Raw genomic sequence first — 57,671 nt, forward strand, 5'->3', positions numbered from 1 at the left:
TTTAAAGGAAAGGCCGAATATCTCCGGTCTTATACGTTGGGAGGCCGGAGCATCTGACAGGTGCTCCGGCCTTCCTCTTTGTGGTGGCAACATCGCAACGGCAGTCCGGGGCCCAGCCGGTCCTTCGCCCTTACATCGAGACGGGCACATTCGCTTGAATGTCGGACGCTCGAGACCTAAATTGGCTAAATGCTTGACCATCCGTCCCGGCCGTTGTCGCCGTCAACTATCCCAATGGATGCCCTGAGCGAAGTCCTGCAAGACTTTCGCTTGAGCGGGGTCAACTATGGCCGCTGCGAGCTCAGGCATCCGTGGAGCATCGCCTTTCCGCAACAACAGCTGCTTCGTTTCCACTTCGTCAGCCAAGGTCCGTGCTGGATCCATACCGAAGTCGAAGGATGGCAGGAGTTGAATGATGGCGATCTGGTTCTGCTGCCTCAAGGCATCGCACATCGGTTGGCCAGCGCGCCGGATGTTGAAGGAGATTCGCTTAAAAGCTGTCAGATAACAAGGGTGGGGAGCAATGTCTGCGATGTCGTGCGGGAGGGAATGGGGGCGAATAGCACCCTCTTCTGCGGTTCCATGGCTTTGGGCGCGCATGCGCTTCACCCCTTGATTGCTCTGATGCCGCCAATCATCAAGGGCTGCGATGTGGCCGGCAATGACCCGATCGTTGGCCCCCTTCTGGCCGCCATGTCAGCGGAAGCGACACAGCCCCAAATGGGAAGCGCGACCGTGCTATCGCGAATGGCGGACTTGCTCGCGGCGCGGCTTATCCGCTGCTGGGTCAATTGCAGCGGAGCTTCGACCACCGGCTGGCTCGCCGCCATCCGGGATCCTCATATCGGTCGTGTATTGGCGGCCATGCACCGGGACCCCGGCCATAACTGGACCCTCGAAAGCCTCGCTGGTGTGGCTGGCCAGTCGCGCTCGATCTTCGCCGAGCGCTTCAGCGCTATCTTGGGAGAAGGCGCGGCACATTACCTCGTCCGTCTGCGTATGCAGCTTGCCCGCGATTTGTTGGGTCAAAGCGGCATGTCGATCGCGGAAGTTGCTTCCCGGCTGGGCTACGAGTCCGAGGCGTCTTTCGCGCGCGCCTTCAAACGCGTCACCAACGTTTCACCGGGGATTGTGCGCCGCACAAGTTCCGGACGAATGGATATGGATTTCGGATTTTAAGACACATATCATCCTGAAAACTTCGTCTATCAAATCTCCGAACATAGGAGATAGTTCAATGACGGACTCAACATCACAGTTCGACGGGGTCGCAATTGGCCTGGAGACGGATGAACCATCCGCGTGGAACACGGCGACCTGGTTTGCCGTTGTTTCGATGGCAGCCACCAGCTTTGCGCTGGTGTCCGCTGAGTTCCTGCCGGCGGGCCTGTTGACGCCGATGGCGCGCGATCTCGGCATTTCCGAGGGAACGGCCGGACAAGTCGTCACCGCCACCGCTTCTGTCGGCGCCGTGGCGGCCTTATTGAGCAACGTCCTCATCGGCCGACTGAACCGCAAAACCGTGCTGGTCAGCCTCAGCGCGCTGGCGATCGGCTCCAATATTCTGGCATCATTGGCGACTGATTTTTGGCTGTTGTTGTTGGGCCGGGCCGGGTTGGGCATCGCGCTTAGCGGCTTTTGGGCGCTTTCAGTAGCCGTCGTGGCGAGGCTGGTCGGCGCCAACGCGACAGGTCGGGGCATGGCTATCGTCACCCTCGGCGTTTCGCTCGCCACGATAGCTGCACCATCAATGGGTGCTTTGATCAGCGATTGGCTGGGATGGCGCAGCGCCATGGCGATGACAGCCGGGCTTGCCGCGCTTGCCATGCTGCTGCAACTGCTCAGCTTGCCGACGCTCCCTGCAAGCACAAGCAACAGTATCGCTGACGTTTTCCGGCTGACACGACGGGGCGGTATTCAACTGGGAATGCTTGCCATCCTTTTGCTGATGACCGGGCATTTTGCCGGGTCGGTTTATGTGCGTCCTTTCCTCGAACAGGTAACCCTCCTTGATACCCGATCAATCGCCCTGGCACTGCTCGGATTTGGCATCGCCTCCGTGATCGGCAATGTTGCCGGTGGCCGAATGGCCGATGCCAGTATCCGGCTGGCACTCGCTGTCACCGCCGCGCTGATGACGGTTGCAGCGCTCGCTCTGGTGCTTTGGGGCGCCCATACCGGCATTGCGTTCGCCCTCGTCGCACTTTGGGGCTTTGCCTTCGGAATGGCGCCGGTCGTGCTGCCGACCAATCTTTCCCGCGCAGCCCCCGACGCTCTGGAGGCGGCGGGTAGCCTGATGGTCGTCTCTTTTCAGGTGGCCATCAGTATCGGCGCGGTTTTTGGCGGCTATATCGTCGACCACTACGGCGCCGTGGGACCATTGACTGTGACGGCGCTCCTAGCCGCGTCGACGATTGCCTTGGCGTTGCTGCAGCCCCGCAACTGATCGTTGCTTCTTGCCTGCGGATCACGCACAGTCGAACTGAAGATGCTCCGGATAACAGGTCACCGACAATCGTCGGCGACCTCCAATGCGTTCCGTCCGAGGTTCGGTGACTAGAGCATGCTGCCGAAAAGTGTGAGCGGTTTCGGGCGACATCATGCTCTAACTCTTTAATTTAGAACAGGATTCAGATGTAAGGCCGACCCGCCCTTCAATCATCCTGTTCTAGCGGCAAGAGTGGAATGTCACCGGGAAAGAAAACTTTCTTAGCGGCACCGGTAGCCGTCGCCGATTGCGTCTACGAAGGGACGCTCCTCGTCCGGCGGCCGGCCTTGGCGCGGCCGTCGGCCTATACGTTCGCGGGCACCTGCTGAACGACCCTGCGGTTTGTCATGTAGACACCCGTGACCACGATCGCCGTGCCCAAAATCAACGGCAGGGTCAGCGGCTCGCCGAAGGCGATGAAGGCCTCGAGCGCGACGGCCGGCGGCATCAGATAGATCAGCGAGGCCGCACGCGAGACCTGCCCCCGGCGGATGAGATAGAGCAGCAGCCCGACACCGCCCATCGACAGGCCGAAGACCGACCAGGCGAGCGCGGCATAGGCCCGCGCGGCGCCATCGAAATGCTGGTGCTCGAAGATCAGCGACAGCGGCAGGGTGAGGATCAGCGCCCCGACATATTGCAGCGTCGCGATGGTCCTGAGGTCGCCGGATTGCAGGTGTTTCTTCTGATAGAGTGTGCCGTAGGTGACGGAGCCCATGGCTACGAGGTTGACCGCCAGCGGCAGAACGGCATGCCCGAGATCTGATGTCGCCGGATCGATGAGCTTCGGCGAGATGGCGATGGCAATGCCGATGAAGCCGAGCGCAAGGCCGAATTTCTGTGTTTGCTGCAACCGCTCGCCGACGAGAAAGGGAGCCGCCATTGCCGTCATCAGCGGCTGCAGTGCTGCAATGATTCCCGATATGCCGGCCGGCACGCCATTGGCGATCGCCCACCACAGGCCAGCGAGATAGAAGCCATGCAGGAAAAAGCCGGAATAGATGGCGCGCAGCCACGTCACCCGGCTTGTCGGCCATTGCGCCCGCATCACCACGCAGAGCGCCAGGAATGCCAAGGCCGACAGCCCATAACGTATCGAAAGAAAGGTGAAGGGCTCGGAATGCAGCGCCGCATATTTCGCCACCACCCAGCCCGTGGACCAGAGCAGAACGAAGAGAGCGGGGGCAAGGCGGTCCAGGGTCATGGGGCAGCTCGGAAGAAAGGAGTTGCCGTGCTGATAGCTGCACCGGGCGGTCACAGTCAAAGGCGAAGCGTTGATGCTTATTTGAAATTTCGCTGATGGTGGGGACGACGGACATGCTGAAGATGATACTTTTGGTGGACGAGCCTATCGACAGCTCGACGCCATGCCATGGCCAAGAAGGATCGCCGACACATCCCCCGCCCACCCTCATCCCGTGCTCGTCACAGGGATCCAGCGCGCCCAAGTCCTTGGGCGCAGGAGACTCACTTCACCGTAGAAGTCATTCGCCGCGCCGACGCGCGTCGGCTGGATTCCTGTGACGAGCACAGGAGGGAGCAAGTGGGAAGGCTGTGCTCCACATATCGGTCGAGCGAAAAGTCACCACCTGCTCATTTTTTACGCAGTACTTGCGGAACAACCACCCGCCACCTCGCTTCCCCCCCCCAATTCCCCCTTTTTCCCGCAACGCAAAATCTTTTCCCCGAAACGCGCATGGTTCTTGCATTGCAATTTGCGTTGTATTCAAATGAACAAAAAAGGGGAGCCGCACCTTTGGCATTTGACGAAATGATTACCGGGGACGAAAGTCCTCGCCCGCCTTATGAAAAATATTTCGAGTGGTACAACAGCCAAGACCGGTCGCATCTGATTGCCAAGTCCCGCGACGCGGAAAACATCTTCCGGAAGACCGGCATCACCTTTGCGGTCTACGGCCATGCCGATAGCTCCGAAAAGCTCATTCCCTTCGACATCATTCCGCGCATCATCTCCGCCCGCGAATGGCGTAAGCTCGCCCAGGGTATCGAGCAGCGGGTGATCGCGCTCAACGCCTTTCTGGATGACATCTACCATAAGCAGGAGATCATCCGTGCCGGTCGCGTTCCACGCGAATTGATCGAAAACAACGTCGCCTTCCTGTCGGAGATGATCGGCTTCCGCCCGCCCGGCGGCGTCTACACCCATATCGTCGGCACCGACATCGTACGAACAGGCGAGGACCAGTTCTACGTGCTGGAGGATAATGCCCGCACGCCTTCCGGCGTCAGCTACATGCTGGAAAACCGGGAAACCATGATGCAGATGTTCCCGGAACTCTTCCACGAGAACAAGGTGCAGCGCGTCGAGGACTATCCCTACCTCTTGCGCCAGAGCCTTGCTTCCCTCGCCCCTCCCGGCTGCACCGGCAAGCCGCGCGTCGCGGTGCTGACCCCCGGCATTTATAATTCGGCCTATTACGAACATTCCTTCCTCGCCGACATGATGGGGGTCGAACTGGTCGAGGGCTCGGACTTGCGCGTCATCGACGGCAAGGTGAAGATGCGCACGACCCGCGGTTACGAGGCGATCGACGTGCTCTACCGCCGCGTCGACGATGATTTCCTCGATCCCCTCACCTTCCGGGCGGATTCGGCGCTCGGCATTCCCGGAATCATGGATGTCTACCGCTCCGGCAACATCACCATTGCCAACGCGCCCGGCACCGGCATTTGCGACGACAAGGCGATCTATTCCTACATGCCGGAGATCGTCGAATTCTACACCGGCAGCAAGGCGCTGCTCGAAAACGTGCCGACTTGGCGCTGTTCGGAGGCATCGAGCCTGAAATACGTGCTCGAGCACCTCGAAGAGCTGGTCGTCAAGGAAGTGCACGGCTCCGGCGGCTACGGCATGCTTGTGGGACCGACGGCATCGAAGAAGGAGCGCGCCGATTTCGCCGAGAAGCTGAAGGCCAAGCCGAACAACTACATCGCCCAGCCGACGCTGTCGCTCTCCACCGTGCCGATCCTCGTCAACAAGGGGATCGCGCCGCGCCATGTCGACCTTCGCCCCTATGTGCTCGTCTCCGACAAGGTTCAGATCATTCCGGGCGGACTTACCCGCGTTGCGCTGAAACAGGGCTCGCTCGTGGTCAATTCCAGCCAGGGCGGCGGCACCAAAGACACCTGGGTATTGGAGGACTGATGCTCGGAAGAACTGCAAACGGCCTTTACTGGATGTTCCGTTACATCGAGCGCGCCGAAAATATCGCCCGCCTGGTCGATGCCGGGCTGCGCATGTCGCTGACCCGCAGCAGCGCTGGCGACGACAACTGGGATGGCGTGCTGCAAAGCGCCGGCGTGCGCGAGGCTTATGACGAGAGCCGCACGAAGCTGACCAACGCTGAAGCGATCGACTATCTCCTGCGCGATCGCGCCAATCCGTCGAGCGTCATGTCCTGCATCGAATCCGGCCGCAACAATGCCCGCATGGTGCGCACCGCGCTGACGCGGGAGACCTGGGAAGCGACCAACGAATGCTGGATCGAGCTGAAGGCGCTGCTCGAAAAGCGTGTGAAGGCCGCCGACCTGCCGGAGGTGATCGACGTCATCAAGCGCCGCGCCGGCCTCATCCGTGGCGCCTTCCATGGCTCGACGCTGCGCAACGAGCTCTATAACTTCGCCCGCATCGGCACCTTCATCGAGCGGGCCGACAATACCAGCCGCATCCTCGATGTGAAATACTACGTGCTGCTGCCCTCGGTCTCGGCGGTCGGTTCGTCGCTCGACAACGTCCAGTGGGAATCGATCCTGCGCTCGGTTTCCGCTCACCGCGCCTATAGTTGGGCCTATGACGGCGAATACCGGGCGATGAACATTGCCGACTTCCTGACGCTGAACGTCCAGATGCCGCGTTCGCTTGCCTATTGTTACGAGAAGATCGTCAGCAATCTCGGCTACCTCGCCCAGGATTACGAGGCGCGGCTGCCTGCCCACGATACCGCCGATGCGATCCGCACCACGCTGCAGACCAGAGCAATCCGCGACATCATGGATCAGGGCCTGCATGAGTTCCTCGAGGATTTCGTCTCGCGCAACAACCAGCTCGGCGCCGAGATTTCCGACGGCTACCGGTTCTACGTTTAAGCGGATCAGAACATGAGACTGAAGATCAGCCACCTCACCGAATACCGCTACGACGAACCGGCGCAATTCTCGCTGCAGCGCCTCAGACTGACGCCGCCGACATCAGCCGCCCAGAAGGTGCTCGCCTGGTCGCTGAACGTCGAGGGCGCCACGCCCGAGGTGGAATATGACGACCAATATGGCAATCACGTCAATCTGGTCTCACTGGAAGGCGCGCAGCACGTGACGCGCATTCTCGCCGAAGGCGAAGTCGAGACCGCCGACAATAACGGCGTCACTGGCCCGCATACCGGCTTCTGTCCGCTCTGGCTCTTCCTGCGGGAAACGCCGCTGACCAAGAGCGGCAAGCTGGTCAAGGAACTCGTCAAGAGTGTCGCTGGCGATAACGCGCTTGCCCGCATGCATGCGCTGATGGCGGCGATCCACACGACGGTCGCCTATAGGCCAGGCACCAGCAACACCGAGACGACGGCCGAACAGGCGCTGGAAAAAAAGAGTGGTGTCTGCCAGGATCACGCCCACATCTTCATTGCCGCCGCCCGCGCCCTGCAGGTGCCGGCCCGCTACGTCTCGGGCTATCTGATGATGGCGGAAAAGGTCGAACAGGCAGCGACCCATGCCTGGGCCGAAGCCCATATTCCCGGCCTCGGCTGGGTCGGATTCGACCCGGCCAACGAGATCTGCCCGGATGCCCGTTACGTCAGGATCGCCTCCGGCCTCTGCTACCGCGACGCCGCGCCGATTTCCGGTATGCGCATCGGCACGCCGGGCGAGACGCTGTCGGTCACCGTCAAGGTCGAGAACGGCGGGCAGATGCAAAGCCAAAGCCAGAGCTGAGGGCTCCGAGGGATAGAACGCGGCCTCTCGGTCCCCATCGATCTCTCGCAGCACGTACTCTCGCCAATGCGAGCATGCCGAAGGAATAGCTTCGCCCTTGGTAAAAAGCCAAAGACGGGGCTTGCACCCCGCCTTTTAAACGATCCAATTTCGGATGCGTCCCTGCTCAGTGGCTGTCCTTGCCGACAGCGTTTCCGCGACATCCCTTGAGGAAGTCGAGGTCGGCGCCGGTATCGGCGCCTTCAACATGCTGCTGATGCAGGAAGGCATAACCCGACGTCGGCAGATCATGGTTCGGCTGCCATTCGGCGAGACGGCGCGCCAATTCCTCGTCTGAGATGTCGAGATGCAGGCGGCGGTTCGGCACGTCAAGTTCGATCATGTCGCCGTTCTTGACGACCGCGAGCGGCCCACCGACTGCCGCTTCCGGCGAGGTATGCAGCACGACGGTACCATAGGCCGTTCCGGACATGCGGGCGTCCGATATACGCACCATGTCGAGGATGCCCTTTTTCAGCACCTTCGGCGGCAGTCCCATGTTGCCGACTTCGGCCATGCCCGGATAGCCCTTCGGGCCGCAGTTCTTCATGACCATGACGCAGGTCTCGTCAATGTCGAGATTGTCGTCGTTGATCTTCGCCTTGTAGTCGTCGATATCCTCAAACACGACGGCCCTGCCCCTGTGCACCAGGAGATGCGGCGAGGCGGCCGAAGGCTTCAGTACTGCACCCTTCGGCGCCAGATTGCCGCGCAGCACGACGATGCCGCCCGAAGAGGTCAGCGCCTTTTCAGCCGGCAGGATGACGTCCTCGTTCCAGTTGATGACGTCCTTGACCTCATCCCAGACGGTTTCGCCGGAGACAGTCAGCGCGTCCTTGTGCAGAAGGCCGGCTTCGCCCAGGCGCTTCAGCACGACGGGCAGGCCGCCTGCATAGAAGAACTCTTCCATCAGATATTTGCCCGATGGCATCAGGTTGACGATGGTGGGAACATCACGGCCGCAGCGATCCCAGTCGTCGAGCGAAAGATCGATGCCGACGCGGCCGGCAATGGCAAGCAGGTGGATGACGGCATTGGTCGATCCGCCGATCGCCGCATTGGTGCGGATGGCGTTCTCGAAGGCCTGTTTCGTCATGATCTCGGACGGCTTCAGGTCGTCCTTGACCATCTGCACGATGCGGCGGCCGGTCAGCTGCGCCATGACCTTGCGGCGGGAATCGACGCCCGGGATCGCGGCATTGCCCGACAGTGCCATGCCGAGCGCTTCGGCCATCGACGCCATCGTCGAGGCGGTGCCCATGGTGTTGCAAGTGCCCGACGAGCGGCTCATCGACGCTTCCGCTTCGAGGAACTCGGCCTGAGTCATCTCGCCGGCCTTCACCATTTCGGAGAACTTCCACAGATGCGTGCCGGAGCCGACACGCTCGCCGCGGAAATAGCCGTTCAGCATCGGCCCGCCGGTGACGACGATGGAGGGCAGATCGCAGGAGGCGGCACCCATCAGCAGCGACGGCGTGGTCTTGTCACAGCCGACGAGCAGCACGCAGCCATCCATAGGCTGGCCGCGGATCGCTTCTTCCACCGCAAGCGCGGCGAGGTTGCGATACATCATCGCGGTCGGGCGGAAGGTATTTTCCGAAGCCGAGAACACCGGCACTTCGAGCGGGAAGCCGCCGGCCTCCCAGACACCTGCCTTCACCTTCTCGGCGAGTTCTCTCAGATGACCGTTGCACGGGGTCATATCCGACCAGGTGTTGAGGATACCGATCACCGGCCGGCCGTCGAACAGGTCGTGCGGATATCCCTGGTTTTTAAGCCAGCCGCGGTGATAGATCACGTCGCGGCTCGTGCCGCCATACCATTCCTGCGACCTCAGCCTGCGCGGCCATTCGGCTTTCTTTTTCATCGTCTCTGTCCTTCAAGTGATTGCCGGGCCGCCTCGTACGGCCCGGATCATCGGATATTTCAAGCCAGCGTGTAGGCGGTCTTGACCGTTGTGTAGAACTCGGCGGCGTACTTGCCCTGCTCGCGCGGGCCGTAGGACGAACCCTTGCGACCGCCGAAGGGAACGTGGAAATCGACGCCTGCCGTCGGCAGATTGACCATGACCATGCCGGCTTCCGAATTGCGCTTGAAGTGCGTCGCATGTTTCAGGCTGGTCGTGGCAATGCCGGCCGAAAGGCCGAACGGCGTGTCGTTGGCGATGGCAAGCGCCTCGTCGTAATCCCTGGCCCGGATCACCGAGACCACAGGTCCGAAGATCTCCTCGCGCGAAATGCGCATCTGGTTGGTCGCTTCGGTAAACAGCGTCGGCTGCAGATAGAAGCCGGGCGTCTCGCGGGAGATGACCTCGCCGCCGAAGGCGAGCTTGGCGCCTTCCTTTTTGCCGATCTCGATATAGTCGGTATCGGTCTTCAGCTGCCGCTCGTCGACGACCGGACCGATATGGGTGCCGGCCTTCAGCGCGTTGTCGACAACAAGCGTCTTCAGCTTGTCGGTGAGGGCTGCGACGAACTTGTCGTGGATACCTTCGGTGACGATGAGGCGCGAGGACGCCGTGCAGCGCTGGCCGGTCGAGAAGAAGCCGGAATTGGCGGCGGCTTCGACGGCAACGGAAAGATCGGCGTCGTCGAGCACCACCATCGGGTTCTTGCCGCCCATCTCCAGCTGGAACTTGCGGTTATGCTCGATGGAGGCGGCGGCGACGCGCCGGCCGGTGCCGGTGGAGCCGGTGAAGGTGATGCCGTGAACGTCGGGGCTTTCGAGCATCGCCTGGCCGACGACCGAGCCCTTGCCCATGACGAGGTTCAGGACGCCCTTCGGCAGCCCTGCCCGATTGAGGATGTCGACGATCGCCCAGGAGCAGGCCGGCACGAGTTCGGCCGGCTTGAAGACGATGGTGTTGCCGTAGGCGAGCGCCGGCGCGATCTTCCAGGCGGGGATGGCGATCGGGAAGTTCCACGGCGTGATGATGCCGATGACACCGAGGCCCTCACGGGTGATTTCGACGCCGATGTTCGGGCGAACCGACGGGATAACCTCGCCCGCCAGCCGCAGGGCTTCGCCTGCGAAGAATTCGAAGATCTGCGAGGCGCGGATGACTTCGCCGGTCGCCTCAGGCAGGGTCTTGCCTTCCTCGCGGGCGAGCAGCGCGCCGAGCTCGTCCTTGCGCGCCATGATCTCGTCGCCCGCCTTCTTCAGGATGACGTGGCGTTCCCAGATGCCGGAGCGCGACCAGGCCGGGAAGGCGGCTTTGGCGGCGGCGATGGCATTCTTGGTGTCTTCGGCACTGCCGTTGGCATAGAGGCCGACGACCTCGTTCGTATCGGACGGGTTGATGTTCTTCGTCGCGTCCGTGCCGACCCATTCGCCGGCGATCAGGTTTTGATAAATGGTCATGGGCTCAACAAGCCTCCTTTACCGTTTACATCACGATCCGGCCACCAAGCGGCCGGATCTCAAAAATCAGAGCTGCCTGACGGCAATCTCTTCCTCGGCGGCTACCTTCAGCGGATTGCGCAAGGCCAGGCCGAATTCGGCGACTTCGATCTCGAAGACATCGCCCTCTTCCGCCTTGATGCCGTCGGCAAAGGACAGTGTCGCGGTGCCGAACATGTGGACATGCACGTCCCCCGGAACACGGAAGATGCCGTATTTGAAATGGTGATATTCGAGGTTGGCGAAGGTGTGCGACATGTTCGCTTCGCCCGACAGGAAGGGTTTTTCGAAGATCACCTTGTCGCCGCGCTTGATGCGCGAGGTGCCGCGGATATCGTCGGGTGCGGCGCCGATGCGGATTTCCGGACCATAGGCGGCCGGGCGCAGTTTCGAGTGGGCCAGATAGAGATAGTTGATCCGCTCGGTGACGTGGTCCGAAAACTCGTTCGACAGGGCAAAGCCGATGCGGAACGGCGAGCCGTCCTTGGCGATCACGTAAATGCCGGCCATTTCAGGCTCTTCGCCGCCGTCGAGCGCGAAGGAAGGCGAGACGAGCGGCGCGCCGGGGGCAGCCGTGCCGTAGCCGTTGCCCTTGTAGAACCATTCGGGCTGCACGCCTTTTTCGCCAGCCTTCGGCTTGCCGTTCTCCAGGCCCATCTTGAACATCTTCATCGAGTCGGTCAGCGTTTCCTCGGCCGCCTCGCTGGTCTTCTTGTGCATGGAATCGCGGGTGGCGGCCGAACCCAGATGCGTCAGACCGGTGCCGGTCAGATGCAGGTGGGCGGCGTCCGGATGGGTGATCGGCGGCAGGAAGCGGCCGTCCGCATAGGCCTTTTCAAGATCGACGGCATCGCCGTAACCATGGGCCTCGATAACAGCGGCAAGCGACTTGCCGCCGTCGGCGGCTTCCATCGCCAGCGCATAGACGCTGCCGGCGTTCTTCACCGACCTGGCTGCGCCGCCCTGCTCGCGCACGGCGACGACGATCTCTCCGTTGGCACCCTTGATCTGGGAAATAAGCACGACTTCAATCCTTCTCGTTTCGGCGGGTCTTAAGAAAAAGCTCCGCCTGTCCGGCTCCCACGGGAGCCGGAATCCATCATTCATATGACTGCGAATGCCGGGGCTGCGCTTAGGCGCTCAGCCCTTGTTCTTGTTGTAGACGTCGAAGAACACGGCGGCGAGAAGCACCGCACCCTTGACCATCTGCTGCGAGTCGGTGCCGAGACCGTGGATCGACATGCCGTTGTTCATGATGCCCATGATCAACGCGCCGATCACCGCACCCGTCACCTTGCCGACGCCGCCCTGGGCCGATGCGCCGCCGATGAAGCAGGCGGCGATGACGTCGAGTTCGAGACCGAAACCACCCTTGGCCGTCGCCGAATTCAGGCGCAGCGCGACGATCAGGCCGGCCAGGCCCGCAAGCAGACCCATATTGGCGAAGGTCAGGAAGGTCAGCCGCTCGGTGTTGATACCGGAAAGCTTGGTGGCCTTCTCATTGCCGCCCATGGCGTAGATCCGCCGGCCGATCGTCGTGCGACGAGTAATGAAGGCATAGGCAGCGACGAGGACGAGCATGACGACAAGCACATTCGGGAAGCCGCGATAGATCGACAGCTGGTAGCCGAGCGCCAGAATGGCGACGGCAACAACGATGTTCTGGACGAGGAAGAAGCCCATCGGCTCGACGTCGTTGCCGTGCTTCTCGTTCGACAGCCGCTTGCGCCACGCCATGTAGAAGAGGGTAACGGCGCCGACGACGGTCAGGATCATCGAGGTCGAGTTGATGCCGCCCGTATCGAGCAGGTTCGGCAGGAAGCCGATGCTGATCAGCTGGAAGTCCGGCGGGAAGGGACCGATGCTGGTGCCGGTTCCCGATGCCGTCATGACGAACAGCGTCAGCCCGCGGAAAACAAGCATGCCGGCGAGCGTGACGATGAAGGACGGGATCTTGTGATAGGCGACGAAATAGCCCTGGATGCCGCCGACGAGCGCGCCGAGAGCGAGGCAGATGATACCGGCCAGGACATAGTTGGTGTGCCACTGCACCGTCATCACACCGGCGATGGCGCCGACGAAGCCGACGACCGAGCCGACCGAAAGATCGATATGGCCGGCGACGATGACCAGCAGCATGCCGAGCGCCATGATGACGATGAAGGAGTTCTGCAGAATGATGTTGGTCAGGTTGAGCGGCCTGAAGAGAACGCCACCGGTCGAAATCTGGAAGAACACCATGATCGCAATGAGCGCGATGAACATGCCGTATTCGCGGATGTTGCCACGAATATAGTCTCCGATGGAGACGACACGCCCCTGCTCAGCGATGGGTTGATTGATCGGTGTCATTGCTTCTTCTCCCCTGAGCGCATGATAGCGCGCATGATGGTTTCCTGGCTTGCTTCTCCCTTCGGCAGTTCCGCGACGATGCGTCCTTCGTTCATCACGTAGATGCGGTCACACGTGCCAAGCAGTTCGGGCATTTCCGACGAGATCATCAGAACGCCCTTTCCATCGGCGGCAAGCTGATTGATGATAGTATAGATTTCGTATTTTGCGCCAACGTCGATGCCGCGCGTCGGCTCGTCGAGGATCAAAATATCGGGATTGGAGAACAGCCACTTCGACAGCACCACCTTCTGCTGGTTGCCGCCGGACAGATTGACCGTTTCCTGGAAGATGCTGGAGGAACGGATGCGCAGCTTCGACCGATAGTCGGTCGCCACGCGCGATTCCTTGACGCTGTCGATGACCGAGGCATTTGACACCGCCTTCAGATTGACGAGCGTCGTATTGTGCAGGATCGTGTCGTTGAGCACCAGGCCGAGCTGCTTGCGGTCTTCGGTCACATAGGCGAGACCGGCGTCGATCGCCTTGCGCACGGTGCTGACGTCGACCGGCTTGCCGTGCATCAGCGCCTCGCCTGAGATCTTGTGGCCATAGGACTTGCCGAACAGACTCATGGCGAATTCGGTGCGCCCTGCCCCCATCAGCCCGGCGATACCGACGACCTCGCCCTTGCGGACGGTGACGTTGATATTGTGCAGGACCTGACGGTCGCGGTGCTGCTGGTGGTAGGCGTTCCAGTTCTTGACTTCGAGAATGGTTTCGCCGATCGGCACCGAACGCGGCGGATAGCGGTCCTCGAGATCGCGGCCGACCATGTTGCGGATGATGATGTCTTCGCTGATTTCGTCGGCGTGACAGTCGAGCGTCTTGACGGTCATGCCGTCGCGCAGGACCGTGATCTGGTCGGCGACCTTGCGGATCTCGTTCAGCTTATGGGAAATGATGATCGAAGTGATGCCCTGCTTGCGGAATTCCATCAGCAGCATGAGCAGCGCGTCGGAATCGCTTTCGTTGAGCGAGGCCGTGGGCTCATCGAGGATGAGCAGCTTGACGCTCTTCGACAGCGCCTTGGCGATCTCGACGAGCTGCTGCTTACCGACGCCGATATCGGTCACCAGCGTATTCGGAGATTCGGACAGGCCGACTTTCTTGAGCAGCTGCTTCGTGCGGTTGAAGGTCTCGTCCCAGCTGATGACGCCGCTCTTGGCATTCTCGTTGCCGAGGAAGATGTTTTCCCCGATCGACAGCAACGGCACCAGCGCCAGTTCCTGATGGATGATGACGATGCCGATTTCTTCGGAGTCCCTCAGCGCCTTGAAGTTGCGCGTCTCGCCTTCATAGACGATGTCGCCGTCATAACTTCCGGTGGGATAAACGCCCGACAGGACTTTCATCAGGGTCGATTTGCCGGCCCCGTTTTCGCCGACCAATGCGTGAATTTCACCCTTGCGAACCTTGAGGTTCACGTTCTCCAGCGCCTTGACGCCAGGGAACGTCTTGGTGATGCTCCGCATTTCAAGGATGGTATTGTCCATAGTCAAAGTTCCAGCGCCTCCGGCCGTCAAGCGGCCGGGCGATCATAAAATCGAAGACCGGAACCCGCAAGCGCGGGTTCCGGCCATCTCGTATTACTTCAGCTTGTCTTCGGTGTAGTAACCGCCGTCGACGAGGATCTGCTTGTAGTTGGTCTTGTCGACAGCAACCGGCTTCAGCAGATAGGACGGAACGACCTTGACGCCGTTGTCGTAGGTCTTCGTGTCGTTGACCTCAGGCTCCTTGCCGGACATGACGGCATCGACCATGGCAACGGTGACCTTGGCGAGTTCGCGGGTGTCCTTGAAGATCGTCGAATGCTGTTCGCCAGCAATGATCGACTTGACCGACGGAACTTCAGCGTCCTGACCGGTAACGATCGGGAGCGGCTGAGCCGCAGTACCATAACCAACGCCCTTCAGCGACGAAATGATACCGATCGAGAGGCCGTCATAGGGAGACAGGACGGCATCGACCTTGGCGTCGGTGTAGTTGGCCGAGAGCAGGTTGTCCATGCGAGCCTGGGCCGTTGCCGGATCCCAACGCAGCGTACCGACCTTGTCCATGCCGGTCTGGCCGGACTTCACGACCAGCTTGCCCGAGTCGATGTAGGGCTGCAGGACGGACATGGCGCCATCATAGAAGAAGAAGGCGTTGTTGTCGTCCGGCGAACCGCCGAAGAGTTCGATGTTGAACGGACCCTTGCCATCCTTGAGGCCGAGGCCGTCAACGATGGAACCAGCCTGCAGAACGCCGACCTGGAAGTTGTCGAAGGTCGCGTAGTAGTCGACATTGCCCGAATTGCGGATCAGACGGTCGTAAGCGATGACCTTGATGCCGGCGTCGTGTGCCTTCTGGAGCACGTCGGAAAGCGTGGTGCCGTCGATCGAAGCGATGACGAGAACCTTGACGCCCTTGGTGACCATGTTTTCGATCTGCGAAAGCTGGTTCGGAATGTCGTCGTCGCCATACTGCAGGTCCGTGCCGTAACCGGCGGCCTGCAGCTGCTTGACGATGTTGTTGCCGTCGTCGATCCAGCGGGCAGAAGCCTTGGTCGGCATTGCGATACCGACGGTGCCCTTATCTGCGGCCATAGCCGGTGCAACGAACGAAGCGACGCCGAAGGCAGCCGCAGCCATCAATGAGATAATGGATTTCATTTCTCTCTCCCTTGTTGATAGATCAGCGGACGAAAAATCGCCCGCCCGAAACTGTGGCAGGTTCCGTATTGGATAGTTACTTCAGATGGTGAGAAACGAAGTAGGTCTCCTCCACGATCTCACACGTGTTGAGTGCCAACCAGCACACGGCGGCAAACTGGTATGGATTCCTATAACTGTCAAATAGAATAACTGGTAAAGTGCATAACAATTTTGGTATATCGTTAAAAAGTATTACTTTTGATGGAGCGCAGCGGGGAGGCTGCAACCATGACGATTGTTTCCGAGCCGCTTTCGATGGACCACGTCGATATCCACAGTGATAATTTCGGCGATGACAACCTTTTACGTGCAGGACTTAAACTGAATCACCTGCGGATGATCGTCGCAATCGAAGATAGTGGACAGATTTCCGCAGCTGCGGAAGTCCTGAACATTTCGCAGCCCGCGGCATCGCGCATGCTGTCGGAAATGGAATCGATCACCAAGACCCAGCTCTATGAGCGGGTGGCCCGCGGCGTGGTGCTGACGACCTTCGGCGCGGCGCTCGCCAGACGGGCGCGGAAGATCCTGCTGGAACTGCGCGAGGCGAGCCGCGAAATCGGCGAGCTGAAGAGCGGCAAGGGCGGCGCGGTCTTCATCGGCGCGGTGACGGCGCCGGCCATGAGCCTCGTCGTGCCGGCGATCAACAGGGTTCGCAAGGCCTATCCCGGCATCGAGATCAACATCCAGGTGGAGACCAGCAATGTGCTCGCCCGCGAACTGCTCGCCGCCCGCCACGACTTCATCATCGGCCGCATTCCCGACGACCTCAACCCGCGCCTGTTCGAAGTGACCGAGATCGGCGTCGAGCGGGCCTGCCTGATCGTGCGCAAGAGCCATCCGCTGCTGAAGCAGAAGGCGAGCAGCCTCTCCGACGTCAGGGATTACGACTGGGTGTTCCAGCCGCCGGGCACGCTGCTGCGCCGGACGATCGAGGATATTTTCCTGTCGCGCGGCGTGGCTCTGCCGGAAAATATCGTCAACACCTCATCGCTGTTGCTCACCTGCGCGATCATCTGCGAAACCGATGCGATCGCCCCCGTTGCCATCGACGTCGCCCAGTTCCTCGCCGGCCAGGGCGCCAAGGCCTCCGATGTGCGCATGCTGCCGATCGATTTCGACATCAACGTCAAGCCCTACAGCCTGATCGCCGCCAAGGAGAGGGCGCTGCCGCCGAGCGCAAGGTTGCTCTATGACATTATCCTCGAGGAGAGCCTGAAGCAGGCCGGCTAGGCGCATGATGCGAAAAGCGAATGCGGTTTCGGGCGACAAGCCCGGCGCCATCTTGCTCTGCTTTAATACCTTTCGAAAGGAAGGTGGATGCTGTTCGGACAGTCGGTATTTCAATCAGTCCTCGAGCGGCTGAAGGCGGAGGACGAGACAACAGATGAGGCCGAAGCGCCGGTCGTCCATCGCGTCGCCGGCCTCGGCACCGGGCTGGCCTTCGATGTCATGGAGGGTGTTTCGGTCGCCTCGCAACGCCTCGGCCAGGCCTATTTCGACAATCTGGATATCGAGGCCGCCGCCGGGCCTGTGGAAAAACCGGCGCCTTTAGCTCCACCGGAGCCCGTGATGCCGGAGCATCTCACCCGCACGGCGCCGCAGGAGGTTGCCGCCGAGCTGGCGATTTCGGCTGCCGATACGCCGCTGACGCTCGGCGAGAAGCGCCGCGCCTTCGCCCGCGCCAATCATCCCGACGGCGTCGCTTCGCCCTTCCGCGACAATGCGACGAAGCGCATGATGCTCGCCAATCTGCTGATCGACGAAGCACTGCGGCGATTGCGCTGATTATTCCGCCTGCCCGTCCTTCGACGGCTTCGCCTGAGGGCTCTCCTCTTCCTCCTCGGCGTCAGGCTCGGCTGGCGCCGCGGCGACCTCAGGCTGCGGCTTGAAGGTCAAGAACAGCATATAGAAGGAATAGGCGCCGGCGCCTCCCGCCAGCACCGCCCAGAACGGATCGCCGGTGATCAGTTCGACCCCGGCCCAGCCGAAGCAGACGGCAACGATGGCAATGCGCACCCAAAGACGCTGGTATGCCGGATGTTTCGGATCGATGAGTTGCATTCCTGCTCCGCGGTCGCATATGTCGCACGTGGCTCTAGCACGTGCCGCGCTGGCTTCGGCCTGCGCGGCGCTTGTCTTTAGTTCGAATCTTGCAAATGTGAAAGAGCCGCGGGCTTGACGCGGCGCAGAGATGATGGAATGAAAATTCCAGATTTTTGGCAATTCGGTTTATTTGTTCCGAATTCAATGGAGGTTGCAATGACAGTGAGATTTGGTCTTCTCGGCGCCGGCCGCATCGGCAAGGTTCACGCCAAGGCCGTCAGCGGCGACGCCAATGCGACGCTCGTCGCAGTCGCGGACGCCTTTCCACAGGCGGCTGAAGCCATCGCCTCGGCCTATGGCTGCGAGGTCCGCACCATCGAGGCGATCGAAGCCGCTGGGGATATCGACGCCGTCGTCATCTGCACGCCGACGGATACCCATGCCGACCTGATCGAGCGTTTCGCCCGCGCCGGCAAGGCGATCTTCTGCGAAAAGCCGATCGATCTCGATGTCGCCCGCGTCAAGGCCTGCATCAAGGTTGTGGAAGAAACCGGCGCCAAGCTGATGGTCGGCTTCAACCGCCGCTTCGACCCGCATTTCATGGCAGTGCGCAAGGTGATCGACGACGGCAAGATTGGCGATGTCGAGATGGTGACGATCACCTCGCGCGATCCCGGCGCCCCGCCGGTGGATTACATCAAGCGCTCGGGCGGCATCTTCCGCGACATGACGATCCACGATTTCGACATGGCCCGCTTCCTGCTCGGCGAAGAGCCGGTCTCGGTTCTGGCGACCGCCGCCGTCCTCGTCGACAAGGCGATCGGCGAAGCCGGCGACTATGACAGCGTCTCGGTGATCCTGCAGACCAAATCCGGCAAGCAGGCCGTCATCTCCAACTCCCGCCGCGCCACCTACGGCTACGACCAGCGCATCGAAGTGCATGGCGCCAAGGGCATGGCGGCGGCCGAAAACCAGCGCCCGGTCTCGATCGAAGTGGCAAACGGCGACGGCTACACCCGCCCGCCGCTGCATGACTTCTTCATGACCCGCTACACCGAAGCCTATGCCAACGAAATCGCCGCCTTCATCGCCGCGATCGAAAAGGGCACGAAGATTTCGCCTTCCGGCGCCGACGGCCTGGCAGCGCTGGCGCTGGCCGATGCCGCGGTGCAGTCTGTCAAGGAAGGCAAGCTGATCAAGATCGGCTGAGGGCCTCTGCCGAGTGGAAACTGAGATGGCCGGGCTTTGCCCGGCCGTTTTGCGTTTGTGGGGTAAAGGCGCCGAGCGGAGCCTGTCATACCGGCTGCCGGCATCGACCGGGCTCGAGAGGCGCCTTGCCCGTTGTCGCTTGCCGGTTAGGAGGAGGGCGGGGCCGTGGATTCCAGGCTCAAGGCCTGGAATGACGGAGGGTGAGGGTTGCGATTGCGCCAAACTCGCCATAGCACCGGATGAGGCGTCTCGGTTCCTTGTCAATTGGCGGCGCCATAACAGACACCGGAAGCACCGCCCGCCGCGCGAAACGTCGACGGCTCGTTTGGCGATAACATACCCCCAACCTCCGTCATTCCAGGCCTTGAGCCTTGAATCCATGACCGCAGCCGCCGCCAGTCGCGGCATGGGTCCTCGGCTCAAGGCCGGGCAGGACGGAGAGTGGGGCCGTGGATTCCAGGCTCAAGGCCTGGAATGACGGAGAGTGAGGGTTGCGTTTGCGCCAAACTCGCCGTTGACGCAGCGGATAAGGCGTCTCGGTTCCGTGTCAATTGGCGGCGCTATAACAGGCATCGGAAGTACCACCGCCGCGCGAAACGTCGACGGCTCGTTTGGCGATAACATTCCCCCAACCTCCGTCATTCCAGGCCTTGAGCCTGAAATGACGGAGGGGTGAGGGTTGCGTTTGATTGGGCTAAGCTCAAAAACGCCGCTCCTCACAGGGAGAGTGAGACAGTGCCTGTCCCCTTCGCCCCAGCGGGGAGAAGGTGGCCCGAAGGGTCGGATGAGGGGGCCGCGGACACAAGGCTGGCCGGTCCAAGCTACCAGCTGCTCCAAGGCCTAAAACAATATTATGACAGAGACTTAAAGAAATCTCTGTCGGCGGTTATGGCCCCCTCATCCGCCCTTCGGGCACCTTCTCCCCGCTGGGGCGAAGGGGGAACCACTACTCCGCACCCTGAACACCCGAGACCACAATGTCCTGGTCGATAACCGAGAGCGCCCGGTTGAGGTGGCCCTCGAAGACCAGGATGGGTTCGTCGGGGACGACGCGGATTTCGGGCATGCCTTCCATGCGCACGATATGGGACTGGCCGAGGCCTTCTTCGATGCCCTGGCGGAGGAGATCGTAATAGCGGGTGCCGGGGCCGGTGATGGCGATGGGCATGCGTTCGGTGAGGCTGAGCATACGCGACAGGCCGTTGCCCAAGGCGAGGCCGGCCTGGCGGAAGGCGAAGGCGGAGGTGCGGTGGCCCTGGCGGGCGCGGGCGGCGATCTTGTCGAGCTCGGCGACCGGCACGAATTTGGCCGGGATCGTATCAAGCGGCACTTCGAAGGCGCTGCGCAGGATGGCGTAGAAGCCGGCATAGGCCTCGATGCAGCCGCGGGTGCCGCAGCGACAGAGGCCGCCACCCGCCATGTGCAGCATGTGGCCGAAATTGGGGGCCGAGACCTCCTGACCGGTCTCATTGCCGCGTCTGACGATGCCGAGGCCGATGCTGTGGCCGAGCGAGAGAGCCGCAAGCGAGCGGAAATCGGCGCCCTTGACGATCTCCTCGCGGGCGCCGAGGGCGGCGGCAACGAGCAGCGTCTCGTTGTCGAGGATGACCTTGGCCTGCCATTCCGGCCGCAGCACCGATTCGAAATCGATCTGGTCGCTGCCGAAAATCGGCGACCACAAAAGCACCGGCTCGGTGGAATTGACCAGGCCCTTGCTGCTGATCGAGATCAGCAGCACTTTTTCCTGGGAAATCCGGGAACGATCGAGAATGCGCGACAGGCCGGCGCGCACCGCCTGGACAAAGCGGGCCGCACCCGAGGGATCATGCGAGCGCTCCTCGCTGAAGCGGTCGATCAGCTTGCCGGCATAATCCACCAGCGAATATTGCACCGCATCCGAAGAGATGATGACGACGATGAGATAGCCGCAATCACGCCGCTGACGCAGAAGCACACGCGGCCGGCCACGGCCGCTGGCCGCCTGCTGCTCGGATTTTTCGATGATCTGGGCTTTTTCCAGATCGGCGGTGATCGCCGAAATGGTGGCCGATGAAAGGCCGGTGAAATCCGATATCTCGGTATGCGCCAGCTGACCGTGACGACGCAGCACGGACAGCACGAGCACGCTGTTTCTCTGCCGGACCAGCTCCGTGCTCGACTTGGTCAGCATGAAGCCGCCCTCTCCTCCCGCTTATTCGTCCTTGCTTTCCACTGCATCCCCGGCCGCTGCTGTGCAAGGAAATTAAGCCGGCAGTCCAGTGTTGACAGCTGAAAAAATCTCTGACATCAAATTTCTCGACTGTCGAGAAAATAATCCGAACTTTCCTCGACAGCTTTACGCGGTGGCCGGAGGAAGCATGGGCTGGGCCGGTCGCAACTCACTCGGGAGGACATTTATGAAGTCTATTTTGAAATTGATGGCGGGTGCAGCCATCCTCGTTTCCGTGCATACCGTTGCCATGGCTAAAGACCTCGTCGTCGGCGTTTCCTGGTCGAACTTCCAGGAAGAACGCTGGAAGACCGACGAAGCCGCCATCAAGAAGGCTCTGGAAGCCAAGGGCGCCAAGTATATTTCCGCTGACGCGCAGTCCTCGGCCGCCAAGCAGCTGACCGACGTCGAATCGCTGATCTCGCAGGGCGCCAACGCGCTGATCATTCTCGCCCAGGACTCCGACGCCATCGGCCCGGCGATCGAAAAGGCCGCTGCCGAAGGCATCCCGGTCGTCGGCTACGACCGCCTGATCGAAAACCCGGCTGCCTTCTACATCACCTTCGACAACAAGGAAGTCGGCCGCCTGCAGGCCGAGGGCGTCTTCAAGGCGAAGCCGGAAGGCAACTACGTCTTCATCAAGGGCTCGTCCTCCGACCCGAACGCCGACTTCCTGTTCTCGGGCCAGCAGGAAGTGCTGAAGGCTGCGATCGACGCCGGCAAGATCAAGAATGTCGGCGAAGCCTATACCGACGGCTGGCTGCCGGAGAACGCTCAGCGCAACATGGAGCAGTTCCTGACCGCCAACAACAACAAGGTTGATGCCGTTGTCGCCTCCAACGACGGCACGGCCGGCGGCGCGATCGCAGCGCTCGACGCCCAGGGCCTCGCCGGCTCCGTTCCGGTTTCCGGCCAGGACGGCGACAAGGCGGCGCTGAACCGCATCGCGCTCGGCACGCAGACGGTTTCCGTCTGGAAGGACAGCCGCGAACTCGGCAAGCGCGCTGCCGAAATCGCTCTCGACCTCGCCGGCGGCAAGGACATGAGCAAGGTCGACGGCGCACAGGCCTTCAAGGGCGGCCCGAAAGGCGTGGAAATGCAGTCTGTCTTCCTGAAGCCGCTTGCCATCACCAAGGACAATCTGAACGTCGTCATCGACGCCGGCTGGATTTCCAAGGCTGAAGCCTGCCAGGGCGTCAAGGCCGGCACCGTCGCCGCCTGCAAGTAAGCAGCTCCTGCACTGAACTGCCGGCGCCGCAGCGAAAAGACCGCTGCGGCGCCGGATGCGGACGAGAACTCCAATGATGCAGTTCCTCCGCCTCGCCGCACCAGCGCGGACTTATTCCCTGCCGGAAGGGTGTCGCGACGCCACGCGACCGGGTTCCGGAAGCATCGCGATGGTCAGTTGAAGAACAGATCGATGACGCCGAAGGCAGCCTTTGGCACGCCCGCGCATCCGTCGAAACAAGAATGGGGGAACGGCAAACCCATGGCCGAAATGGTAAAATCCACAACATCAAGCGGGCCGCGAACGGCGGAAGCCAATGCGGTGACCCGCTTCTTCCGCGCCACCGAGATCGACACGCGCCTGCTCGGCATGATCGGCGCGCTCGTCATCATCTGGATCGGTTTCCACATCATCACCGGCGGCCTGTTCCTGACCCCGCGCAATCTCTGGAACCTCTCGGTCCAGACGACCGACATCGCGATCATGACGACGGGCATGGTTCTGATCATCGTCACCCGCAATATCGACCTTTCGGTCGGTTCCGTGCTCGGCCTCTGCGGCATGATCATGGGCGTGACGCAGGCCAAGATCCTGCCGGAATATATCGGCTTCGACAGCCCCTTCACCTGGGTGATCACGCTGCTGATCGGCATCATTGCCGGCGGGCTGATCGGCACCTTCCAGGGCATGATCATCGCCTTCCTCAACGTTCCCTCCTTCATCGTCACCCTCGGCGGCCTGCTCGTCTGGCGTGGCGCGACCTGGCTCGTCACCAGCGGCCAGACGGTTGCCCCCATGGACCAGACCTTCCGCATCATGGGCGGCGGCGCCGAGGGCTCGATCGGCGCCACCTGGAGCTGGATCGTCGGCATCGCCGCCTGCCTCTTCGTCATCGCCAGCATCATCGGCTCGCGCCATCAGCGCCGCCGCTTCGGCTTTCCGCGCCGGCCGATCTGGGCGGAATATTTCCTCGCGACCTTGAGCTGCGTGCTGATCCTCGGCGCCGTCTCGATCGCCAACAGCTATTACTGGCCGATCAATATCGCCAAGAAATATGCCGAGACCAACAATATCCCCTGGCCGGAAACCGGCCTGGATATTCCCTACGGCATTGCCGTGCCGGTGCTGATCGCCATCGTCGTCGGCATCATCATGACCTTCATCGCCACCCGTCTGCGCTTCGGCCGCTATGTCTTCGCCATCGGCGGCAACCCTGAAGCGGCAGAGCTTGCCGGCATCAAGACCCGCTGGGTGACGGTGCGCATCTTCGCACTGATGGGCGTGCTCGCAGCCATTGCGGCGGCGATATCAACCGCCCGCCTCAACGCCGCGACGAACTCGCAGGGCACGCTCGACGAGCTCTACACCATCGCCGCCGCCGTTATCGGCGGGACGTCGCTGGCAGGCGGCACCGGCACCATCGCCGGCGCCATGCTCGGCGCGCTCGTCATGCAGTCTCTGCAATCGGGCATGGTGCTGGCGCATGTCGACACACCGCTGCAGAGCGTCGTCGTCGGCACCGTCCTTGTCGTGGCGGTCTGGCTCGACACCGTCTACCGCGCCCGTGCCAAGTGAGAGGAGCTCCAGATATGGCTGATCAACGCACTCCCCTCGTGGAACTGAAAAACATCTCGATCTCCTTCGGCGGCATCCACGCCGTGGACAATGCCTCGGTGGATCTCTACCCCGGCGAAGTGGTGGCCCTGCTCGGCCACAACGGCGCCGGCAAATCGACGCTGATCAAGATCCTCTCCGGCGCCTACAAGCGCGATGGCGGCGAGATCCTGATCAATGGCGAGCCGGCCGAGATCCGCAATCCCCGCGATGCCAAGAAATACGGCATCGAGACGATCTACCAGACGCTTGCTGTGGCCGACAATGTCGATGCCGCCGCCAACCTCTATCTCGGCCGCGAGCTGAAGACCCGCTGGGGCACACTCGACGACGTGGCGATGGAGGCCTCGGCGCGCGAGGTGATGGGGCGGCTCAACCCCAACTTCAAGCGATTCAAGGAGCCGGTGAAGGCGCTTTCGGGCGGCCAGCGGCAATCGGTGGCGATCGCCCGCGCGATCCTCTTCAACGCCCGCATCCTGATCATGGACGAGCCGACGGCGGCCCTCGGGCCCCAGGAGACGGCGCAGGTGGGCGAGCTGATCAAGCAGCTGAAGAAGGAAGGCATCGGCATCTTCCTCATCAGCCACGACATCCACGACGTCTTCGACCTCGCCGACCGCGTCTCGGTGATGAAGAACGGCCAGGTGGTGGGCCACGCCCGCACCGAGGATGTGACCAAGGACGAAGTGCTCGGCATGATCATCCTCGGCAAGGTGCCACCGAAGGCGATCCCCGGCCCCGGCGCCATGCAGATCTGAGCGGCACCGAAAGCGCGTCGCGTCAAATTTGATTGATGCGGCGCGCTTTAGCCTTTTGTTTTGATGCATGTCGTTATCCCGGAACCGCTGCACACTTCCGGGCGACATGCATGAAGGCGCCCTGCCCCCGACAACCAGGCTCCGCCGCCCGCAAGGCCGGCGGAGTTTTTTATGTGGCATTCCCCGGGCTGACGAATAAAAACGCCCGCCAAATCGCAAGCATCGGTATTTCCGAGAATTTCGCGATTGAAGCCGGCCGCAAGCTAGGCTAAGAACCACGCATCGGACAGGCGATTCAAGCCGCCTCAGGCATGCACCCGTAGCTCAGCTGGATAGAGTGTTGGATTCCGATTCCAAAGGTCACAGGTTCGAATCCTGTCGGGTGCGCCAACAACTCCAATAGCTTGCGGAAAGATGTCTCCCCGGCCGAGCCGCTGCAGGAAGCATATAGGAAGCACGACCGTCCACAGGCAATCGAAGCGCCCGGAGCCTGAGACTGGTCCGCTCAAGCAATTCGTGCTGGCACCCACGTCGTTGGGCCGTCTAGTATCGCCGCGGCCTCAGGGAGCCTGCCGAGGTTTGAGCACAGGACGTGCTGCAGCCCTGAAACCCGATCAAGGTCGGCGTTACGGCTTCCATCAGCGCGCGTGTAATTCATTTCACGCATGATATCCAAGCCTGCTTCTCAGAGATAAACCGGCGCGGGATGACCATTCCGGAATGTCAGCAGATGGTGATCCAGCAACAGCAGGCGACCGCGGTCATTGCGGGGCTCGCTTTGGTCGGGACGGCGGCTGCGGTATGCACGAACGGCAACTGCGGCGGCGGCTACTACACTCCCCCGAGGCGGTGTCCGGGCAACTGCCAGTACGATTGGCAGTACGACGCCGCAGGAAATAGGTGCGGCCACCGGAGCGCCTATTCGCGCCCCGGCGGTTGGTAACCGGCAACTGGAAGTGAATAAATGGAGAAGGCACCAAGAGCTTCGGAGGCAAGGAGGCGTAAGCGGAAAATTATCGCGCAGGCTACGGCGATCACGCTTTTGTTGACGCCACATTACGCGAGTGCAAGCGACCTCGAAAATTTGGCGCTGCAGGGATACGCGGTCGCGCTGACGACGCAGGTGAACGGTACATACGAAGGCTGCGAATATGGCAAGCAGCTTGAGCTTATGAACGGACTAATTTTCGTCTGTTCCACCTATCGGTACCATTATTCCTATATGCCGCGGGTACTGATTTTGCAGCAATTGCAAACCGGCAAAATCAAGGTGATAATTGACGACGATGAGACGGCAGGAACCTTATATCGTCGCTGAGCTTTGTATCGCTGGTAGCTGCGCGCTATGAGCACTTCTGACACAGCCACCCTCCTTGAAGACGCCGCCGATCGGATCGCGGATATCTCGCGATCGGATCGGCAGATCATGCTTCGTCGAGCCGCCCTACGACTGCGCAACGCCTCGGCCGTCTCGATGGACGATGACGTGGAAGAAGTTCTCCGCGACCTGGCCGGCGAGTTCGGCATGACGCGCAACGACACGATCAGTTTTATCGTACGGGAGTGGATGGAGAAGAACCTTTATCTGCCCGTGCACGTGCTCGACGAGGACGGCGATGTGGATGGGAGTGATTGAGCCGCGCGATTTCCTACGAAGTGCAGCGCTCCACGGAATTGAGGATTCGCTGAACTAGATGAATGAGATATGTAAAAATATCGAGCACAGGCTGGTTTCGGGTCAGCGAGGCAGGGCCGATCGTCACGAATGCGTCTACGGCGACGTCATTGACAACTTCGCGGATGGACGCGTCCATCCTGTAGAGTTCAACAACCTCATTTTCGATACGAACTGGTGAAGTACCTTCTGGGATCAAGAATCCGAGTTGATGCCCGAAAGGAGTTGACCCGGGCGGGCCGCCAAGAAGGCAGATTGAACCATCCGGTGCCACGAAAACTCCCGGCATTGAGGCCCGTACAGCCACAGAAACTCCAGCGACTCCGACAGGGGGGAGCTGGTCGTGCTTCCCCAGATTGTCAAGTCGCGCGAGAGCCCAAAGCGCTTGGTTTCCACCATCGTATGGCTTGAGTCGGCGAATAAACTTGACGACAGGAGCCGGCACGTTTTCCAACTTCTTTCCTAGTTCCCTTTCGAAATCCGCTTCTGATTTCGATATGGGAAAACCTGTTTGCTTTGTAACCTCTTTGCCACCGCCATGAACGATCGCTGCGACCATGAGATCGAGAGCCACACGTAGATTGTGCACCACGGTTTTGGCAATCGCTTCAAGTTGTTTGGGGAAGCGCTCTTTCGTCAAGAAACGGTAAGTCCAGCAATTATCGTTCGTGTCGAACTCTTGGCGAAATTCGAAAGGCTTAGTCTTGTCATTGAAGGCGTTCAAGCTCTCCTCGAAACGTTGTAAATGGACTATCGCCTCATCGACGAGAGCTTTTGAATCTGCAAAGCGATCGCTGATACCTGCACCGGGTGACAAGGTGCACGGCTTCTGGGGAACCGGATACAAAAAACGCGCGCGTCTGACTCCGTCGATGCTGACGGATATACCGTCCGTGTCCCCGCTCATGCCGATGAGAGGCATCGGTTCCCCCTGTGAGTATGCCAGCAACCTCTGATCCTGCTGTTTAACTCAACATTGCCGTGTACGGCCGTCAAGCTCGCTCGTCGCCAGTCCCCGGGAATATCGATCGCCTACTCGATCTCAAACCGCCGTGGTGTCCTGCTCCTCCCTCAGCCCCTTATATGACGCATGCCGCAGCTTGCCGTCATGCGTCCAGGCCCGATATTCGATCTCTGCAACAAGCTTCGGATCGATGAAGACCGCGTTTCGCTTGCGCCCGGTATCGACAGTTGGCTTGGCGATTTTCAGCTTGTCCATCTGCTCTCGGAGTTCACCCGCGGAACGTTCGGTGAAGCCGGTTCCCACTCCCCCGACATAGACCAGCTCGCCTCCTCGGCGCGCGGCAAGCAGCAGCCGGCCGATGCCCCCGAATGATGCCGTCGACTTCTCATAGCCGATGATCGCGAAGCCATCGCTCTGGACGCATTTGATCTTCACCCAGTCGCCGAGGCGGCCGCTGCGATACGGGCTGTTACGGTCGTTCGCAATTATGCCTTCAAGGTCATGTTCGCATGCGATACGCAGAAGTGTCTCGCCATCCGCATCGATCTCTTCGGATAATCGTATGGCTTCCTCGCCAGCGGGCGGCACTAGGCCCTCGAGGAGATGGCGCCGGGAGGCGAGTTCGGTCCCGGTGAGGTCGTGGCCGTCGAAGTAGAGCAGATCAAACGCCATAAAGATTGCGTCTCTTGATAATCGCTTGCCGCCGCGGCCGCCGAGGGACTGCTGAAGCATGCCGAAATCAGACCGGCCTTGCGCATCAAGCACGACGGCCTCGCCATCCAGGATCGCCGTTGAAACGGAAAGGCGCCTCGCCTCGGCTAGGATCGCCGGAAAGCGCTCGGTCCAGTCATGACCGCCGCGCGTCAGGATGCGAACGCCGGACGGCTCGATGTGGATCGCCAGCCGGTAGCCATCCCATTTCACCTCGTATGTCCATTGCGAGCCTTTGGGCGGCCGCGGCTTCAGCAGCGCGAGGCACGGCCCGATGCGCGCAGGCATGGGATCGAGAGGAAGATTGGGCTGGGCGGGATCTCGCCGCCGGCGGGGCCGGCTGCGGAGCGGCGCATCGACTTCACCGAGAAGCGGCTTGGATGGCTTGCGGGGCGACGTGGTCATGCAGGCACTTCATCAGCCACACCTAAAAAAGCAATTTGCCCACATTGATTATTGACTCACCTCCTTCTGCGAACATAATAAGAACATCGGCGTGCGGCCGCCAATCTGACAAACGAAGATGTGGAGAACGGATATGCGAGAGCAGCCGATCGGCGAAGCCGTGGAAGATGATGAATTGGATCTAACCGGGGTGATGTGGCCCCCGGAGACGGAGATTGAGGCCTCCGAAGTCCACCCGAGCTTGGCGAAGGCCATCGCCGGCAGTCGCGGCGTGAGGTTTTTTGCTACTCGCCTCATTGACGTTCCCAGCGACTGCCATTTGGGAAATATACAGATGGCTATCGATGAAGCAGCAGGCCAGGCATGCGGCATCTATCTGACCACTCGGATATCCGAAGTGAATGCAGAAACCGGAGATCCCACTTTAGTCGAGGAGGCCACGCGGCCATTCAAGTTCCCGTATAGCGGTGATGTCGAGGAAGCCGTATGCAGCCTTTGCGAAAAGATGAGACTGGCAGGCGTGATCCCTTGAGTGCAGCAATGAAAACTCAAGGGCTTCGGAAACCAGCGGACAGCGAGATCGCCGAGGTGATCGCCTATCACGAAGGGGACATGCAAGCCGCCATACGCACTCTGCTTGATGATGTCCGCCATTTGCGCCAGCAGCTTGCGTTTGCGGAAGGGGCCATGAGCCACGGCATGACGCGCGGCTGGCGGCCGAGTTACGATCGAGACTGACAATGCCGGAAATGAACGAAGCCAAGAAGTTGCGCGGGTGGAGCCTGCGCGACGCGGCCGAGGCCGGTCAACTGCTGGAAGTCAGATGCCAATTCTGCCGAAGGACATACCGCTTCTTTCCGCGCGACTTGCTGCAACTGACGGCGAATGTGAGCCTGGACCGCCTGGCTTGCCGCTTCCGCTGCGAGCGCTGTAACCGCCGGGACTATATGAGCCTGAAGGTCGTCCAAATTTGGGGATCGGAACCTGGCAAGCTCACGGTGCGGCGGCTGGTCAGGGTCACCAGCGTCAGGAAGCCGATATGGGAAGACGGAGTTTTATAGGATGCCCTCCCGCCGAGATAATCCCCTCGCCCGCTGGCGGCTGAACGCCGAGCTTCCCCACCACGTAATCATGTGGTGGGGCGACTATAATTCTAGCCAACAGGACCGCGACTACCGGCTGAGAGGGGAGATCATCTCTTCTGCGCTGGCCTACGATCACGCTTCGAAGTCGTACTCTGCTTCCGTGGAATGGGACCAATACCTTGTCTTCTGTTTCGTAAGCCGCGAAGCTGCGGAGCAATTTAGGAAACGCTGGAACGGCCAGTTCATTGAAACCGACGAAGTGAGCAGGAATGGCGTCTGGACGCCACGGGAGGGTGATGTGTGCAATCTGTACCAGATGATGAGCAATCAGGAGGCCATTCGCGCCAACACTCGCGCTATGATCGACAGCACCGGCAATATGGAGCCGCTGCAGGAAATCTGGCCAGACCGCATGGCGCCGATCGTCCGCAACACGCCGGCCGGCCGCGAGCTTGCCCACGTCCGTTGGGGGCTACCAAGCTCTTCGAAGGCGCTGTTTGACGCTGCGACCAAACGCGCTGACGGCCTACGAAAGAAGGGAAAGCCAGTCGACTTCGATGAACTCCTGAAGATGGAGCCAGACGGCGGAACCACAAACGTCCGCAACGTGAGCAGCAAGCATTGGAAGCGCTGGCACGGGATTGAGAACCGGTGCGTCGTGCCGTTCACACGCTTTGCCGAACCGGATCCGGCAAATAAGCCGGACGGCGGCAGAACGCCGAACGCGTGGTTCGGCTTGCCGGACGAAAGCTTAATGTTCTTCGCAGGACTGTGGGTGCCGCAGTGGACAAGCGTGCGAAAGATCAAAGAGGGGCTGATCACGGCCGACCTATTCGGGTTTCTCACGACCGAGCCCAACGCTGTCGTTGCGCCGATCCATCAAAAGGCGATGCCAGTGGTCCTTGCCAACCCGGAAGAGGTCGAGACTTGGCTGTCAGCGCCTTGGGAAGAAGCGAGCAAACTGCAACGGCCACTGGCGGACCACATGCTTGCCCTGCTGCCGCCTGTGCAGCCTCTAACCCCGGTTGATACGCAACCGATTTTGATTTGACCAATGAGCATTGAAGGCCATTCGAGCGCGCCAGGCGCCAACCTGATCGTCGAGCACTTTTGCGAGCATATGCATCCCAACGGCATGCGCTGCAAAGAATGGGGCGGCTTCGGTCGCAGCTCAACCAAGAACGAGCCCGCGCGCTGGTGGTGCTGGGAGCACTTTCCCTACAAGACCTATGAGCAGGAACAGGCGCTGAAACGGAAGCTTGAGGCCAACGGGCCTGGGGATACGGCGCAGTAACGGCAAGGCTCAAATTGCAGAGTCCGATTTTCTGCAGTAATGGTTGCGAAATTTCAGGGATAACCAGATGCGTTTCAAGCTCTTCACTCTTGCTGCTATTTCACTCGCTCTGGGGTCTTGCGAGAGCACACCGGTCGACCAGTTATCCTACTCGGAGATGAAGTCTCTCTCGCTCGAATTGCACAAGCGTTGCTGGGCTCAAGGAGTTAAAAGCGATACGCCCGAAATGCACGCCTGCCTCCAGCAGGAATTTACGCGCGAGTCGTCGCTCAGAAGCCGCAATTACGAGGCAAGGCAAGCGATGGGGGACGCTCTTATTGCCGGCGGACAAGGTTACAATCAAGGAATGCAGCGACAGCAGCCCACGTATACGCCGACGACCTGCACTTCGACCCCGCAAAGCACGTGGGTTGGTGGACCGGTCCGTCAGGTTAGGACCACCTGCTATTGATGATGGCGGGATTGATCCTCTGCGCATCGCTGACGGCCGTCGACGGCGACACCGTGAAATGCGATGGGCAGAACATGCGGCAGTTCGGAAAAATCCCGTTTTCGATGCTGTTAAACAGAAACCGGAATACGGGCGGCCCCGCCGTTCGATGATCGGGTGTCGGGAGCTAGGTAGCAGGGAGACCACGGCTGTAAAAATCGGAGACTAGCTTACTTATTTCGTCAACACTTAGCTGCGTTAGCAACTCGGTCTCGCGCCCGGTTCGAACAAACGCGCTATTAAGTTCTGGGTCGAATCCCCATTCTGCGATGTGCGCAATCGCTACATTATGCCAGACGGCCCCCTTCCAGGTTTTCTTCAAGGTGTCACCGGTATAGTTCTCAATGACGGAGTAGCTGAAGGCTTTGAGAAACACTTGCGTCAATTTTCGATCCTCGAGTGAAATTCTCCTGGATCGTATAACCGGTTGCCCAAAACGCAAAGGCTCGATGAAGGAGCGATGTTACGGCCGCCTGCGCCTCGCCAGTTCGGCGCCCCTGCGGGATTGCATTCCCGAAGAGATCCTGAGAACCGGGATTGATGCCGAAGAGGGATGCAATGTTCTGACCGCCGTTGCGGCAGACAGACGCGCCCTGGGTTTTATATGCGCCGAGGAGTGGTGAGCGTCCGGTGAGCGGATTTTGGTTCGGCGCGGAATTGGCGCAAGTTACGACACAGATGATTCATTTGTGACGTAACAGGGTATGAATGGCCAAGGTTGAGATCCTGACGGGTGCCGAGCGACAACGTCGATGGTCCACTGAACTGAAGCTTTTGATATTGCAAGAAGCGTTCGGCGTGGATGGCAGCGTTTCGGATGTAGCGCGCCGGCACGACGTTCTTCCGCAACAGATATACGCTTGGCGAAAGAAGTTCTCGCGACCCGAATTGAACCCTCCACAGACCCCATCGTTCATCCCGGTGTCGCTTATCGGAGCATCGGAGAGCGTGAGTGACGGTTCCAAGAGGAGCGATGCTCGGTCGAGATGCAAAGACGTTGAAATCGTCCTGAGGAATGGCCGCTTACTGAGAATTGCAGCGGACATGGATCTCGAAGTGCTATCGTCGCTTGTTGCTTGTGTGGAGGCAGCATGATCGGGCCTTCTGGAAATGTGCGGGTTTATCTGGCCTGCGGAGTGACCGACATGCGGCGTGGCATTGATGGACTGTCGGCGTTGGTTGAGGCGGTCATAAAGGAGGCGCCGGGTTCTGGCGCGATCTTCGGCTTCCGCGGAAAACGCGCTGATCGGATCAAACTTTTATGGTGGGATGGCCAAGGGTTCTGCCTGTTTTACAAAATTTTGGAACGCGGATACTTTCCCTGGCCGACGGCGAAAGATGGCGTTGCGCCCCTGACGCAGGCTCAGCTTTCGATGCTTGTGGAGGGGATCGACTGGCGCCGACCTGCGTGGACTTCCGCGCCCGGTCGAACGGGTTAAAAGCTATATTTTGCAAGGACATCCGGGGCATGATGCTAGCGTTTCCGGCGCAAATCGGCTATGTATGCGGGCATGGAAACAACGCCGCTGGACAGTCAGGACGAGCTATCTGTATTGCGCGCGCTCGTTGCTGAACAGGCGGGGAAACTTGAGAGCCAAGAAGCCGAAGTCTGCAAGCGCGACTCCATTATCGGGCTTCTGCGCGCGCAGCTGGAGTTGCTCCGACATCGGCAGCATGGCGCTTCTTCGGAAAAGATCGACCGGAAGATCGAGCAATTTGAACTGATGCTGGAGGAGATCGAGGCCTCCCGTGCCGAGGCTGAGATGCGCTCCGGGAAAGCTCCTTTGCCGGAGTTGGATGACGCACTAGACAAGCCGAAGCGCAAACCATTGCCGGATGGTCTTCCAACCGAAGAGCTGGTCTATGCAGCACCCTGCAATTGTCCGACCTGTGGTGGCACATCGTTCCTGAAGGCTGCTGACAAGATGGTCCAGGTGATGGAGCACGTGCCGGCGTCCGTAAAGATTGTCCGCCATATCGAAAAGCGCATGATCTGCAGGGACTGCGATACGACGGTGTCTGGCGAAATGCCGACCTTGCCGATCGAGCGAGGCAAGCCCGGACCGGGATTGCTCGCTCATATCATGGTCGCCAAATTCGACGATCACATCCCGCTCTACCGCCTATCCGAGATGTACGACCGGCTGGGAATAGACATCTCCCGCTCTGTCATGGCGGACTGGGTCGGCCGTGTGTCCGTTCTGCTGACGCCACTCGTCTTGCTGATCAGGGCCCATATTGCGGCGGTCGACCGAATACATACGGACGATACCCCGGTCGATGTTCTCGACCCTGGGCGAGGAAAGACCAAAACCGGCAGGGTGTGGGTCTATGTCTTCGATGGCAGCGGCTATCGAGACCCCACTCCAAGGGCCATTGCCTACTACTATAGCCCCGACCGCAAGGGCGCGCATCCGGCCGACCATCTCGCTGCCTTCAGCGGCGTGATGCACGCGGATGGCTATGGTGGCTATAAGAAGCTCTACGGCAACCAGATCGTCGAGGCCGCCTGCATGGCGCATGTGCGCCGCAAGTTCCATGATGTGATCAAGCTGAAGCCATCCCCGATCGCTGACGAAGCGCTGTCGCGCATCGGTGCGCTCTACGATATCGAGGATCGTATCCGCGGCATGTCGGCTGACCAGCGGCGTACACTGCGCCAGCAACACGCCAGGCCCCTTCTGGCGGACCTCAAGCGCTGGATAGAAGAGACGCTTTCGGCGCTGCCACAGAAGCAGAAGCTGGCTGAAGCGATGCGATATGCCCTCTCGCGATGGACAGCGTTGAGCGTTTACATCGACGATGGCCGTGTCGAAATCGATAACAACATAGCTGAACGAGCCATGCGTCCGCTTGGAATCGGAAGAAAAAACTGGCTATTTGCCGGCTCGGATAAAGGCGGCGAGCGCATCGCCAACATCCTGACCATTATAGAAACGGCCAAACTCCATGGCCACAATCCCGAGACCTACCTCACAGACGTCCTGACCAGGATCCAGGATCACCCCAAAGATCGCTTTGAGGAACTGCTGCCGTCGCAGTGGGCGCCAGCGAAAGACCGATACGAGGCTGCGTGATGGCACGCTCGAGGTTCATCTATACGCTGAAAGAAGTCGCCGGCATGATCGGCGAGAACCTCGAATTAATCGAGGAGGTGACCGCCAACTCGGACAATATCGCCGAGGGCGAATTGATATATGTCCGCGATGGCAGTGAAGATGGCACAAAAGGCCTGACCGAAAATGGAATTGACGACCTTCGAGATCTCTTGGCCGACATACGGACGTGGGATGGTGGAATCCGCCAGTTCCTTGTCGATGAACAATGCGATCCCGAAATGATCGAGCGCATCATGGCCGATGAGCTAAGCCGCAAGTTCTAAAACGCGCCTCGTAGACCGCAAAAATGCATTCGCCGGACGCTCACGAGGAGTGTGGGGTTGAAGCCGTTGATGTTCCCGACCGGGACCGTTCCGACCAGGCTCGGATTGGCCGCCTTGAAGGTAGCTCCGCCGGCCACGGTCTCCTGGATCGGGAAAGCAGCTCGCCAGTTTGAGAAGGTGGTGTAGGTCGTTGCGCCCCATTTAACTGATGTCGCGGGGGAGGAATAGCAGTTCCCGATGAATATCAGTCCGCAGCCATGCGTCTGTACGAACTCTTCATGGGACCGCTTGATGTTGCCAAGCCTTGGCAGATGTCCGGCGTGGCCGGGGTCAGCCGCTTCCTCCATCGCGCATGGCGGATCGCAATTGGAGAGGATGGCATGTTGTCGAGCAAAATTACGGATGCGGAGCCGTGTCCAGAGATCGCGCGAATTCTGCACAAGACGATCAAGTCTGTCGGCGATGACATCGAGGCCCTGCGCTTCAACACAGCGATCTCCAAACTGATGGAGTTGTCGAACACATTGACGGGGCTGGACACCAGGCCACGATCAGCGATCGAGTCCTTCGTTCTGCTGCTGGCACCGTTCGCGCCGCACATTGCCGAGGAACTCTGGAAATTGCTGGGTCATCCGAAAAGTCTGTCGCCTGAACCCTGGCCGACATACGATCCCACTCTCGCCGACGATGATATTCGTGAAATTATCGTCCAGGTGAACGGCAAGCTCCGGGGAAGGATTCACGCCGCTTCGATGATCAGCGATGGCGAACTCGTAGCGCTGGCTGCGCGGGAAGGTGACGTTAAGGCGAAGCTGGTGGGGAAGACGGTACTGAAGGAAATTGTCGTTCCCGGGCGGCTCGTGAATTTCGTGATTGCCGACTAGCGAATTCGGGAGCCGCTGCCGTTAGTGGCGACAGCGGCTCCATCGCGATTGGCCAGCCGACTAAGTGGCGGCATGATTGCGCTTCGACCGTATCCCAGAGGTCTCGGCCTCTTTTTAGATCTGAATACGACTTTCGCGTACTACTATCGCGCCACACTCAACTACCAAACCGACGGCAATAAGCAATCAGGAGAGAAGAGGCTTGGTGACGGTCAGATCGCAGAGCCACGCAACGGAAAAAAATAGTATGAGTACAGAATACCGATTTTCGGCTTTTGTGTACCATAATATGGCTCATCTCCGATGAGGCCGGTCCCACTGTATTACTCGTCCAGGAAGCGGGTCAGATCTGATGTTCCCCGGTTCAAAGGCGTAAGACGTTCCCGGAGCGTGATCCAGTGCTTCAGTATCACAGGCCCGTATTCTGCTTGCTCGTCCATAAGTGTCAAGACCCTCGACGGATCGAACAGGGGAAAACCAAGAACCAGAGCCCACGTTGCCTCGCCCGCGCCGACTACGTCGACGTCGAACTCCATTGGCAGAGTATCGATCCCCATGGGAGCTGCCAAAACCCGGAGCTTCTCCATTAAGAACAACGTTCTCAGCACCGGATGAGGATGGCTTCTTGCCTGTATGTTCTTGGGCTCCATCAGTTCCATCAACTTGAACATTAGGTAGAGCGAGACGCAGTATACGTGGAACATTGAGATAAGATCTTCACCATCACAAAACGATAACTCCTGGCCAGCCATATTCCTGATCGCAAGCGCCGTGTTAAGAATAAAAGCGATGTTGTCAGCATCCCATTCCATCGTTTGAAAATCTAACGTCGACAGCTTGGGAGCGGCAACCGTTTTCATCTCCTCCATTGGCAATAAACCTAATTGGCTCTGAAACAGATCAACGTGCCCATTTCTAATATGCACGAACTCATGGAGGAAGATGAATCCGCAACAAGCGAGCACGAGAGCAGTGACTCGCATAACATTCAGCGAAGAATGTTCTATCAGCTGACCATGATTGAAAAGATCGGCAAGGATTGTTGTTTCGTTGAACCCTATTGTCCCTGCATAACGAGGCAGTATATCCCGACCCGGGGGCAGAAACCCATTGTCGTGAGAAAGGCATGCGGTGAAGAAATTAGCCAGCATCGTTGGGACCGCGGCAGACATTCGGATAACGGCCGTTCCCTCCCATAGGTCAGCGGCAGCACCGAATCGGTTGCATTCATAGAAGCCGAACCGGAGCCGGGATATTTTCGGAAATTCTGTTTCAATTTGTGCAGCTTGCTGCTCGAAGTGGTTCGACAGCAGCCGGTGTAAGGCGTTTGAATAGGGTGAGTCGGGATCGAAGGCCGCGATCCGTCTAGCGGTACAATATTTTTGAAAAACCTCATCCACCGCCATATCTGTCTGCGCTCCTAACTTCACCGATCGACATGAGCACAAATTCCTCGGTAAGGCTATGCAGAGGTTTCGGATGTAAAGCTGGTATGCCCGGTGCAGAAACGGAACTTGGGCCAAAAGGCACTTAGGTGTGACGGCGAGTTGAGGAACAGCGGATAACCGTTGCCCTTCCTGGCTGTTGCCAAAGAAGCCGCGTGCCTAGCGAGGCTCAGAACACAGTATCCCTTGGACTGACTACTGGGACGGCTGGTACCTTATACCCTTATCTGTTCCTGCCTTCCCGACAATCCGTGCAGCCGCATGCAAACCAACGAGGCTTCCAGAATGCTGATTTACAACAGCGCAGAAAATAAAGATTGAAATCGGCCCCGCCCGCAAATCTTTTATCGGGCCGTGCTGTTCTCCCTCCAGGATCTCTGTGTTAGGCAGCCCCAAAAGCGCCAATCTTGCGCGCGACCAAGTACGCTCTCGATATGAAGGCCGCGGGCATTGAAGGTTTACAGACCAGAGATTGATGGCCTAAGGGCCATATCGGTGATCGCGGTTATTCTTTACCACGCCGAGTTCACGGTTGCCGGCCACACGCTGCTTTCTGGTGGATACATCGGCGTCGATGTATTTTTTGTGATCAGCGGCTTCCTGATTTCCCAGATTCTGCTGACGGAAATCGAAGCGACGGGACGTATCGATTTCCTCAAATTCTATGCCCGGCGTGCGCGGCGAATTCTGCCTGCGTTGTTCGCAGTGATTTTCGCGACGATGCCCTTCGCCTATTATTTCCTGTTGCCGCTGGAACTCATGGACTACGCGAACTCCGTGGGTTCATCGCTGCTGTTTGGATCGAATATCTATTTTTATTTTACGGCGGCCCAGTACGGGGAGCCCAATACTCTTCTCAAGCCTTTTCTTCACACCTGGTCGTTGAGCGTCGAAGAGCAGTTTTATATCGCCTTTCCGGTCTTGTTGCTGATCGTGCGCCGATACCTGAGATCGAGGTTTTTGCCATGCGTGTTGATCGCTGCAGCCCTCAGCTTTGTATTCTGTTTCATCACCGTACGGCACGATCCGCAGCAGGCTTTCTATTCGCCCTTCACCCGGGCCTGGGAACTGCTGGCCGGAACCCTGCTTGCCTATTACGAGCTGAGGCGTGGACGGCCTCGCCCCCAGCCGTTGCTCGCAGCGGCCGGGCTTATGCTGGTTCTCGGTTCACTCATCCTGTTTAAAAAGGGCACGGTTCATCCCGGCCTGGTCACTGTCATCCCGGTCTTCGGGACCTGTCTGGTGCTGGCATTCGCCAGCCGCGAGAACGCCGTCGGGCGCCTGTTGGCTTCTCGGCCCGCGGCGCTCACCGGACTGGTATCCTACTCTTTATATTTGTGGCACTATCCGATCTTCGCCTTCTCGCGGCTGACAAGCTTGAATTTCAGCAATGGTGACAAGCTTCTCGCCGTCGCAGTGACGGTGCTGGTCTCGGTCGTCAGCTTCGTCGTCATCGAAAAGCCCCTGCGCCACACCAGGAGAAGCCGCGCTCTCTGGATCACCCTCAGCTCCTCGGTCGTCACCATCGCGGCTGCTGTCCTTTCCGCAATCCATATGGCCGGCTTTCCCAACAGATTGGATGACGTCTATTCACCTGTCGCGCAGGCGAACGAGGCGCGGCTCGAAAGCACTTTTCTGAGCTTGAACGACAACATTCAGGCTGAAAAACCCATTATCTTCATCATTGGGGACTCGCACGCCAGAAACTGGTCGATCGCGCTGAAAAATTACATCGACACCGACCGATATCAGATCGTCGCACTCAGCTACTTGAACTGCATGGTCGAGATCAAGAACGATGTGGTCACGGCACCCTCTCGCGCCAGCATTTACGACAAATACTGCATTCCCTTTGAAAAATATATCAACGACAAATCATTGCTTAGCCGAACCAAAGCAATCTTCCTCACCAGCCTTCGGCCGTTCGAATACACCGTCAACCCGTTCAGGTTCGAGCTTATTTCCTGGATGAAAAGCCACTCGGATAACGCGCGCGTTTTCGTTTTCGGAAATTATTTCCAGCTCGACGAATTGCACTCGTGCCTGGGGCTGATGTTTCAGAGAAAATCCGATGCCTCCATATGCCTGCGGGAGGCCAGCTATCCGCCGGCCAACCAGCCTTTGGAGCAACTGCCGTTTTTCCCGTCCGGTCTTCCGTTCACCTACGTCGATATCGTCAAGCTTCACTGCGACTACGACAAGGAGAAGTGCCTGACCAGCAGCAAGGGCGTTCCGTTCATCTTGGACTGGAACCATATGACGGCAGAATTTCTGACGACCTTGATTGGCGACATTCTGGAAAAGAGAACCGCTGACCTGCGGAACGACGGCCTCCTGGATTTCCTGGTCCCGCCGCATGCCAGCCAATCCGAGCGAACGGCGAGTTCTCAGCCGAACGCTGGTCCTGTATCGTCCGCTTCTCCATCAAACTAGGCGGCTGGACGCCGGGAATGCAGATTTGCCGTGCCGTCGCATGGGAAACCCGCTTATGGAAATCTCAGTGAGCGACTGAGATGACCGGAATGCCCGCTTCCTCCGCAGCCCGAATGAGTGCGGCGCGCGCTGCCTTGGCCGGAATGTCGCCTTGGATGGCATCCAGGCATGTTTTGACGGCCGCGATATATTCCTCGCCATCATCTGCCGGCCAGGCGGTGATCAGCGTATCGGCAATCTCGCGCAGCGATCGAACCAGCCTGGGCTTTTCCTCGCCGCTCATGACGAGCATCAGTGGCGCGAAGCCTTCGCTCCTGTGCCAATCCGCCATGCCTGGTCTTTGCATCGAAGCCGCCTTTTCCCTCGCACGAAGCAGCACCCGACGCTGATCGGCAACGGGGCGCTTCACCAGGGAGATTCTGACTGGAGTTCAGCAACATCGCTAAAACCTCCCTGGTGTCCTTTCGACAAGGATCAGGAGAATCTAAGCCGGATGGCGCCGAGGGAAAGCCGGACCTAAGTCCGACTGGCGACCTCCGAACCTGCTGCTCATATATAGGCACGAGGCAATATGAAGGTCCGTGGAGGGGGGCGGAACAGGAGGAGAATATGACGTTCGGCCCCAACAACCACAGCCATGAAGAATGCTGTTCGGAAGGCCATAGCGCGGCAGCGACCATCGCAACGATATCGGCAGCCCTTTCCGCCGATCCTGACATCGACAGCAGCGCCATCGAGATCAGAATGCTCGGCCCTGTCGTGCTGCTTGAAGGCTATATCACCAAGGCCGCAGACCGCGAAAAAGCCATCTCGCTTGCGGCGATGATCGTCGGCCCGGAGCACGTCCAGGACCGGATGCTCAGCCGCCTTCCCACGCAGTAGAAGAGGCTAGGACTAAAGTCCGATCGGCCCCGGCATGAAGTCCCAGCCCGGGAACACTTCCTCCATCTCCCGGTTTGGCCCTGCAGCGGAACGAACCGCATCGAAGGAGGAAAAATAAATGCATATCAAAGCAGTAGGAATTGCCGCCGGCATTCTGTTGGCATCGACGTCTGCCTTTGCGCAGTCATCGACGGTCACGGGCGCGGCGGGTGGCGCGGCGACGGGCGCGATTGTCGGCGGTCCCGTGGGTGCGGCTGTCGGCGGCATTGTCGGCGGCGTCGCAGGCAGCGTCATCGATCCGCCGCCGCAGAAGGTGGTGACCTATGTTCAGCAGGCCCCTGCCCCGGCTGAGCGCGTCGTGGTGAAGGAAAAGGTCGTCGTCGGGCAGCCCCTGCCGGAGAGCGTCGTCGTGACGCCAATTCCCGACGATCCGAAATATGCCTACGCAATCGTCAACGATCAGCGTGTGATCGTCGAACCTTCCTCCCGGAAGGTCATCCAGGTCATCGAGTGACCGACGGGCGGCTCGAACCGCCATTCCAACAATCAGGGCACGCATGCACCGCATCGGAATGCGGGCGACACTCTGTGCCTGAATCTCGGAGATAGATCATGAAAAGCAATCATTTCGCCATGCTCGTGGCCGCGCTGTCCCTCAGCGTATCGCCGCTTGCCACGCTGCCGGCCGCAGCCCAGCAGGACGCCACCAAGAGCAGCGGCCAGGCTCAGTCCGGCTCTCAGACGGGCGCGGATGCCGGCGCGCAAGCCGGTGCCGGCAAGACCGCCACCGGCTGCACCCCCGACGCTTCGGGCGCCTGCCCGCAGGGCAAGGACCAGTCAAGCAAGGGCCAGGCGACGCAGCAGAAATCCGGCCAGGGCGCCAACATGAAGAAGAGCGCCGAGCAGCCTTCGAACGACACGTCGACGAGCGGAAGCGGCAAGGCTTCGACGGAGACCAAGTCCGGATCGCAGGATGCGAGCGGCGGCACCTCGGCCGAACAGAAGCCCGCCGCCAAGTCCGCCACCACCGACAGCAGCGGCGCAGCCACCTCAGGCACGAAGAGCAGCAGCGAAAATGCCAAGCCTGCTGAAGGCAAGGCCAGCGGCAGCCCCACGCAAAGCAGCGATGCCTCGAAGCAATCGACCGATCAGAACGCGGCGACGACAAACAAGAGCTCGACCGAAACCAACGTCAACATTTCAGTCGAGCAGCAGACCGAAATTCGGACAGTGGTGAAGGAAGTGCATGTTGCGCCTGTTAAGGACGTAGACTTTACGGTTTCCGTCGGCACGACGATCCCGAAAAAGGTCCGGCTGGAACGGCTGCCGACGCGTATCGTCAAGATCGTCCCGGAGTACGAAGGCTACCGTTTCTTCATCCTCGCGGACGGCCGGATCGTCATCGTCGATCCCCACGCTTTGACGATTGTCTACATCCTCGAGGCTTAGCCCGGCATTTCCCGGCGGCGTCCTTGCGCCGCCGGGACCACCGACGCGATCGGTCTTTCACCGGTTGGGATGCCAAACCAGGGTTTCGGCGAATGGGCGCGAATGCGCCTCGAACGGCCCTCATGCGCAACGCACCCAAGCTTACACATCCGCTCGTTAGGGATTTGTTGACCATAAGCTGGCTTTACTGAACCGGATGGATGCGGAGTTCCCGCCCGTCGTCGAGTGTTTGGTGTGGCGGGGTTGTTGGTGTTGACGTATCCGGTGCAAGGATTATGGGGCGGAATTGCCAACCTCCTGTCGCGTGCGGAGCGCTTCGCATCGCAGAGCATTCTGCCGGCGCTTTTTGCGCTGCCGGCACTGGTCGGTTTAGCATCCTTTGCCTCGGCGGAAGACCGGGCGCTCAAGCTGTTCTTTACCCATACCGGCGAGAGGGCGACGATTACCTATAAACGGGATGGGAAGTTCGATCCCAAGGGCCTTGCCCAGATCAATCGGTTTCTGCGCGACTGGCGACGGAACGAGCCGACCCGGATGGATCCGCGGCTGCTCGACCTGGTCTGGGAGGTGTATAAGCGCAGCGGCGGCAAGGATTATATCCACATCGTCTCGGCCTATCGTTCGCCTGCGACCAACAACATGCTGCGCAACCGCTCGCGCAGCACCGGTGTCGCCAAGAAGAGCCAGCACATGCTGGGCAAGGCGATGGATTTCTACGTGCCCGGCGTGAAGCTTGCGACGCTGCGGGCAACGGCCATGCAGATGCAGGTCGGCGGTGTCGGATATTATCCGACCTCGGGATCGCCTTTCGTGCATCTCGACGTCGGCAATGTCCGGGCCTGGCCGCGCATGTCCCGGCAGGAACTCGCGCGCATATTCCCGAATGGGCAGACGATGCATCTCCCGGCCGATGGCCGGCCGCTGCCGGGATACAATCAGGCCGTTGCCAACGCCAGGAAGCGCGGCGGCGCCGCCTGGATAGAGATCGCCGGCAGCGCTGGAGACGACGAGGAGGTGGGCTCCTCGACCAGGCCGGGCGGCGAGACCGCAGACAACAGGCTCGTGACGGCGCTTCTGCCGGCGCCGAAAAGCCGGGCATTGAATGCGCTGGCGCTGCAGACCGGCGCGGCCGAGCGGGATGACAAAGGCTCCGCTCCCGAGCTTTCATCCTTGCCGGTGCCGATACCGGCGATGCGGCCGGTCGCCCCGGCGCGTGACGCGGATGCCGACGCCACGCTGGTGACGGCATCGATCGGCCCGATTGCCGCGCTTGCCGAGAGACCGGCGCCAGTTTTGCCGGCCCACGCCCGCTTCGCACCCCTCGTTGCCCGTGAGGGCTCCAAACAGGGCGCCGATATGATCGCCTCGCTGCCCATGACCGCTTCCTGGGAAGAAGAAAATTTCCTTCAATCGACATCCGAGGCGGCGCTGATGAAATGGGCGCTGCATTCTCCCGGCGAGGCGTTCGACTTGAGCGCGCCGCGCCTTTCGCCGCGCACGGTTCATCGTCGGGTCGATGTCGCGGCGTCAGGGAAAGAGATCGTTCCGGTCGCCGCCGCAGAGCTGTTCGATGCCAGCCGGTTTGCGTCGCCGCCGGAGGGCTGACCTTGGTCGCCAGGGCTTGATGGGTTGGGCCTCTAAGCCGGTCAAGAACTCTACACCGTCACAGAACCTCGTCCCAGGAGATCGCCGCGTGCTCCATCCGGCTGCCGCCATCGACCGGAGTCAAGCCTCACCGGTCTCCAACGCCGCCAAACGCGCTGATGCTCTGGTTCTCAATGTTTTTCCGAACCTAGGGTCGACTGCTGAGCGAACACTGTAAAGCCTCAATATTTTTCAGGACGAAATGCACCGATTGAATAGAATATCAACCAGAAAAAGACGACTTATCCACAACAATAAATAACCACCCAATAATGATCTGTGACAATCATATTTTTTACTGTAACCATACATGGGCACTGTGCAAGCATTCCTACCGGAGGACCCGCCACCCACCCCGGCGGGTCCTCAACCTGCTTATGGCCGGTTGCCGAAATGCAATCGCTGTTATCGCTGCGTGAACACAAGCAGATCCCGTTGCGGAAGCGACGTTTGGCAAGTGTGGTTCGCAACGCCGGTTCTTCCCGCTCGACATTTCAACGCCAGTTCCGGTGATCCATGAAACATTCGGATCAGCAATGAAATTACGACAAACAAGCAATCATCATGAATTCGATGTTATTATTCAAAAGGCGCTCGTCAGTATCGACATAATCATTCGATGGAAATACATATTTCCATTAATATCTACAGGAATTCCAGCCATGTTATAATTGAAAATTATATACAACCTTTATCTGAATTTTATAAATTTACCTTTTGATAAATTTTTAAGCAATATATAGGAATGCAGATCGCAGTTTATTCTGAACGGTCGCCCGAAAAAACATCGGACTTACCTTCCGAGCGGAAAAAGAAAAAACCATTCGGAGCTATTTCCGCCTTGCTGCTCAGCCACCTCGCCTCACTGATGAGGCCTTTCAACCGATGGCCCAGCGATCCTCCGGTTGTTGATACGTCAAGAAGCCGGCATTCAATTCAATAGCGCGATGACGTCCGCGAAAATGCTACCTGTAATATACTGATAGATCTTCACATTTTCCCATTCCCCACAACCTCGGTCAACAATGCCGCCGGTCGCATCCTGCCTGCCGTTTCCACTCGGCATCCGGTCTCGCACCGTCCGGCTGAAAGCCCGAAGCGCAGGCACGCGCCGTCTTCTTTCGCAAGCCTTCCGATACGAAACAACTTATATGCGCGGCCAGCTGGCACGGTCCTGTTTCAACACGCCTGAAGGCCTGCCCCAAGGCTTCCATCTGTGTCGAAATGGTCGCACTCCCTCAGCGAATTAACCGTTCATAAAGCATTTGCTTGCTCAACTTATAATTTGTGTCATGGTCACTGTAAGTAGAGAGGGAGCTGAGCTGATGAGTGATCTAGCATCGCAGATTCCGGAATTCGGTTATGATGAACGCGTAATGATCTGCCGGAAGCAGATCGAGAAGGCGGTCTATCAGTTCATTGCAAATACGAAGGTCGAGGGATGCGATCCGGCGGAAGTCGCAATGGCCATCGCAGACATTGCCGACGATTACATTTTACTGCTGGCGCAGAAGCGCAATTTGACCCACTGAGATCAGCGATCGACCGATCATCCGGAAGCGATCCGAACGTAATATCGCCGCCGCCTCCCTGCCCGGAGGCAACGTCAGCGAGATCATTTACTGTCATCGAAACCATCAGTGAGATGGAAGGTCGAGCAGCCTCGGAAAGGCGCCCAGCGGCCCGGCGACGAGCGGATTTGCCCAACCTGCAAATTCACGCCAGCCCGAGAATGAAACGCCGGAGTATAGGCACACACGTCGGGCGTCCGTTTCAGCCCGTTATCTCCGATGAGAAACAAATCGCCGCAGCTTGATTGACTGCCCGGCCCACATCGGCGCAAGCAATAGCCCCGAAAATCGAAGCTGACTTTCGGGGCCATGCGCGGGTTTGAAGCGCCGGAGCGTTCTCGCCGCGTCCGATCGGACGCGCCGTACTAATGACTTCTCACACTCACTTGCGGAACCGGAGAACTCAACTCACCCAGTTCCCTGGTCAAACCCTCCCCCACCTGCTGCTTGACGGCCTCGAGCGCCAGATCGAGGCAATTCGTCGCGAACTCCAGTTTGACATCTTGAGCGACCTGCCGCGCATAAGCGATCATGCGCGCCAGTGCGATGAGTTCGTCCCGACCGTCTTCCGCCCCGCAGTCTGCACCTATCTTGGCAGTCGATGTCACGCCCATGCCCATTTCTCCCTCAATGGAAGGAATGATACGCGCGCAGACGAGATCGAGCCCGTGAAAAAAGCGTGACACAACTCCCGGTGACATTGCCGTCATCGATTCAAAGCGTAGGTCGCGTCCGGAACGAGGTTTCATGCAGTTTCCAAGGCAGATCGACGTTCGAGCGGATGTCGCTGGCTTCCTGCACGGCTTTCAGCAATTCCAGCGCGTCGATGCGTTTTTGATCGACGGAATGCGAGACAAGTGCCGCCAGCAGCTGCGCACGAGCCGGCTCTTCTATCCCTGCACATTGCTCGACGATCGCCCGCCACGTCCGCTTCTTGAAAAACATCGCGTTGGCCGCATCTTCGAGCGCCTGGCGCAACCCTTCTGCCAGCAGCCCGCGATCCTCCATCGCATCGAGCGTGGCGTTGACGTTGACGAGCGGTATCGTCAACGGCTTGCTGCCGAGTTCCGTCGGCGCATGCATGAGTGCGACGGCAGCATCGTCGACCAGCCGGCCGGTGCGATAGTCCTCGAAAATGCGGCCGATCCCGACCATCCCGAACGGATAACATTCCGCCGCCCGCAGGGCGCCCATACTGGCCGCCCCGAAAACGGTGGCGCCAAGCGAGAGAGCATGGAGAATTTCCTTGTGCCAGACCGGTGCGGCATATTCGAAACCGCCGTCGATCAAGCCGATGACATTGGCGCCCTGCTCCAGCTGAGCCAGGACATCGCCTTGCATGGCAGGCGGCAGGACGCGGATCGCCCCGCCGGCAAGCGACGCCGCATCGGGAAGACTGGGACCTGCGAAAACGACCTTCAAAACCCCATCCCCTTGGCCAGCGCCCTTGCACCAAATCGCCGGGCGCGCTCCCCTTCCGGATTTTCGAGCTCGGGGATAATGACCTTGACGACGCTGAAGGGAAGCGTTTCCTCGCTGAGACGCACCGTTATGACCGAAGCGATCCCTTTGTCGCGCAGAGCGTCAAGCACATGTTGCAGCAACTGCGCCAGATCCTGTTGCCGATATCCTGGCGCGCCGCCACGGCAAAGGTCGGCAGCAGGCGGTGCGGCAACCGCATCGAAGGCCCGCCGCATCAGCGGCGGCAGGGATCGCAAGAAAGTTGCGGGCGAAATATCGTCCCTGGCGCCGCTGATATAGGTCAGCCGGGATTGCACGGCTTCCGTCACCGCCCGAATGGCCGCACGCACGGGAACCGGATGCGCCCCGCTGCCGCCGGTCACCTCGACGAGGCGGATGTCCTTCTCACCCTGAAGATCCCTGGCGCCGGGGATAGTCTCCCCGGGCCCCAGCATGGCGGTGAAACAGGGAATGCCGATGTCGCTGGTGATATCGAACAGCTTGAGCGCCAATCCCGATCTTTCGATCTTGTCGATCAGCCCGGTGAGGGCGCTGTCCTCGAAGCCGCGGGGATCGACACAGCCGGCATAAAGATCGGCTTGCCGGCCCACCTGCCACAACACATGGGCGTCACGCTCGATCCGCTCCAGAACGCCGTGAAAGATCGCCTCCTCGATACTGTTTCCAGAAGCCAGGCCATCCGACGACATCCAGTATCGCGCGTCACGCGTCCGGTCGAGCACCACCGCTTCGAAGGGAATGTGGATCTCGTCGCCAGTGAGGATATTGACGCCGGCAACCCATTCGGTTTCCTCATCCGGCCCGAGATCGGGTTTATGGACGGCGGTCAGGCAGCTCAACCGGTCGACCGTGCGGCCCATCGCCCGCAGCCGGGACGAGGAATTGTGGACGCGCTTGACGAAGGGCTCGCCGGCAACCGCCCGTTCGAGGGCTTCCATGACAGTGGATGTCTTCGCGTCCAGATCGGTCAGGCCCTTTCCCTGAGCGATCACGATCGACCGCGAATTCGGTGTATATGCGCACCAGACAGGGATTCCGATGTTGTCCAATCCCGTATGCCGCGCCACTCTGGTAATGCCGAACCCGGCCAAAAAAGGTTCGACGCGGGAGAGAGTTTCCCCCGGCGAGATGATCCTGTCGGAATATGGAGCGTGATGGGTCAGATGACGGCCCTCGCCAAGGAATGCCCGTATTGTTCAACAACCGGCCTTCAATAGGCCTTCCCGTTTAAAGTCCTTATCCAAATATTCCGGCCGGGAACGGTGGCGATCACGTCCGGGCGTCAAACACCGGGTTTGGCACTTTCGGCATGTGCCGGTGACAGAGAGCGTTTCCACCGCCCGCCCTTCGTCTCGATCAACCGCAGATCGTCGAATGCCTACAGATGAAGGCAATCCGTCCTCAGTTGCCGATAACCGGCTCCTGCAACTCACCGTCGATCTCCGACAATCCCGTGACCGCCAGACTTTTGGCCAAGGCTACCAGTTTTTGCCTGATATTCGGATCCTCGATGGCGATAAATGCCTTGTTGAGCGCCAGCCCCTCCTTCGAGGACAAAAACTTGTTTAGTTCGCTGGTCTCGCCTTCGATCGGTCCAGAACCGCCGTTCTCGAAGAAAAAACCGATGGGCACGCGCAGAATCTCGGATATCTTCTGCAGACGGCTGGCGCCTATTCGGTTCGCTCCTTTTTCATATTTCTGGATCTGCTGGAAGGTAATGCCCAGAAGTTCGGCCAGACCGTGCTGGGTCATCCCGAGCGTCTTTCGCCGAACTCTCACACGGTTGCCGACATAGACGTCGATCGAATTCGGGGATTTGGCCTTCATGTGAATAAGTCTCCCACTTTATCAGCATGCTCAGCTGTATAATGGAGAGTTTACGGAAGAATGCAACTAAAAGTAAATATTTCGTAAGGATTTTTTTCAGTGATACACGGAGTAAAAGACAACCTGTGGATTATTGCCTTGGATGCCCCCGAAGGGAGGCGCAGCGCATTTCCTCGCCCCGCGGAATGCTGTCGAAACCCACGCCGCTCCAACCCAGTCTCTAAAGAGGCTTTCGCGCGACGGCGATCATCGACTTGGCCAAAACGGGGATCCGCCCGACATATTCAAAACGCACATTGTCGAAGCCGGCTTCGAGCAACAGCGTGCTCAGTGTTCTCTTCGACCAGAACTTGATATGCCCATGATCCTTCAACGGCATGAAGTGATCATCCATTTTTCCCATCGCAGCCAGCACGAGGTTCTTCAGATAACCGTGATAGGGCGTCGACATTACGGCGACGCCGCCCGGCTTGACGAGATCGTACATCGTCGAGGTGAACGCCCTGGGATCGTAGACATGCTCGATCACTTCAAGGCTGATGACGGCATTGAATGTGCCGTACTCCCGGGAAAGATCGTCATAGGCCGAGCCGACATTCAGCGACAGTTCGGGATAACTGATATTGGCCTTGGCGATACCATCGCTGGAAGGATCGACACCGACGACGTAATAACCCCTCGCCGCAAGAGCCGCGGCTGCTCCGCCGGTGCCGCATCCCAGATCAAAGACGTCGCGTTCCGCCGAACCGTCGAAATGGTTCTCCAGCACATCAAGCACCGCAGGCAGGATGTAGGAATGTGCGGTTGTCGGTTTGGCATGAACATAGGTCGTTGCATCAAGCTCGACGGACATTTCCCCTCTCCCTCGGCGATTGCGCAGCAAACCTATCAAAAAGATACGTCGAAAATTTGGTTGGATACACCGAATTTCAACGATAAAATAAATATAAATCTTTGATTTTATTATAAATAAATCAACCAGCACACGAAAAACCTGCAGCGCGAGCAATTACCGACGGAGATGGGATTCCCAGCGCCTCCAGCAAAATCTATCGTCCCCGTCCGGATTGGCAGGCACAAAGGCGCCCAATTGCCGACATGAAGCCAAAGATATTTAACGGATAAATGTATACTGCTGGGTTCAGACAGCCCGACCGAAACCCTTCTCGCACCGGAGAAGACAAGCTTGCCCGAGAATTCATCGTCCGCAAATGCCAAACAGCCGGTGGGAAAACCGAAGATTCCCGTGGTCTTCTGGTTGCTGCTGACGATCTCCCTCTCGCTTGTTATGGGGACGGTGCTTCTTTCCAACGATATGAAACACTTGAAGACGGTCGGCCATTATTTTGGCTTCGATCTCTTTCCCCCTGAAGTCAAGCCGCCGCCGCCCAAAGCCCCTCCCCGCCCGACGCCTCCGGCCGCCTTCACGCTTCCTGCGCACATCATCGAGCCGCCGATGGCACAGACCGCGTCGACTTTTCTGCGGACATGGCGGATATCCGGGCCGGCAATGTGTGCGGCGCTGCGCACTGCCGGCATCGAAACCAGCGATTGGGCGCCGGCGAGCTTTAACGCCGATACGTTCGAATGCTCTTTCGAGCACAGCGGCAAGCGGGAGAAGGATCAGCTTCCGAACTCCGTCTTCGTCATCGTTCGCGGCGATGCCGCCGGCACGATCAACAATATGCGGGTGAAAATCATCAATCCCGAGACGGATCAGAATGGCCAGCTCGATCCCGGCATTCTGCGAATTTTCGAGACCATGCTGCGGCAACCGCAATGGCTCGATTTTCACGAGACGCTGAATGCGATCAAAAACCTCAGGGACGTCAAGGAAGACGGCTTCGGAGCCAGCATCAGCTTCACCCATGAGGTGCTCAACGCAGGGCGCTATAATTTCACGCTGTCGCTGGATGCGGCATCGGGACCACAGAAAAGAACGAGAAATTATTTCGCCAGCAGAATATGGCTACCATCGCCGGACCCGACGGCCGAGAGCCCGCAGCCGGAAACAATGCAGCCGGAATCAATATCGACGCCCGCCGAGGCCGGGGCGCCGGCAGAACACCCGCAATCTCGGCATTGATGCCTGTCGCCCGGTCGTGTGCCACAGCTCCGGGACAGCGAACAGGAAGCTAACGCGCGATGCATGAATCAGGTTCGATGCGACGCGCTTTCGGTTTTCGGCCACGCGCCATGCGCCGACCGATCACGCCATAGAACTTGCATCGTCGTGATGTCTCGCCAAAATCTTGTAAAGCTCTTGCAGACTGTCCGCGCTCGGCCGTTCGGTACTATCCCCGCCCGCCAGGCGCCAGACCCGCTCGACATTAAGATCCTGCTTGGCCTGCGCAAGATCGTCGTTCAGCGACCGGATGACGATCTCCGATCGGCGCAACCGCCGGGACATTCCGGCGAGCGCGGCAATCAGGAAGACAATGATGCCGATGACGCCGAGAACAAGGGCTGCGAACTGCCAATCGGCGAGAAAAGCCAGGTCGTTTCGAACCGCCGCCATAAAAAAAACGGTATTTTGCAATGCAATATGAAAACGGCTTATCAGGTAGCTAGTCCACTCTTCCATCACGAGCGCCCTCCAAAACGATTCATATCTTGGAGCAGGCCGGCACGTCTAGCAGAGACTGACAATATCCCCCATGGCGAAAGTATATTCGAGGTTGCATTACTCTGCCGAATTGAACGCGAACTTCGCGATCGACCGTTTGGCGAGCCCGGCCCTTTGAAATTCCGCCGCAGAAAGCCAACAGTTGAGGGATAGAATGAAGAGAAGACGTTTCCTCGCCTCGGTTCCGCTCGCCCTGTTGTATGTCCGCGCAGGCCAGGCCCTGGCACAGATGCCTCCGGAAAAAGGGCTGCGCGCCCTTGCCGACAGCAAGGCATTCCGATTCGGATCGGCAATCGACCTGCAGAACATCAACGATCCGATCGCTTCCGAGATCTACATCGGCAACGTCAATTCGATAACGCCGCGAAACGAGCTGAAATGGACTGCGACGGAAAAGAGGCCGGGTGTTTTCAGCTTCGGAAGCGCCGATCGGATAGTTGCATTCGCGCGAAAAAACAACATGAAGGTTTATGGCCATACGCTGATCTGGTATCGCGTCCCTGAATGGGTGTCCGATATCACCGACGCGAAGACCATTCAGGCGGCGATGAACCGTCATATAAAACAGGTTGTCACTCGCTATAAGAACTCGATCGACGCGTGGGATGTGGTGAACGAGCCGTTGGAGTATGATGCGCCGGATCTGCGGGATTGTGTTTTCCGCCGCCTTCTTGGCGACGATTATATACGTATGAGTTTCGACATGGCACATCAGGCCAATCCCGATGCGACGCTGGTGCTCAACGAAACGCATCTGGAGAAGAAATCCGACGTGTTCGAACAGAAGCGGGGGCGCATCCTGAAAATCGTCGAGGATCTTGTCGCCCGGAAAACGCCGATCAACGCAGTGGGGCTGCAGGCACATTTCCGTCCCGGCCTCGACCGGATCGACCCGGAAGGAATGGGGCGGTTCTGCGCAGCCCTGAAGGACATGGGAGTCGGCGTTTTCATCACCGAACTCGATGCGTCCTGCCACTTCCTGAGCCGCGACAAAGGCTTTTCGCCGACATCATACGCCGATATTTTCGGTGACGTGATCGCTGTGGCGGCCGAGCGTGGCGACTTGAAAGGCGTGACGGTATGGGGCATGTCGGAAAAATACGGCGAGCCCGATGAGAAGGACGCCGGTCAGAATGCGGCGTGCACGAAGCGCGTTAATCTTTACGACGAAAGCAATACGCCGAGAAGCGCGGTTGATGGCATCCGACGGGCAATAGAGGCGATGTGATGCGTAAGACGACAACGGAGACGTCGATAGATTCATGAGAAAAGCCGTTATTTACGTGGAAAAATTTTTGCCTGCCAGCCAGGCTTTTGTTCTCAACCAGGCGGTGGCCTTCCGTTCGTTCGAAGCTGAAATTCTTGCCGGCTCGCGAATTTCTTCCGCCCATACCAAAAAATCCACGGTTCCGGTTCATGACATCCGTCGGTCTCCCGTTGCGCGGGCCGGTGAACTGCTTCTGAAAATCCCGCAGATCGGCCTGCCCTTCCTCTTTCCGGCGATCGGCAAAGCCGATCTCGTTCACGCCCATTTCGGCAAAAACGGTTATGTCATCGGGCCCTTGGCTCGTGCTGCAGGCAAACCGCTGGTCACGACCTTCCACGGTTTCGACGCTACCTATGGCGGCGACCCGAAAAAGCCGGGCGGCTTCAATCAGGTGCGCTTCTTCGCCAAGGGCCGCAGCGAGATGGCCGGCTGGAACAGCTGGAACATCGCCGTTTCCGACTTCATCCGCGACCGGCTGCTGGCGCTCGGCTTTCGCGCCGACCGGGTCTTTCGCCATCATATCGGCATCGATCTCGATCTCTTCAAAATGGAGCCCCGGCCCCGAAAAAAAGGATTGGTGGTTTCAATTGCCCGATTCGTCGACTACAAGGGCCATCGATTCATGATCGACGCGCTGTCCCGCGTGGCGGCTACGGGCACTCCGGTCGAATTCGTCATGGTCGGCCAGGGTCCGTTGAAAGAGGAAATCGAAGCACTGGCGCGTCGTTCCTTGCCAAGCGTCACGATCCATGAAAATCTGTCGCAGACTGAGATAAGGGATCTGCTGGCCAGTGCTGAGCTTTATCTCCATGGAAGCGTGACCCTCGACAATGGTCACGCGGAAGCTTTCGGCCTCGCCAATCTGGAGGCGGAAGCCGTCGGCACTCCGGTCGTCGCATTTCGCTCGGGAGGCGTGGGCGAAGCGATCGAAGAGGGGAAAACTGGTTATCTCGTGGAGGAGCGGGATGTCGCAGGAATGGCGGAAGCGGTCGGAAGACTGCTCAACGACCAGGCTCTGTGGACAGCCTTCAGCGCGCGGGCACCGCTTCTGGTGGCCGAGCGCTTCGACTTACGTCGTCAGACGGGGATGCTCGAGGACTATTACAGTTCCGTGCTAGACGAATTTTCCAGCCGGGGTCGGACTTGATGGTGCATAAAGGAAAAAAGCCGAAGTGGGGACTGAACGTATTTCGGCCGCTGCGGAACGGAATTGTGACCGCCAAATGGCTCTATTATACGAAGTTCTGGGGAATGGACATCGATCCGACCGCCAGCTTTTCGCTGAGCGTGCGGTTCGACAAGACCAACCCGAAGGGATTGCATATCGGGGCTGAAACCTATGTCGCCTTTGAGGCGGCGATCCTCACCCACGATCTCACCCGCGGGCTCTACCTTCATACGAGGATCGGCAAACGCTGCTTCATCGGCGCCCGCAGCATCATTTTGCCCGGTGTCGAGATCGGTGACGAATGCGTCATCGGCTCGGGCTCGGTGGTGACCAAGAGCGTTCCGCCACGTTCGCTGGTGGCCGGCAATCCGGCAAAGATCATCCGCAGCGACATCAAGATCATTTCACGTTACGGACGCATGGCCCGCGAGGACGAAACGGTCACGCAGATCGTGACGCACTTGCCGACTGGAGAAGCACGATGAAGATGTTTGCCTATCGTGGGAAACACGAGAATTTCGGCGACGAACTGAACCATTGGCTTTGGGAGCGCCTGCTGCCCGGCTTCTTCGACGAAGACGAAGGCCAGCTGTTCCTCGGCATCGGCTCGATCCTCTACGACAATTTCGACCCGAACATGCAGAAGATCGTCTTCGGCTCTGGTTATGGCGGCTACACCAACCCGCCGAAGGTCGACGGCAACTGGACCTTCTATTTCGTGCGCGGAAAGAAGACCGCCGAGGTCCTCGGCATCGATCCGAGCTACGCCATCGGCGATTCGGGCATCCTGACGCGCAGTTGCTGGGATGCGTCGAAAATCCAGAAGCGTTATCCCGTGTCCTTCATGCCGCATTACGTAAGCGCCATGTACGGTAGCTGGGATAAAGCCTGCGAGCTCGCCGGCATTCACTATATCGATCCGCGCTGGCCTGTGGAAAAGGTTCTGACCGAGATCAGCGCATCACATAAGGTCGTCTCCGAGGCGATGCATGGCGCTATTATCTCCGACGCGCTACGTGTTCCTTGGAGGGCCATCCGCCCGATTGATCCCGAGAATCGCGCCAAGTGGTACGATTGGGCGAGTGCGCTTGATCTTGAAATCGACTTCGACGCGATCGGCCCGTCAAATCTCGTCGAGGCCGGGGCGTCACTTGCACGGAAAAATGCGTACCTGTTGAAGAACATAACATTCCGTCATCGCCGTATCAGACAGCTAAGCGGCAACTATGTCTTTGGATCGACGGTCAAGACGTTGCAGCGGGTGGCAGAGAAGCCGGGCCAGCTTAGCACCGATGAGGCTATCGCAAGAGCGCACGAGAAAATGCTGGTCGAGCTGGATCGGCTGAAGCAAGATTTTTCCAAGAAAGCGGCAAGCGCCCTTTAAGGTCGCAATCGTTTTCGTGACGAGGCAACAAAGCATGATGCTTTCCAACTCCATCAATCCCCTCTGCGCCCGCAAGGGGCAGAGGCATTTTGGATCGGTATGCGGCCCGCTTAAATGGTCGATGTCCCAGATCTCAGGAGCCGTTCGCCCATGAGCAGCGTGACCGACCGACTGATTCAGGGCAGCATGTGGCTGAGCCTGTCCCGCGCCATCGTCAACGGGCTTTCGGCTCTCAGCACCTTTGTTCTGGCTTGGTATCTTGCGCCGTCCGACTTTGGCCTCGTTGCCATTGCGACGACAATCCAGGTCATCTTGAGTTCCGTCACCGAACTTTCTCTCGGTCAGGCGCTCATCCGTCACGAGGCGCCGAACGAGGCTCATTTCAGTGCGGTATGGACGCTGAGCGTAACAAGAAGCGCAATATTGGCGCTGTTGTTCGCCGCTTCTGCTTATCCGATCGCCGAGTTTTATAACGAACCTCGGCTGACGAGTGTAATGCTTGCCCTGAGTTTCAGCCTGCTTCTGAGTGGCCTCGCCAATCCACGCCGTGTCATGCTCCAGCGCGATCTGATCTTCTGGCAGGAGTTCGTGCTGAACGTCTCGCAAAAGCTGGTCGGTTTTGTCGTGACGGTGGCAATTGCAGCCATCTATCAGAGTTATTGGGCGCTCGTGATCGGCACACTTGCCTATCAAGTGACCAATATCATCGTATCCTACACCGTCCTGCCGTTCTGGCCGCGCATAACCTTCCGCCATGCGCGGGAATTGTTTTCCTTCTCGCTCTGGCTGACGGCCGGGCAGATCGTCAACACGCTGAACTGGCGGATCGAATATCTGCTGATCGGCAAGATGCTGGGCGCCACGCAGCTTGGCCACTATACCGTCGGCAACACCCTTGCGACGCTGCCGACGCGCGAGGCGACGGCGCCGTTGAACCAGACGATTTATCCGGGCTTTTCCAAGGTCCGCAACGATCCGGTCCGGCTTGTCGCCGCCTATCAGCGCGCGCAGGCGCTGCTGGCTGCGGTCGCACTTCCGGCCGGCATCGGCATGGCGGTCGTTGCCGATCCGATGATGCGGCTTGCCTTGGGAGAAAAGTGGGCTCCGGCTATCTTCATCGTCCAGGCGCTGGCATCGGTGTTTGCGCTGCAGACCCTCGGTTCGCTTGTCCAGCCGCTGGGCATGGCGAAGGGCCATACCAAGCTGCTGTTCATCCGCGACACGCAGATGCTGGTTGTTCGCGTCCCCATCATCATCGCCGGCCTGATGATGGCCGGACTGCCGGGCGTCGTCTATGCCCGCGTGTTGACGGGCCTGATTTCCACCGCGGTCAATATGCTTCTCGTCAAGCGTTTGATCAATCTGCCATTTTTCCAGCAGCTCGCAGCCAATTTCCGCGCGCTCGCCAGCGTCGCCTTGATGGCCGCCGGCGTCTGGGGATTGTCGCATATCCTGAACACTCCGACCGACAAGCCGGCGCTGGCCCTTCACCTCGCCATCCTCGTCGTCACCGGCGGTATTCTCTATCTCGGTTCCAGCTTTGTCCTCTGGCTTGCGATGAAGAAGCCGGATGGCCCGGAAACCGAAGTCCAGCGTATCTTTGTCAAGTTCCTGTCAAAAGCCAAACGTATTGCCGTACCCAAGTCGGCCTGAAGCGAAACGAACATCAACAAGAGAGGCAGAATGACCAGCCAATCCAGATCTGAGCTGATCGCAAAACTCAACGGCATGATCCATGATTGCCTGAAAGACTATGTCTCGCGCGAGGAACCGCTCGCCATTCTGGACTTTCCGGACATCCGCAATTGCGGCGACTCGGCGATCTGGCTGGGTGAGATGGCCTATCTCAAGGATCGCTTCGGCAAACGTCCGGACTATGTTTCCAGACTGTACGACTTCTCCGCCGACGAACTGAAACGGCGCGTACCCACAGGCCCGATCTTCATTCACGGCGGCGGCAATTTCGGCGATATCTGGGTTGCCCACCAGGATTTCCGCGAAATGATCATGGAGCGTTTTCCGGATCGGCAGATCATCCAGTTCCCGCAGTCGATCCACTACAGTTCGCCTGAGCGCATCGAGCAGTCCAAGCGGGCAATCGGGCGTCACAAGAATTTCGTTCTGCTGGTGCGCGACGAAGAATCGAAGGAATTTTCCGAGAAGCACTTCGACTGCACCGTGCGGCTGTGCCCCGATATGGCTTTCGCCATCGGCGCGCTTGCCGAAAGGGCGACGCAGATTCCCGTCCTCGCCATGTTGCGCGAAGATGCCGAACGGGTTGGCGGCGCTGATCGCAATATTCCTTCCGACATTCCGGTGGAGGACTGGATCACGGAGTCGAAACGGAAGGTGAATATCGCCAAGAAGCTGGGCGTAGCTTCGGCCTATCTCGCCTTGAAGCCGAGCGAAATTGCCTTGCGGAGGCTGGATGCAGCAGCCCACAACCGCTTCGAACGCGGCATCAGCCAGATTTCGCGGGCCCGCGCCATCGTCACCGACCGCCTGCACGTCCATATCTGCTCGCTGCTGCTCGGCCGCCCGCATGCCGTGCTGGACAACAGCTATGGAAAGATCCGCCGTTT

General features: G+C 59.3%; 54 protein-coding genes, 1 tRNA gene and 1 pseudogene (1 of these 56 running past the window's edge). 37 read left to right on the forward strand and 19 right to left on the reverse strand.

Annotated elements, in window-relative coordinates; translation table 11 throughout:
- The first annotated feature begins 189 nt into the window (after positions 1–189).
- Positions 190–1,179: an AraC family transcriptional regulator gene (locus RHEC894_RS16175; protein WP_085738031.1), complete on the forward strand. Its 990-nt coding sequence runs from the start codon at positions 190–192 to the stop codon at positions 1,177–1,179.
- A 58-nt stretch (positions 1,180–1,237) separates the two neighbouring features.
- The gene (locus RHEC894_RS16180; protein ID WP_085738032.1) at positions 1,238–2,446 is read left to right on the forward strand and encodes an MFS transporter; all 1,209 of its coding nucleotides are present in this window, start codon (positions 1,238–1,240) and stop codon (positions 2,444–2,446) included.
- A gap of 346 nt (positions 2,447–2,792) precedes the next feature.
- Here RHEC894_RS16180 and RHEC894_RS16185 read toward each other — a convergent pair whose 3' ends face one another.
- Positions 2,793–3,692: a DMT family transporter gene (locus tag RHEC894_RS16185; protein ID WP_085738033.1), complete on the reverse strand. Its 900-nt coding sequence runs from the start codon at positions 3,690–3,692 to the stop codon at positions 2,793–2,795.
- A gap of 552 nt (positions 3,693–4,244) precedes the next feature.
- Here RHEC894_RS16185 and RHEC894_RS16190 point away from each other — a divergent pair.
- From RHEC894_RS16190 to RHEC894_RS16200, 3 genes are read left to right on the forward strand one after another with little or no spacing between them, the layout of a single operon-like run.
- Positions 4,245–5,654: a circularly permuted type 2 ATP-grasp protein gene (locus RHEC894_RS16190; RefSeq protein ID WP_049736073.1), complete on the forward strand. Its 1,410-nt coding sequence runs from the start codon at positions 4,245–4,247 to the stop codon at positions 5,652–5,654.
- Entirely contained in the window at positions 5,654–6,595 is a 942-nt protein-coding gene (locus tag RHEC894_RS16195; protein WP_012484822.1) for an alpha-E domain-containing protein, read from the forward strand. Before RHEC894_RS16190 ends, RHEC894_RS16195 begins: the two co-directional genes overlap by 1 nt.
- A gap of 12 nt (positions 6,596–6,607) precedes the next feature.
- A complete protein-coding gene (locus tag RHEC894_RS16200; protein WP_010069341.1) occupies positions 6,608–7,432 on the forward strand; it encodes a transglutaminase family protein in 825 nt (274 codons plus the stop codon).
- 166 nt (positions 7,433–7,598) lie between these two features.
- Here the strand turns inward: RHEC894_RS16200 and araD are convergent, their stop codons facing one another.
- From araD to chvE, 6 genes are all read right to left on the reverse strand, one after another.
- Entirely contained in the window at positions 7,599–9,338 is a 1,740-nt protein-coding gene (gene araD, locus RHEC894_RS16205) for an L-arabinonate dehydratase (protein WP_085738034.1), read from the reverse strand.
- Positions 9,339–9,397: 59 nt separating this feature from the next.
- Complete coding sequence (locus RHEC894_RS16210) at positions 9,398–10,831, reverse strand: aldehyde dehydrogenase family protein (RefSeq protein WP_085738035.1); 1,434 nt, start codon at positions 10,829–10,831, stop codon at positions 9,398–9,400.
- A gap of 66 nt (positions 10,832–10,897) precedes the next feature.
- Positions 10,898–11,893 (reverse strand): AraD1 family protein, encoded by a 996-nt coding sequence (gene araD1 / locus RHEC894_RS16215; RefSeq protein WP_085738036.1) that lies wholly within the window; start codon positions 11,891–11,893, stop codon positions 10,898–10,900.
- 117 nt (positions 11,894–12,010) lie between these two features.
- Positions 12,011–13,222, reverse strand: coding sequence for a multiple monosaccharide ABC transporter permease (gene mmsB / locus RHEC894_RS16220; protein ID WP_085738037.1), 1,212 nt, complete (start codon positions 13,220–13,222; stop codon positions 12,011–12,013).
- Complete coding sequence (gene mmsA, locus RHEC894_RS16225; protein ID WP_085738038.1) at positions 13,219–14,757, reverse strand: multiple monosaccharide ABC transporter ATP-binding protein; 1,539 nt, start codon at positions 14,755–14,757, stop codon at positions 13,219–13,221. Before mmsA ends, mmsB begins: the two co-directional genes overlap by 4 nt.
- A 93-nt stretch (positions 14,758–14,850) precedes the next feature.
- Complete coding sequence (gene chvE / locus RHEC894_RS16230; RefSeq protein ID WP_085738039.1) at positions 14,851–15,915, reverse strand: multiple monosaccharide ABC transporter substrate-binding protein; 1,065 nt, start codon at positions 15,913–15,915, stop codon at positions 14,851–14,853.
- Positions 15,916–16,185: 270 nt separating this feature from the next.
- Between chvE and RHEC894_RS16235 the strand changes: the two genes are divergently transcribed.
- Together RHEC894_RS16235 and RHEC894_RS16240 are read left to right on the forward strand one after the other, a co-directional pair.
- Positions 16,186–17,190 carry a LysR family transcriptional regulator gene (locus RHEC894_RS16235; RefSeq protein ID WP_085738040.1) on the forward strand — a complete coding sequence of 335 codons (1,005 nt, stop codon included), beginning with the start codon at positions 16,186–16,188 and terminating at the stop codon, positions 17,188–17,190.
- A gap of 87 nt (positions 17,191–17,277) precedes the next feature.
- Positions 17,278–17,745 carry a hypothetical protein gene (locus RHEC894_RS16240; protein ID WP_085738041.1) on the forward strand — a complete coding sequence of 156 codons (468 nt, stop codon included), beginning with the start codon at positions 17,278–17,280 and terminating at the stop codon, positions 17,743–17,745.
- On the opposite strand, the gene RHEC894_RS16245 is transcribed toward RHEC894_RS16240, so the two are convergent.
- On the reverse strand, positions 17,746–18,021 hold the full coding sequence (locus RHEC894_RS16245; protein ID WP_010067943.1) for a hypothetical protein: 276 nt from the start codon (positions 18,019–18,021) through the stop codon (positions 17,746–17,748).
- A gap of 198 nt (positions 18,022–18,219) precedes the next feature.
- On the opposite strand from RHEC894_RS16245, the gene iolG reads away from it, so the two are divergent.
- Positions 18,220–19,212: an inositol 2-dehydrogenase gene (iolG, locus tag RHEC894_RS16250; RefSeq protein ID WP_085738042.1), complete on the forward strand. Its 993-nt coding sequence runs from the start codon at positions 18,220–18,222 to the stop codon at positions 19,210–19,212.
- A gap of 946 nt (positions 19,213–20,158) precedes the next feature.
- Here iolG and RHEC894_RS16255 read toward each other — a convergent pair.
- A complete protein-coding gene (locus RHEC894_RS16255; protein WP_085738043.1) occupies positions 20,159–21,382 on the reverse strand; it encodes an ROK family protein in 1,224 nt (407 codons plus the stop codon).
- 226 nt (positions 21,383–21,608) lie between these two features.
- On the opposite strand from RHEC894_RS16255, the gene xylF reads away from it, so the two are divergent.
- From xylF to RHEC894_RS16290, 6 genes are all read left to right on the forward strand, one after another.
- Positions 21,609–22,649, forward strand: coding sequence for a D-xylose ABC transporter substrate-binding protein (xylF, locus tag RHEC894_RS16260; protein ID WP_085738044.1), 1,041 nt, complete (start codon positions 21,609–21,611; stop codon positions 22,647–22,649).
- A 261-nt stretch (positions 22,650–22,910) separates the two neighbouring features.
- A complete protein-coding gene (locus RHEC894_RS16265) occupies positions 22,911–24,224 on the forward strand; it encodes a sugar ABC transporter permease (RefSeq protein ID WP_085739014.1) in 1,314 nt (437 codons plus the stop codon).
- Positions 24,225–24,238: 14 nt separating this feature from the next.
- Positions 24,239–25,021, forward strand: coding sequence for an ATP-binding cassette domain-containing protein (locus RHEC894_RS16270; RefSeq protein WP_085738045.1), 783 nt, complete (start codon positions 24,239–24,241; stop codon positions 25,019–25,021).
- Positions 25,022–25,334: 313 nt separating this feature from the next.
- A tRNA-Arg gene (locus RHEC894_RS16275) sits at positions 25,335–25,411 on the forward strand.
- Positions 25,412–25,985: 574 nt separating this feature from the next.
- Complete coding sequence (locus RHEC894_RS16285) at positions 25,986–26,339, forward strand: hypothetical protein (RefSeq protein WP_010067693.1); 354 nt, start codon at positions 25,986–25,988, stop codon at positions 26,337–26,339.
- Between the two features lie 27 nt (positions 26,340–26,366).
- Positions 26,367–26,657 carry a hypothetical protein gene (locus RHEC894_RS16290; protein ID WP_010067694.1) on the forward strand — a complete coding sequence of 97 codons (291 nt, stop codon included), beginning with the start codon at positions 26,367–26,369 and terminating at the stop codon, positions 26,655–26,657.
- 13 nt (positions 26,658–26,670) lie between these two features.
- Here the strand turns inward: RHEC894_RS16290 and RHEC894_RS16295 are convergent, their stop codons facing one another.
- Positions 26,671–27,618 (reverse strand): hypothetical protein, encoded by a 948-nt coding sequence (locus RHEC894_RS16295; RefSeq protein ID WP_085738046.1) that lies wholly within the window; start codon positions 27,616–27,618, stop codon positions 26,671–26,673.
- A gap of 120 nt (positions 27,619–27,738) precedes the next feature.
- The gene (ligD, locus tag RHEC894_RS16300) at positions 27,739–28,776 is read right to left on the reverse strand and encodes a non-homologous end-joining DNA ligase (RefSeq protein ID WP_085738047.1); all 1,038 of its coding nucleotides are present in this window, start codon (positions 28,774–28,776) and stop codon (positions 27,739–27,741) included.
- Between the two features lie 133 nt (positions 28,777–28,909).
- Here ligD and RHEC894_RS16305 point away from each other — a divergent pair, with 133 nt between their 5' ends.
- The 10 genes and pseudogenes from RHEC894_RS16305 to RHEC894_RS16365 all read left to right on the forward strand — a co-directional run bounded on the left by RHEC894_RS16305 (position 28,910) and on the right by RHEC894_RS16365 (position 35,911).
- Complete coding sequence (locus tag RHEC894_RS16305) at positions 28,910–29,308, forward strand: hypothetical protein (protein ID WP_010066037.1); 399 nt, start codon at positions 28,910–28,912, stop codon at positions 29,306–29,308.
- Positions 29,309–29,316: 8 nt separating this feature from the next.
- Positions 29,317–29,514: a hypothetical protein gene (locus RHEC894_RS16310; protein ID WP_085738048.1), complete on the forward strand. Its 198-nt coding sequence runs from the start codon at positions 29,317–29,319 to the stop codon at positions 29,512–29,514.
- Between the two features lie 2 nt (positions 29,515–29,516).
- The gene (locus RHEC894_RS16315) at positions 29,517–29,837 is read left to right on the forward strand and encodes a hypothetical protein (RefSeq protein ID WP_085738049.1); all 321 of its coding nucleotides are present in this window, start codon (positions 29,517–29,519) and stop codon (positions 29,835–29,837) included.
- 322 nt (positions 29,838–30,159) lie between these two features.
- On the forward strand, positions 30,160–30,912 hold the full coding sequence (locus RHEC894_RS16320; protein ID WP_085739015.1) for an SOS response-associated peptidase family protein: 753 nt from the start codon (positions 30,160–30,162) through the stop codon (positions 30,910–30,912).
- A 3-nt stretch (positions 30,913–30,915) separates the two neighbouring features.
- On the forward strand, positions 30,916–31,155 hold the full coding sequence (locus tag RHEC894_RS16325) for a hypothetical protein (RefSeq protein WP_010067932.1): 240 nt from the start codon (positions 30,916–30,918) through the stop codon (positions 31,153–31,155).
- Positions 31,156–31,605: 450 nt separating this feature from the next.
- Positions 31,606–31,707, forward strand: a pseudogene (locus RHEC894_RS33410) (thermonuclease family protein); the annotation flags it as partial.
- 1,029 nt (positions 31,708–32,736) lie between these two features.
- A complete protein-coding gene (gene tnpB / locus RHEC894_RS16350; protein WP_010069755.1) occupies positions 32,737–33,084 on the forward strand; it encodes an IS66 family insertion sequence element accessory protein TnpB in 348 nt (115 codons plus the stop codon).
- A gap of 72 nt (positions 33,085–33,156) precedes the next feature.
- Entirely contained in the window at positions 33,157–34,722 is a 1,566-nt protein-coding gene (locus RHEC894_RS16355) for an IS66 family transposase (protein WP_010069756.1), read from the forward strand.
- Positions 34,722–35,027 carry a hypothetical protein gene (locus RHEC894_RS33910; protein ID WP_010069757.1) on the forward strand — a complete coding sequence of 102 codons (306 nt, stop codon included), beginning with the start codon at positions 34,722–34,724 and terminating at the stop codon, positions 35,025–35,027. Before RHEC894_RS16355 ends, RHEC894_RS33910 begins: the two co-directional genes overlap by 1 nt.
- 278 nt (positions 35,028–35,305) lie before the next feature.
- A complete protein-coding gene (locus RHEC894_RS16365; RefSeq protein ID WP_245339474.1) occupies positions 35,306–35,911 on the forward strand; it encodes a class I tRNA ligase family protein in 606 nt (201 codons plus the stop codon).
- A 323-nt stretch (positions 35,912–36,234) separates the two neighbouring features.
- Here RHEC894_RS16365 and RHEC894_RS16370 read toward each other — a convergent pair whose 3' ends face one another.
- Positions 36,235–37,317, reverse strand: coding sequence for a hypothetical protein (locus RHEC894_RS16370; RefSeq protein ID WP_085738051.1), 1,083 nt, complete (start codon positions 37,315–37,317; stop codon positions 36,235–36,237).
- A 489-nt stretch (positions 37,318–37,806) separates the two neighbouring features.
- Between RHEC894_RS16370 and RHEC894_RS16375 the strand changes: the two genes are divergently transcribed.
- On the forward strand, positions 37,807–39,789 hold the full coding sequence (locus tag RHEC894_RS16375; RefSeq protein WP_085738052.1) for an acyltransferase family protein: 1,983 nt from the start codon (positions 37,807–37,809) through the stop codon (positions 39,787–39,789).
- A gap of 64 nt (positions 39,790–39,853) precedes the next feature.
- On the opposite strand, the gene RHEC894_RS16380 is transcribed toward RHEC894_RS16375, so the two are convergent.
- The gene (locus RHEC894_RS16380; RefSeq protein WP_085738053.1) at positions 39,854–40,135 is read right to left on the reverse strand and encodes a DUF982 domain-containing protein; all 282 of its coding nucleotides are present in this window, start codon (positions 40,133–40,135) and stop codon (positions 39,854–39,856) included.
- A gap of 263 nt (positions 40,136–40,398) precedes the next feature.
- Between RHEC894_RS16380 and RHEC894_RS16385 the strand changes: the two genes are divergently transcribed.
- From RHEC894_RS16385 to RHEC894_RS16405, 5 genes are all read left to right on the forward strand, one after another.
- On the forward strand, positions 40,399–40,671 hold the full coding sequence (locus tag RHEC894_RS16385) for a BON domain-containing protein (protein ID WP_010064621.1): 273 nt from the start codon (positions 40,399–40,401) through the stop codon (positions 40,669–40,671).
- Between the two features lie 118 nt (positions 40,672–40,789).
- A complete protein-coding gene (locus RHEC894_RS16390; protein ID WP_085738054.1) occupies positions 40,790–41,185 on the forward strand; it encodes a DUF1236 domain-containing protein in 396 nt (131 codons plus the stop codon).
- 98 nt (positions 41,186–41,283) lie between these two features.
- Positions 41,284–42,120, forward strand: coding sequence for a DUF1236 domain-containing protein (locus RHEC894_RS16395; protein WP_085738055.1), 837 nt, complete (start codon positions 41,284–41,286; stop codon positions 42,118–42,120).
- Positions 42,121–42,363: 243 nt separating this feature from the next.
- Entirely contained in the window at positions 42,364–43,725 is a 1,362-nt protein-coding gene (locus RHEC894_RS16400; RefSeq protein ID WP_085738056.1) for a DUF882 domain-containing protein, read from the forward strand.
- A gap of 1,364 nt (positions 43,726–45,089) precedes the next feature.
- Positions 45,090–45,296: a hypothetical protein gene (locus RHEC894_RS16405; RefSeq protein ID WP_085738057.1), complete on the forward strand. Its 207-nt coding sequence runs from the start codon at positions 45,090–45,092 to the stop codon at positions 45,294–45,296.
- Positions 45,297–45,700: 404 nt separating this feature from the next.
- On the opposite strand, the gene RHEC894_RS16410 is transcribed toward RHEC894_RS16405, so the two are convergent.
- The 5 genes from RHEC894_RS16410 to RHEC894_RS16430 all read right to left on the reverse strand — a co-directional run bounded on the left by RHEC894_RS16410 (position 45,701) and on the right by RHEC894_RS16430 (position 49,497).
- Entirely contained in the window at positions 45,701–45,949 is a 249-nt protein-coding gene (locus tag RHEC894_RS16410) for a hypothetical protein (RefSeq protein ID WP_085738058.1), read from the reverse strand.
- 100 nt (positions 45,950–46,049) lie between these two features.
- Positions 46,050–46,757 carry a TfuA-like protein gene (locus tag RHEC894_RS16415; protein WP_085738059.1) on the reverse strand — a complete coding sequence of 236 codons (708 nt, stop codon included), beginning with the start codon at positions 46,755–46,757 and terminating at the stop codon, positions 46,050–46,052.
- Complete coding sequence (locus RHEC894_RS16420) at positions 46,754–47,947, reverse strand: YcaO-like family protein (RefSeq protein ID WP_085738060.1); 1,194 nt, start codon at positions 47,945–47,947, stop codon at positions 46,754–46,756. The genes RHEC894_RS16415 and RHEC894_RS16420 overlap by 4 nt, the downstream gene beginning before the upstream one ends.
- Before the next feature lie 271 nt (positions 47,948–48,218).
- Positions 48,219–48,644, reverse strand: coding sequence for a helix-turn-helix transcriptional regulator (locus RHEC894_RS16425; protein WP_010068392.1), 426 nt, complete (start codon positions 48,642–48,644; stop codon positions 48,219–48,221).
- 220 nt (positions 48,645–48,864) lie between these two features.
- The gene (locus RHEC894_RS16430) at positions 48,865–49,497 is read right to left on the reverse strand and encodes a class I SAM-dependent methyltransferase (RefSeq protein WP_085738061.1); all 633 of its coding nucleotides are present in this window, start codon (positions 49,495–49,497) and stop codon (positions 48,865–48,867) included.
- Positions 49,498–49,830: 333 nt separating this feature from the next.
- Here RHEC894_RS16430 and RHEC894_RS16435 point away from each other — a divergent pair, with 333 nt between their 5' ends.
- The gene (locus RHEC894_RS16435; RefSeq protein WP_085738062.1) at positions 49,831–50,730 is read left to right on the forward strand and encodes a DUF6030 family protein; all 900 of its coding nucleotides are present in this window, start codon (positions 49,831–49,833) and stop codon (positions 50,728–50,730) included.
- Positions 50,731–50,853: 123 nt separating this feature from the next.
- On the opposite strand, the gene RHEC894_RS16440 is transcribed toward RHEC894_RS16435, so the two are convergent.
- Positions 50,854–51,228, reverse strand: a complete 375-nt coding sequence (locus RHEC894_RS16440; RefSeq protein WP_085738063.1) for a hypothetical protein — start codon at positions 51,226–51,228, stop codon at positions 50,854–50,856.
- 196 nt (positions 51,229–51,424) lie between these two features.
- Here RHEC894_RS16440 and RHEC894_RS16445 point away from each other — a divergent pair, with 196 nt between their 5' ends.
- The 6 genes from RHEC894_RS16445 to RHEC894_RS16470 form a co-directional block, all read left to right on the forward strand.
- Entirely contained in the window at positions 51,425–52,498 is a 1,074-nt protein-coding gene (locus tag RHEC894_RS16445; protein ID WP_085738064.1) for an endo-1,4-beta-xylanase, read from the forward strand.
- A 34-nt stretch (positions 52,499–52,532) separates the two neighbouring features.
- Positions 52,533–53,684, forward strand: coding sequence for a glycosyltransferase (locus tag RHEC894_RS16450; RefSeq protein ID WP_085738065.1), 1,152 nt, complete (start codon positions 52,533–52,535; stop codon positions 53,682–53,684).
- On the forward strand, positions 53,684–54,190 hold the full coding sequence (locus tag RHEC894_RS16455; RefSeq protein WP_010067886.1) for an acyltransferase: 507 nt from the start codon (positions 53,684–53,686) through the stop codon (positions 54,188–54,190). The genes RHEC894_RS16450 and RHEC894_RS16455 overlap by 1 nt, the downstream gene beginning before the upstream one ends.
- Positions 54,187–55,089, forward strand: coding sequence for an exopolysaccharide glucosyl ketal-pyruvate-transferase (pssM, locus tag RHEC894_RS16460; RefSeq protein WP_085738066.1), 903 nt, complete (start codon positions 54,187–54,189; stop codon positions 55,087–55,089). Before RHEC894_RS16455 ends, pssM begins: the two co-directional genes overlap by 4 nt.
- A gap of 150 nt (positions 55,090–55,239) precedes the next feature.
- Positions 55,240–56,742, forward strand: a complete 1,503-nt coding sequence (locus tag RHEC894_RS16465; protein ID WP_085738067.1) for a lipopolysaccharide biosynthesis protein — start codon at positions 55,240–55,242, stop codon at positions 56,740–56,742.
- A 30-nt stretch (positions 56,743–56,772) separates the two neighbouring features.
- On the forward strand, positions 56,773–57,671 hold the 5' portion of the coding sequence (locus tag RHEC894_RS16470) for a polysaccharide pyruvyl transferase family protein (protein WP_085738068.1). The gene runs 121 nt beyond the window's last position; the window shows 899 of its 1,020 coding nt (coding positions 1–899); the start codon lies at positions 56,773–56,775; its stop codon lies beyond the right edge, outside the window.

This window comes from Rhizobium sp. CIAT894, assembly GCF_000172795.2.
Lineage (GTDB): Bacteria > Pseudomonadota > Alphaproteobacteria > Rhizobiales > Rhizobiaceae > Rhizobium.

Coding starts and splice junctions, on each gene's coding strand:
- RHEC894_RS16175 (WP_085738031.1), top strand. CDS start 190: ATGCTTGACCATCCGTCCCGGCCGTTGTCGCCGTCAACTATCCCAATG.
- RHEC894_RS16180 (WP_085738032.1), top strand. CDS start 1,238: ATGACGGACTCAACATCACAGTTCGACGGGGTCGCAATTGGCCTGGAG.
- RHEC894_RS16185 (WP_085738033.1), bottom strand. CDS start 3,692: ATGACCCTGGACCGCCTTGCCCCCGCTCTCTTCGTTCTGCTCTGGTCC.
- RHEC894_RS16195 (WP_012484822.1), top strand. CDS start 5,654: ATGCTCGGAAGAACTGCAAACGGCCTTTACTGGATGTTCCGTTACATC.
- RHEC894_RS16200 (WP_010069341.1), top strand. CDS start 6,608: ATGAGACTGAAGATCAGCCACCTCACCGAATACCGCTACGACGAACCG.
- araD (WP_085738034.1), bottom strand. CDS start 9,338: ATGAAAAAGAAAGCCGAATGGCCGCGCAGGCTGAGGTCGCAGGAATGG.
- RHEC894_RS16210 (WP_085738035.1), bottom strand. CDS start 10,831: ATGACCATTTATCAAAACCTGATCGCCGGCGAATGGGTCGGCACGGAC.
- mmsB (WP_085738037.1), bottom strand. CDS start 13,222: ATGACACCGATCAATCAACCCATCGCTGAGCAGGGGCGTGTCGTCTCC.
- mmsA (WP_085738038.1), bottom strand. CDS start 14,757: ATGGACAATACCATCCTTGAAATGCGGAGCATCACCAAGACGTTCCCT.
- chvE (WP_085738039.1), bottom strand. CDS start 15,915: ATGAAATCCATTATCTCATTGATGGCTGCGGCTGCCTTCGGCGTCGCT.
- RHEC894_RS16235 (WP_085738040.1), top strand. CDS start 16,186: ATGACGATTGTTTCCGAGCCGCTTTCGATGGACCACGTCGATATCCAC.
- RHEC894_RS16240 (WP_085738041.1), top strand. CDS start 17,278: ATGCTGTTCGGACAGTCGGTATTTCAATCAGTCCTCGAGCGGCTGAAG.
- RHEC894_RS16245 (WP_010067943.1), bottom strand. CDS start 18,021: ATGCAACTCATCGATCCGAAACATCCGGCATACCAGCGTCTTTGGGTG.
- iolG (WP_085738042.1), top strand. CDS start 18,220: ATGACAGTGAGATTTGGTCTTCTCGGCGCCGGCCGCATCGGCAAGGTT.
- RHEC894_RS16255 (WP_085738043.1), bottom strand. CDS start 21,382: ATGCTGACCAAGTCGAGCACGGAGCTGGTCCGGCAGAGAAACAGCGTG.
- xylF (WP_085738044.1), top strand. CDS start 21,609: ATGAAGTCTATTTTGAAATTGATGGCGGGTGCAGCCATCCTCGTTTCC.
- RHEC894_RS16265 (WP_085739014.1), top strand. CDS start 22,911: ATGGCCGAAATGGTAAAATCCACAACATCAAGCGGGCCGCGAACGGCG.
- RHEC894_RS16270 (WP_085738045.1), top strand. CDS start 24,239: ATGGCTGATCAACGCACTCCCCTCGTGGAACTGAAAAACATCTCGATC.
- RHEC894_RS16285 (WP_010067693.1), top strand. CDS start 25,986: ATGGAGAAGGCACCAAGAGCTTCGGAGGCAAGGAGGCGTAAGCGGAAA.
- RHEC894_RS16290 (WP_010067694.1), top strand. CDS start 26,367: ATGAGCACTTCTGACACAGCCACCCTCCTTGAAGACGCCGCCGATCGG.
- RHEC894_RS16295 (WP_085738046.1), bottom strand. CDS start 27,618: ATGCCTCTCATCGGCATGAGCGGGGACACGGACGGTATATCCGTCAGC.
- ligD (WP_085738047.1), bottom strand. CDS start 28,776: ATGACCACGTCGCCCCGCAAGCCATCCAAGCCGCTTCTCGGTGAAGTC.
- RHEC894_RS16305 (WP_010066037.1), top strand. CDS start 28,910: ATGCGAGAGCAGCCGATCGGCGAAGCCGTGGAAGATGATGAATTGGAT.
- RHEC894_RS16310 (WP_085738048.1), top strand. CDS start 29,317: ATGAAAACTCAAGGGCTTCGGAAACCAGCGGACAGCGAGATCGCCGAG.
- RHEC894_RS16315 (WP_085738049.1), top strand. CDS start 29,517: ATGCCGGAAATGAACGAAGCCAAGAAGTTGCGCGGGTGGAGCCTGCGC.
- RHEC894_RS16325 (WP_010067932.1), top strand. CDS start 30,916: ATGAGCATTGAAGGCCATTCGAGCGCGCCAGGCGCCAACCTGATCGTC.
- tnpB (WP_010069755.1), top strand. CDS start 32,737: ATGATCGGGCCTTCTGGAAATGTGCGGGTTTATCTGGCCTGCGGAGTG.
- RHEC894_RS16355 (WP_010069756.1), top strand. CDS start 33,157: ATGGAAACAACGCCGCTGGACAGTCAGGACGAGCTATCTGTATTGCGC.
- RHEC894_RS33910 (WP_010069757.1), top strand. CDS start 34,722: ATGGCACGCTCGAGGTTCATCTATACGCTGAAAGAAGTCGCCGGCATG.
- RHEC894_RS16365 (WP_245339474.1), top strand. CDS start 35,306: ATGGGACCGCTTGATGTTGCCAAGCCTTGGCAGATGTCCGGCGTGGCC.
- RHEC894_RS16370 (WP_085738051.1), bottom strand. CDS start 37,317: ATGGCGGTGGATGAGGTTTTTCAAAAATATTGTACCGCTAGACGGATC.
- RHEC894_RS16380 (WP_085738053.1), bottom strand. CDS start 40,135: ATGCAAAGACCAGGCATGGCGGATTGGCACAGGAGCGAAGGCTTCGCG.
- RHEC894_RS16385 (WP_010064621.1), top strand. CDS start 40,399: ATGACGTTCGGCCCCAACAACCACAGCCATGAAGAATGCTGTTCGGAA.
- RHEC894_RS16390 (WP_085738054.1), top strand. CDS start 40,790: ATGCATATCAAAGCAGTAGGAATTGCCGCCGGCATTCTGTTGGCATCG.
- RHEC894_RS16395 (WP_085738055.1), top strand. CDS start 41,284: ATGAAAAGCAATCATTTCGCCATGCTCGTGGCCGCGCTGTCCCTCAGC.
- RHEC894_RS16405 (WP_085738057.1), top strand. CDS start 45,090: ATGAGTGATCTAGCATCGCAGATTCCGGAATTCGGTTATGATGAACGC.
- RHEC894_RS16410 (WP_085738058.1), bottom strand. CDS start 45,949: ATGGGCGTGACATCGACTGCCAAGATAGGTGCAGACTGCGGGGCGGAA.
- RHEC894_RS16425 (WP_010068392.1), bottom strand. CDS start 48,644: ATGAAGGCCAAATCCCCGAATTCGATCGACGTCTATGTCGGCAACCGT.
- RHEC894_RS16430 (WP_085738061.1), bottom strand. CDS start 49,497: ATGTCCGTCGAGCTTGATGCAACGACCTATGTTCATGCCAAACCGACA.
- RHEC894_RS16440 (WP_085738063.1), bottom strand. CDS start 51,228: ATGGAAGAGTGGACTAGCTACCTGATAAGCCGTTTTCATATTGCATTG.
- RHEC894_RS16445 (WP_085738064.1), top strand. CDS start 51,425: ATGAAGAGAAGACGTTTCCTCGCCTCGGTTCCGCTCGCCCTGTTGTAT.
- RHEC894_RS16450 (WP_085738065.1), top strand. CDS start 52,533: ATGAGAAAAGCCGTTATTTACGTGGAAAAATTTTTGCCTGCCAGCCAG.
- RHEC894_RS16455 (WP_010067886.1), top strand. CDS start 53,684: ATGGTGCATAAAGGAAAAAAGCCGAAGTGGGGACTGAACGTATTTCGG.
- pssM (WP_085738066.1), top strand. CDS start 54,187: ATGAAGATGTTTGCCTATCGTGGGAAACACGAGAATTTCGGCGACGAA.
- RHEC894_RS16465 (WP_085738067.1), top strand. CDS start 55,240: ATGAGCAGCGTGACCGACCGACTGATTCAGGGCAGCATGTGGCTGAGC.